This window comes from Thiobacillus thiophilus, assembly GCF_055378705.1.
In genome coordinates, this window is record NZ_AP042404.1 from 3,092,498 (window position 1) to 3,149,280 (window position 56,783).

49 protein-coding genes, 4 tRNA genes, 3 rRNA genes and 2 pseudogenes (2 of these 58 running past the window's edge) are annotated in these 56,783 nt (G+C 59.0%); 25 read left to right on the forward strand and 33 right to left on the reverse strand.

The window, feature by feature from the left end:
- Together ACZ41T_RS15545 and ACZ41T_RS15550 are read right to left on the reverse strand one after the other, a co-directional pair.
- Positions 1 to 38: the 5' portion of a diheme cytochrome c gene (locus tag ACZ41T_RS15545; protein WP_464922263.1), read on the reverse strand. Its footprint begins 454 nt before the window's first position; only the first 38 of its 492 coding nucleotides appear in the window; its start codon is at positions 36 to 38; its stop codon lies beyond the left edge, outside the window.
- A gap of 43 nt (positions 39 to 81) precedes the next feature.
- Complete coding sequence (locus ACZ41T_RS15550) at positions 82 to 498, reverse strand: DUF1924 domain-containing protein (RefSeq protein ID WP_464922264.1); 417 nt, start codon at positions 496 to 498, stop codon at positions 82 to 84.
- 113 nt (positions 499 to 611) lie between these two features.
- Here ACZ41T_RS15550 and ACZ41T_RS15555 point away from each other — a divergent pair, with 113 nt between their 5' ends.
- Genes ACZ41T_RS15555 through ACZ41T_RS15565 form a run of 3 tightly spaced genes read left to right on the forward strand, consistent with a single transcriptional unit; the run spans position 612 to position 3,030 of the window.
- Positions 612 to 1,001 (forward strand): PepSY domain-containing protein, encoded by a 390-nt coding sequence (locus tag ACZ41T_RS15555; RefSeq protein WP_464922265.1) that lies wholly within the window; start codon positions 612 to 614, stop codon positions 999 to 1,001.
- Complete coding sequence (locus tag ACZ41T_RS15560) at positions 1,001 to 1,663, forward strand: response regulator transcription factor (RefSeq protein ID WP_464922266.1); 663 nt, start codon at positions 1,001 to 1,003, stop codon at positions 1,661 to 1,663. The genes ACZ41T_RS15555 and ACZ41T_RS15560 overlap by 1 nt, the downstream gene beginning before the upstream one ends.
- Positions 1,660 to 3,030: a sensor histidine kinase gene (locus ACZ41T_RS15565; RefSeq protein ID WP_464922267.1), complete on the forward strand. Its 1,371-nt coding sequence runs from the start codon at positions 1,660 to 1,662 to the stop codon at positions 3,028 to 3,030. The genes ACZ41T_RS15560 and ACZ41T_RS15565 overlap by 4 nt, the downstream gene beginning before the upstream one ends.
- 367 nt (positions 3,031 to 3,397) lie before the next feature.
- Here ACZ41T_RS15565 and ACZ41T_RS15570 read toward each other — a convergent pair whose 3' ends face one another.
- Genes ACZ41T_RS15570 through purU form a run of 4 tightly spaced genes read right to left on the reverse strand, consistent with a single transcriptional unit; the run spans position 3,398 to position 6,777 of the window.
- Positions 3,398 to 3,745, reverse strand: a complete 348-nt coding sequence (locus tag ACZ41T_RS15570) for a DUF2069 domain-containing protein (protein WP_464922268.1) — start codon at positions 3,743 to 3,745, stop codon at positions 3,398 to 3,400.
- Entirely contained in the window at positions 3,742 to 4,335 is a 594-nt protein-coding gene (gene wrbA / locus ACZ41T_RS15575) for an NAD(P)H:quinone oxidoreductase (RefSeq protein WP_464923995.1), read from the reverse strand. The genes ACZ41T_RS15570 and wrbA overlap by 4 nt, the downstream gene beginning before the upstream one ends.
- Before the next feature lie 14 nt (positions 4,336 to 4,349).
- Complete coding sequence (locus ACZ41T_RS15580; protein WP_464922269.1) at positions 4,350 to 5,918, reverse strand: hypothetical protein; 1,569 nt, start codon at positions 5,916 to 5,918, stop codon at positions 4,350 to 4,352.
- Positions 5,919 to 5,922: 4 nt separating this feature from the next.
- Positions 5,923 to 6,777 (reverse strand): formyltetrahydrofolate deformylase, encoded by an 855-nt coding sequence (purU, locus tag ACZ41T_RS15585; RefSeq protein WP_464923996.1) that lies wholly within the window; start codon positions 6,775 to 6,777, stop codon positions 5,923 to 5,925.
- 585 nt (positions 6,778 to 7,362) lie between these two features.
- Here purU and ACZ41T_RS15590 point away from each other — a divergent pair.
- The 5 genes from ACZ41T_RS15590 (at position 7,363) to ACZ41T_RS15610 (ending at position 13,221) form a co-directional block, all read left to right on the forward strand.
- The gene (locus ACZ41T_RS15590) at positions 7,363 to 10,194 is read left to right on the forward strand and encodes a ribonucleoside-diphosphate reductase subunit alpha (protein ID WP_464923997.1); all 2,832 of its coding nucleotides are present in this window, start codon (positions 7,363 to 7,365) and stop codon (positions 10,192 to 10,194) included.
- 456 nt (positions 10,195 to 10,650) lie between these two features.
- Positions 10,651 to 11,781: a ribonucleotide-diphosphate reductase subunit beta gene (locus tag ACZ41T_RS15595; RefSeq protein WP_464922270.1), complete on the forward strand. Its 1,131-nt coding sequence runs from the start codon at positions 10,651 to 10,653 to the stop codon at positions 11,779 to 11,781.
- 58 nt (positions 11,782 to 11,839) lie between these two features.
- Entirely contained in the window at positions 11,840 to 12,028 is a 189-nt protein-coding gene (locus ACZ41T_RS15600) for a type II toxin-antitoxin system HicA family toxin (RefSeq protein WP_464922271.1), read from the forward strand.
- 2 nt (positions 12,029 to 12,030) lie between these two features.
- The gene (locus ACZ41T_RS15605; RefSeq protein ID WP_464922272.1) at positions 12,031 to 12,423 is read left to right on the forward strand and encodes a type II toxin-antitoxin system HicB family antitoxin; all 393 of its coding nucleotides are present in this window, start codon (positions 12,031 to 12,033) and stop codon (positions 12,421 to 12,423) included.
- Positions 12,424 to 12,471: 48 nt separating this feature from the next.
- Entirely contained in the window at positions 12,472 to 13,221 is a 750-nt protein-coding gene (locus ACZ41T_RS15610) for a DpnI domain-containing protein (RefSeq protein ID WP_464922273.1), read from the forward strand.
- 267 nt (positions 13,222 to 13,488) lie between these two features.
- Here the strand turns inward: ACZ41T_RS15610 and ACZ41T_RS15615 are convergent, their stop codons facing one another.
- The 5 genes from ACZ41T_RS15615 to ACZ41T_RS15635 all read right to left on the reverse strand — a co-directional run bounded on the left by ACZ41T_RS15615 (position 13,489) and on the right by ACZ41T_RS15635 (position 18,738).
- Positions 13,489 to 13,935 carry an avidin/streptavidin family protein gene (locus ACZ41T_RS15615; protein ID WP_464922274.1) on the reverse strand — a complete coding sequence of 149 codons (447 nt, stop codon included), beginning with the start codon at positions 13,933 to 13,935 and terminating at the stop codon, positions 13,489 to 13,491.
- Positions 13,936 to 14,255: 320 nt separating this feature from the next.
- The gene (locus ACZ41T_RS15620) at positions 14,256 to 14,570 is read right to left on the reverse strand and encodes a hypothetical protein (RefSeq protein ID WP_464922275.1); all 315 of its coding nucleotides are present in this window, start codon (positions 14,568 to 14,570) and stop codon (positions 14,256 to 14,258) included.
- Positions 14,571 to 14,801: 231 nt separating this feature from the next.
- Positions 14,802 to 15,350, reverse strand: a complete 549-nt coding sequence (locus tag ACZ41T_RS15625; RefSeq protein ID WP_464922276.1) for a glycine zipper 2TM domain-containing protein — start codon at positions 15,348 to 15,350, stop codon at positions 14,802 to 14,804.
- A gap of 301 nt (positions 15,351 to 15,651) precedes the next feature.
- Complete coding sequence (locus tag ACZ41T_RS15630) at positions 15,652 to 16,968, reverse strand: hemolysin family protein (RefSeq protein ID WP_464922277.1); 1,317 nt, start codon at positions 16,966 to 16,968, stop codon at positions 15,652 to 15,654.
- Between the two features lie 399 nt (positions 16,969 to 17,367).
- Positions 17,368 to 18,738, reverse strand: coding sequence for an IS701 family transposase (locus ACZ41T_RS15635; RefSeq protein ID WP_464922278.1), 1,371 nt, complete (start codon positions 18,736 to 18,738; stop codon positions 17,368 to 17,370).
- Positions 18,739 to 18,992: 254 nt separating this feature from the next.
- Between ACZ41T_RS15635 and ACZ41T_RS15640 the strand changes: the two genes are divergently transcribed.
- Positions 18,993 to 19,253, forward strand: coding sequence for a hypothetical protein (locus ACZ41T_RS15640; RefSeq protein ID WP_464922279.1), 261 nt, complete (start codon positions 18,993 to 18,995; stop codon positions 19,251 to 19,253).
- A 321-nt stretch (positions 19,254 to 19,574) separates the two neighbouring features.
- The gene (locus ACZ41T_RS15645) at positions 19,575 to 19,835 is read left to right on the forward strand and encodes a hypothetical protein (RefSeq protein WP_464922280.1); all 261 of its coding nucleotides are present in this window, start codon (positions 19,575 to 19,577) and stop codon (positions 19,833 to 19,835) included.
- Between the two features lie 15 nt (positions 19,836 to 19,850).
- Here the strand turns inward: ACZ41T_RS15645 and ACZ41T_RS15650 are convergent, their stop codons facing one another.
- Complete coding sequence (locus tag ACZ41T_RS15650; RefSeq protein ID WP_464922281.1) at positions 19,851 to 20,255, reverse strand: ribonucleotide reductase subunit alpha; 405 nt, start codon at positions 20,253 to 20,255, stop codon at positions 19,851 to 19,853.
- Positions 20,256 to 20,499: 244 nt separating this feature from the next.
- On the opposite strand from ACZ41T_RS15650, the gene ACZ41T_RS15655 reads away from it, so the two are divergent.
- On the forward strand, positions 20,500 to 21,087 hold the full coding sequence (locus ACZ41T_RS15655; protein ID WP_464922282.1) for a YceI family protein: 588 nt from the start codon (positions 20,500 to 20,502) through the stop codon (positions 21,085 to 21,087).
- Positions 21,088 to 21,249: 162 nt separating this feature from the next.
- On the opposite strand, the gene ACZ41T_RS15660 is transcribed toward ACZ41T_RS15655, so the two are convergent.
- The 3 genes and pseudogenes from ACZ41T_RS15660 to ACZ41T_RS15670 all read right to left on the reverse strand — a co-directional run.
- On the reverse strand, positions 21,250 to 21,660 hold the full coding sequence (locus ACZ41T_RS15660; protein ID WP_464922283.1) for a hypothetical protein: 411 nt from the start codon (positions 21,658 to 21,660) through the stop codon (positions 21,250 to 21,252).
- A 3-nt stretch (positions 21,661 to 21,663) separates the two neighbouring features.
- Positions 21,664 to 22,119: a hypothetical protein gene (locus ACZ41T_RS15665; RefSeq protein WP_464922284.1), complete on the reverse strand. Its 456-nt coding sequence runs from the start codon at positions 22,117 to 22,119 to the stop codon at positions 21,664 to 21,666.
- A gap of 40 nt (positions 22,120 to 22,159) precedes the next feature.
- Positions 22,160 to 22,288: pseudogene (locus tag ACZ41T_RS15670) on the reverse strand (IS110 family transposase); the annotation flags it as partial.
- A gap of 276 nt (positions 22,289 to 22,564) precedes the next feature.
- Here ACZ41T_RS15670 and ACZ41T_RS15675 point away from each other — a divergent pair.
- Both ACZ41T_RS15675 and galE read left to right on the forward strand, forming a co-directional pair.
- A complete protein-coding gene (locus ACZ41T_RS15675) occupies positions 22,565 to 23,533 on the forward strand; it encodes a GDP-L-fucose synthase family protein (RefSeq protein WP_464922285.1) in 969 nt (322 codons plus the stop codon).
- A gap of 299 nt (positions 23,534 to 23,832) precedes the next feature.
- On the forward strand, positions 23,833 to 24,858 hold the full coding sequence (gene galE / locus ACZ41T_RS15680; protein WP_464922286.1) for a UDP-glucose 4-epimerase GalE: 1,026 nt from the start codon (positions 23,833 to 23,835) through the stop codon (positions 24,856 to 24,858).
- Positions 24,859 to 24,953: 95 nt separating this feature from the next.
- On the opposite strand, the gene recJ is transcribed toward galE, so the two are convergent.
- Positions 24,954 to 26,669: a single-stranded-DNA-specific exonuclease RecJ gene (recJ, locus tag ACZ41T_RS15685; RefSeq protein ID WP_464922287.1), complete on the reverse strand. Its 1,716-nt coding sequence runs from the start codon at positions 26,667 to 26,669 to the stop codon at positions 24,954 to 24,956.
- Between the two features lie 132 nt (positions 26,670 to 26,801).
- On the opposite strand from recJ, the gene ACZ41T_RS15690 reads away from it, so the two are divergent.
- Entirely contained in the window at positions 26,802 to 28,262 is a 1,461-nt protein-coding gene (locus tag ACZ41T_RS15690; protein ID WP_464922288.1) for a 2Fe-2S iron-sulfur cluster-binding protein, read from the forward strand.
- Positions 28,263 to 28,709: a hypothetical protein gene (locus ACZ41T_RS15695; protein WP_464922289.1), complete on the forward strand. Its 447-nt coding sequence runs from the start codon at positions 28,263 to 28,265 to the stop codon at positions 28,707 to 28,709.
- Here the strand turns inward: ACZ41T_RS15695 and ACZ41T_RS15700 are convergent.
- The 4 genes from ACZ41T_RS15700 to ACZ41T_RS15715 form a co-directional block, all read right to left on the reverse strand.
- Positions 28,691 to 28,966 carry a hypothetical protein gene (locus ACZ41T_RS15700; RefSeq protein WP_464922290.1) on the reverse strand — a complete coding sequence of 92 codons (276 nt, stop codon included), beginning with the start codon at positions 28,964 to 28,966 and terminating at the stop codon, positions 28,691 to 28,693. The genes ACZ41T_RS15695 and ACZ41T_RS15700 overlap by 19 nt on opposite strands.
- A 56-nt stretch (positions 28,967 to 29,022) precedes the next feature.
- Entirely contained in the window at positions 29,023 to 29,931 is a 909-nt protein-coding gene (locus tag ACZ41T_RS15705) for a hypothetical protein (protein ID WP_464922291.1), read from the reverse strand.
- On the reverse strand, positions 29,931 to 30,503 hold the full coding sequence (locus tag ACZ41T_RS15710; protein WP_464922292.1) for a LemA family protein: 573 nt from the start codon (positions 30,501 to 30,503) through the stop codon (positions 29,931 to 29,933). Before ACZ41T_RS15710 ends, ACZ41T_RS15705 begins: the two co-directional genes overlap by 1 nt.
- Positions 30,504 to 30,570: 67 nt before the next feature.
- Entirely contained in the window at positions 30,571 to 31,752 is a 1,182-nt protein-coding gene (locus ACZ41T_RS15715; RefSeq protein ID WP_464922293.1) for an iron-containing alcohol dehydrogenase, read from the reverse strand.
- 267 nt (positions 31,753 to 32,019) lie between these two features.
- Between ACZ41T_RS15715 and ACZ41T_RS15720 the strand changes: the two genes are divergently transcribed.
- The 6 genes from ACZ41T_RS15720 to rrf all read left to right on the forward strand — a co-directional run bounded on the left by ACZ41T_RS15720 (position 32,020) and on the right by rrf (position 37,944).
- Positions 32,020 to 32,096, forward strand: a tRNA-Met gene (locus ACZ41T_RS15720).
- Positions 32,097 to 32,343: 247 nt separating this feature from the next.
- Positions 32,344 to 33,878, forward strand: a 16S ribosomal RNA gene (locus tag ACZ41T_RS15725).
- Positions 33,879 to 33,928: 50 nt separating this feature from the next.
- Positions 33,929 to 34,005 (forward strand) — tRNA-Ile (locus tag ACZ41T_RS15730).
- 141 nt (positions 34,006 to 34,146) lie between these two features.
- A tRNA-Ala gene (locus tag ACZ41T_RS15735) sits at positions 34,147 to 34,222 on the forward strand.
- A 326-nt stretch (positions 34,223 to 34,548) separates the two neighbouring features.
- A 23S ribosomal RNA gene (locus tag ACZ41T_RS15740) occupies positions 34,549 to 37,615 on the forward strand.
- A 215-nt stretch (positions 37,616 to 37,830) separates the two neighbouring features.
- A 5S ribosomal RNA gene (gene rrf / locus ACZ41T_RS15745) occupies positions 37,831 to 37,944 on the forward strand.
- The 16S, 23S and 5S rRNA genes sit together here with 3 tRNA genes alongside, the layout of an rRNA operon.
- Positions 37,945 to 38,047: 103 nt before the next feature.
- Here the strand turns inward: rrf and tnpC are convergent.
- The 9 genes and pseudogenes from tnpC to ACZ41T_RS15790 all read right to left on the reverse strand — a co-directional run.
- Positions 38,048 to 38,641: pseudogene (gene tnpC / locus ACZ41T_RS15750) on the reverse strand (IS66 family transposase); the annotation flags it as partial.
- A gap of 39 nt (positions 38,642 to 38,680) precedes the next feature.
- Positions 38,681 to 39,052 (reverse strand): diacylglycerol kinase, encoded by a 372-nt coding sequence (locus ACZ41T_RS15755; RefSeq protein ID WP_464922294.1) that lies wholly within the window; start codon positions 39,050 to 39,052, stop codon positions 38,681 to 38,683.
- Positions 39,049 to 41,097: a bifunctional DedA family/phosphatase PAP2 family protein gene (locus ACZ41T_RS15760; RefSeq protein ID WP_464922295.1), complete on the reverse strand. Its 2,049-nt coding sequence runs from the start codon at positions 41,095 to 41,097 to the stop codon at positions 39,049 to 39,051. The genes ACZ41T_RS15755 and ACZ41T_RS15760 overlap by 4 nt, the downstream gene beginning before the upstream one ends.
- 270 nt (positions 41,098 to 41,367) lie before the next feature.
- Positions 41,368 to 42,561, reverse strand: a complete 1,194-nt coding sequence (locus ACZ41T_RS15765; protein ID WP_464922296.1) for an FtsX-like permease family protein — start codon at positions 42,559 to 42,561, stop codon at positions 41,368 to 41,370.
- On the reverse strand, positions 42,543 to 44,075 hold the full coding sequence (locus ACZ41T_RS15770) for an efflux transporter outer membrane subunit (protein WP_464922297.1): 1,533 nt from the start codon (positions 44,073 to 44,075) through the stop codon (positions 42,543 to 42,545). The genes ACZ41T_RS15765 and ACZ41T_RS15770 overlap by 19 nt, the downstream gene beginning before the upstream one ends.
- Positions 44,072 to 45,013: an efflux RND transporter periplasmic adaptor subunit gene (locus ACZ41T_RS15775; RefSeq protein WP_464922298.1), complete on the reverse strand. Its 942-nt coding sequence runs from the start codon at positions 45,011 to 45,013 to the stop codon at positions 44,072 to 44,074. The genes ACZ41T_RS15770 and ACZ41T_RS15775 overlap by 4 nt, the downstream gene beginning before the upstream one ends.
- Entirely contained in the window at positions 45,010 to 45,729 is a 720-nt protein-coding gene (locus ACZ41T_RS15780; RefSeq protein ID WP_464922299.1) for an ABC transporter ATP-binding protein, read from the reverse strand. Before ACZ41T_RS15780 ends, ACZ41T_RS15775 begins: the two co-directional genes overlap by 4 nt.
- A gap of 153 nt (positions 45,730 to 45,882) precedes the next feature.
- Entirely contained in the window at positions 45,883 to 47,310 is a 1,428-nt protein-coding gene (locus ACZ41T_RS15785) for a heavy metal sensor histidine kinase (protein ID WP_464922300.1), read from the reverse strand.
- On the reverse strand, positions 47,288 to 47,962 hold the full coding sequence (locus tag ACZ41T_RS15790; RefSeq protein WP_464922301.1) for a heavy metal response regulator transcription factor: 675 nt from the start codon (positions 47,960 to 47,962) through the stop codon (positions 47,288 to 47,290). Before ACZ41T_RS15790 ends, ACZ41T_RS15785 begins: the two co-directional genes overlap by 23 nt.
- Positions 47,963 to 48,275: 313 nt before the next feature.
- On the opposite strand from ACZ41T_RS15790, the gene ACZ41T_RS15795 reads away from it, so the two are divergent.
- The 4 genes from ACZ41T_RS15795 to ACZ41T_RS15810 all read left to right on the forward strand — a co-directional run bounded on the left by ACZ41T_RS15795 (position 48,276) and on the right by ACZ41T_RS15810 (position 53,111).
- Positions 48,276 to 49,541, forward strand: a complete 1,266-nt coding sequence (locus tag ACZ41T_RS15795; protein ID WP_464922302.1) for an MFS transporter — start codon at positions 48,276 to 48,278, stop codon at positions 49,539 to 49,541.
- An 814-nt stretch (positions 49,542 to 50,355) separates the two neighbouring features.
- Positions 50,356 to 51,012, forward strand: coding sequence for a beta-class carbonic anhydrase (locus tag ACZ41T_RS15800; protein WP_464922303.1), 657 nt, complete (start codon positions 50,356 to 50,358; stop codon positions 51,010 to 51,012).
- 98 nt (positions 51,013 to 51,110) lie between these two features.
- Entirely contained in the window at positions 51,111 to 51,362 is a 252-nt protein-coding gene (locus ACZ41T_RS15805; protein ID WP_464922304.1) for an FmdB family zinc ribbon protein, read from the forward strand.
- A 120-nt stretch (positions 51,363 to 51,482) separates the two neighbouring features.
- Positions 51,483 to 53,111, forward strand: a complete 1,629-nt coding sequence (locus ACZ41T_RS15810) for a sigma 54-interacting transcriptional regulator (RefSeq protein WP_464922305.1) — start codon at positions 51,483 to 51,485, stop codon at positions 53,109 to 53,111.
- A gap of 375 nt (positions 53,112 to 53,486) precedes the next feature.
- On the opposite strand, the gene ACZ41T_RS15815 is transcribed toward ACZ41T_RS15810, so the two are convergent.
- The 4 genes from ACZ41T_RS15815 to ACZ41T_RS15830 form a co-directional block, all read right to left on the reverse strand.
- Complete coding sequence (locus tag ACZ41T_RS15815; protein ID WP_464922306.1) at positions 53,487 to 54,038, reverse strand: hypothetical protein; 552 nt, start codon at positions 54,036 to 54,038, stop codon at positions 53,487 to 53,489.
- A 206-nt stretch (positions 54,039 to 54,244) separates the two neighbouring features.
- Positions 54,245 to 54,320: transfer RNA gene (locus ACZ41T_RS15820), tRNA-Asn, on the reverse strand.
- A 55-nt stretch (positions 54,321 to 54,375) separates the two neighbouring features.
- On the reverse strand, positions 54,376 to 55,611 hold the full coding sequence (locus tag ACZ41T_RS15825) for a Y-family DNA polymerase (protein WP_464922307.1): 1,236 nt from the start codon (positions 55,609 to 55,611) through the stop codon (positions 54,376 to 54,378).
- A gap of 33 nt (positions 55,612 to 55,644) precedes the next feature.
- Positions 55,645 to 56,783, reverse strand: partial view of a YhjD/YihY/BrkB family envelope integrity protein gene (locus tag ACZ41T_RS15830; RefSeq protein WP_464922308.1) — the 3' portion only. The gene runs 142 nt beyond the window's last position; only the last 1,139 of its 1,281 coding nucleotides appear in the window; its start codon lies beyond the right edge, outside the window — the gene reads right to left on this strand; the stop codon is at positions 55,645 to 55,647.

Here is a 56,783-nt window from a genome sequence, read left to right on the forward strand (position 1 = left end):
ACCAGGCCAATGGCGAGCGGGCGGTAGGGGATGTTCATGGGGTGCTCCTTGTAAAATGTAAAATGAGTGTGTTCGGATCGTTTACAGGCTGAACATGTAGCTGAGCCAGTCGCCTTTTTCCTGCACCGTACATGCGCGCCCGAGCACTTCATTGCAATTGCGCTTGAACCACTTTTCGACCTTGGCCGGGTCGGTATAGCGCTTCGGCGTGACCGATGCCGCCACGGCTTCGATGTCCTTGCCGGTCAGGGTGCGGCCGGCGCCGCGCGGGTTCTCGCCGTGGCAGGCGGTGCAGGCCGGCGTGTCGGGCTTGCCGCCGGAAAATTTCTGGGTGTACAGGGTCTTCCCGCGCGCGGCGGAGAACCCGGAAAAAGTTGGCGTTTCTGTCTTGGCTGCGGTAGCGTATTGAGCCAACAGGTCTTCGCGCGGGCCGGCGAAGAGCGAGGTGGACAGGATCGCAGCGACAATGCCCAGGGGGACGGCAAGCTTTCGGCGCATGGTTTTTCTCCTTTACGATGGGTGTGAAGCTGCACTTTGCTCGCAGTGGACTGAACCGAAGGTGAATCCGCCGTTCATCCTGCGTTCAGGCTTGCAGGGTTAAAAACAAACGCATGGAAAAACCCATTCTGGATACCGCGATGTCAGGCAGAAAACCGTCGAGGGGATTGCGCGCGGCACTTTCCGCCACGCTGTTGCTGGCCTTGCTGGGCGCCGGGGCGGGCCAGGCCGGCGACGGGAACGATCACGATCGCGCCCGCCGGGCGCTGGAATCCGGCGAGATACTGCCCTTGCGGACGATTCTGGAACGGGTCGAACGCGACTATCCGGGGCAGATCATGGAAGTCGATCTGGAGCGCGAGGACGCGCGCTGGATTTACGAGATCAAGCTGCTGCGTACGGACGGGGCGCTGGTCGAGATCGAGATCGGTGCCCGCGACGGCGCGCTGCTCGGCATCAAGGGGCCGAAGGGCAAGGATGGCCGCCGTGGAACAGCACGCTGATGCGCATTCTGGCGGTGGAAGATGAACCGACACTGGCCACGCAACTGGCCGAGGGCGTGCGTGAAGCCGGTTATGCGGTCGATGTGGCGCACAACGGCCTCGACGCCCATTTCATGGGCGATACCGAGTCCTTCGACGCGGTTGTTCTGGATCTTGGCCTGCCGCAAATGGATGGCATCACGGTGCTGAAAAAATGGCGCGCCGCCGGGCGCACCATGCCGGTGCTGATTCTTACCGCACGCGACAACTGGCACGAAAAAGTAGCCGGCATCGATGCCGGCGCCGACGATTACCTGACCAAACCCTTTCACATGGAAGAGCTGCTGGCGCGCCTGCGCGCGCTGATCCGCCGCGCCGGCGGCCATGCCAGCGCCGAGCTGGTTTGCGGCCCGGTGACGCTGGACACCCGCAACAATCGCGTCACCGTCGAGGGCCGGGCGCTGACGCTGACCAGCCACGAATACCGCGTGCTGGCGTATCTCATGCACCACGCCGGTGAGGTGGTTTCCCGCAGCGACCTGGTCGAGCACATCTATGCGCAGGATTTCGATCGCGACTCGAACACCGTCGAGGTTTTCATCGGCCGCCTGCGCAAGAAGCTACCGCCCGGATTGATCGAAACCGTACGCGGCATGGGCTATCGTCTCGTCAACTCGCAATGACGCTGGTCACCCTGCGCGGCTCGCTGCGCTTTCGTTTGCTGCTGGGCACGCTGTTCTGGATTGCCGCCACCATCCTCGTTGCCGGCTGGGGGTTGGGCAGCATGTTTCGCCAGCATGTGGAATCGCAGTTTCATGCCGAACTGAAAACCCATCTCGATCAGCTGACCGCCCAGCTGACGCTTGACGACCAGGGCCGGCCGATGCTGGCGATGTCGCTGAGCGATCCCCGCTTCAACAAGCCTTTTGCGGGCCTCTACTGGCAGATCGACCGTCTCGTCAGCCCCGGTCTTCCGACGGCCAGGGCGGTGATGCGTTCGCGTTCCCTGTGGGATCAGGTGCTGCGCGTGCCCGCGGATTCGCCCGCCAGCGGAGAGATCCATCATCACCGCATCGCCGGCCCGCAAGGGGAGATGCTGGGGATGGTCGAGCGCGTCGTGCGGATCGACGAGCTGCCGCTGCGGCTGATCGTCGCCGCCGACGAAGGCCTGATGATCGAGCCGGTGGCGCGCTTCAACAAGATGCTCTGGCTGGCGCTGGGCGTGCTGGGCCTCGGGCTGGCGCTGGCGGCGCTGGTGCAGGTTTTCGTCGGACTGGCACCGCTGCAGAAGCTGCGTGCTGCGCTCGGGCGCGTGCACCGCGGTGAAGCGCAGCAGATGGAGGGGGCGTTCCCGGCGGAAATCATGCCGCTGGTCGAGGAATTCAATACCGTGCTGGCGCGAAACGCCGAAGTCGTCGCGCGTGCACGCACCCAGGCGGGCAATCTCGCCCATGCGCTGAAAACGCCCTTGAGCGTCCTCGCCAATGCCGCTGGCGGCAAGGACGATGCGCTGGCGCGTCTGGTGGCCGCCCAGATCGAGATGGCGCGCAGGCAGGTGGATTACCACCTGGCGCGGGCGCAGGCCGCGGCCACGGTTGGCTTGCCGGGCGTGCGAACGCCGCTCGGGCCCGTCGTCGATGGACTGGTGCGGACCTTGCGGCGCATTCATGCCGGGCGTAATCTCGATCTGGTCGTGCAGCCGATAGCGGCAAGCCTGGCGTTTCGCGGCGAAGCGCAGGATTTGCAGGAAATGCTCGGCAACCTGCTCGACAACGCCTGCAAGTGGGCGTCGCACCGCGTCGAGATCGATGCCGCCATCGAACAGGATCGGCTTGTGATCCGCGTCGACGACGACGGCAAAGGCATCGCCGCGGAGCAGCGGGAGGCCATGCTCCGCCGCGGCATCAGGGCCGATCAGCAGGTTCCCGGCAGCGGACTCGGGCTGGCCATCGTCGACGATCTGGCTCGCATGTATGGCGGCCAGGTCGTGCTGACGGATTCGCCGCTGGGGGGGCTGCGGGCGACCTTGATACTGCCCGCCGTGCAATAAGAAACGCCTGTTTCGTCGGTAATTTCTTGTGTCCGGCACCCGACCCCGAATGTTTTTTTAGGCGATGTCACTGTTGGTTGTTGAGGTCATGTCTTGCCCCCTCTGATGAAGCCCCTACCCTTCGGCATCCCGCAGGCACCGCCGTAGAGCGGCTTTAGCCGCGATGCGCCGAAAGGCGCAAAGGGCAAATGCTCGCCGAGGCCTCGCCGTGCCACCTTTGCGGGCTACCGCCCGCATCGCGGCTGAAGCCGCTCCCACAGTGTAAGGATTACGTCGCGATGCCCAGTTTCCTGTCGGGTGAGTGGGCAAGCTGTTGGTTTCTTGTTTTTCTCCGGGCCTCTGTGCCTTTGTGGTGAGGAATTCAGGGTTATGGGGCGAGCCGCGACGGCGCGCTGAGTTTGGCGTAATAGATCGCGGCGAAGAAGAACACCACCGACAACGCCACTTCCGCGCCGGCCAGCCAGGCCGACAGGCCGGTGTCCGACCATGCGCGCACCACGCCTTCGCTGAAATAGGCCAGCACCAGCATCGGCGCCCACTGATAGGTGTAGCGGCGGCCTTTCAGGATGCCCATCAGCGGCAGCAGCAGCGGCAACGCCTTGAGCGCCAGCGAAGAGCCGCCGGGACGGATCGGCGCCAGCACCAGTTCCCACGCCAGACACAGGAAGATCAGCGCGATCAGGCTGACGCTGGAGAGCGTTTGCAGGGTTTTCACGCGGCCAGCTTCACGGCGGTTTCAGCCAGCCGCTTGCCGAGCGCGATGCACAGCGAGCGCTCGTCGTCGGTGAGCGGCTTGTCGTCGTTCGGGCCGGCCCAGTGGCTGGCGCCGTAGGGGGTGCCGCCGCTCGCGGTGTGGTTCACCTCGGCGAGGGTGTAGGGCAGGCCGACGATCAGCATGCCGTGGTGCAGCAGCGGGAGCATCATGCTGGTGAGGGTGGTTTCCTGGCCGCCGTGCAGGCTGGCGGTGGAGGTGAACATGGCAGCGGGTTTGCCGGCCAGCGTGCCCCTGACCCACAGCGCGCCGGTGGTGTCGAGGAAATACTTCAGCGGCGCCGCCATGTTGCCGAAACGGGTGGGCGAGCCGAGCGCGAGGCCGGCGCACTGTTCGAGGTCGGCGAGTTCGACGTAGGGCGCGCCCTCGTCCGGCACCGGCGGCTCGGCCACCTGGGTGCGCGGCGCCACCGGCGGCACGGTGCGCACGCGGGCGGAAGCACCGGCCACCTGATGGATGCCGCGCGCGAGCAGTTGCGCCATTTCGCGCACGCTGCCGCCGGCACTGTAATACAAAACAAGAATCTCGGTCATGGCTGCGGTCATGGTTACTCGTTGGCAAAAATGGTGAAATCGATCAGGTCGAAGCTGGGCGTGTGCTCCAGGCATCGGCCAAAGGTGAGCGTGTACTGGTGCGGCGGGTGCCAGACTTCGGCGTCCATGCCGATCTCATACAGGGGGCGCGGCAGCAGCAGCCGGTCATTCTGCTTCAGCGCGGGCAGTCCCGGAACGAACAGCGCCGCTGCCGGGTTCGTCTTGCCGGGGCCGCGCAGGAGACGCACCCACACCGGCTGGACCTGCGGCGACAGCCGCTCGACACCGAGTTCGACCTGCTGCGCATCGCCCATGCGGATCCAGCGGATCACGCCCAGCGACCACACTGCCGCATCGTCGGCACGCAGGGCCAGCGGGTCGCCCACTTTCAGGTTCAGCGGGACATCCGGCGTATCGTAGAGGGCGAGGCCGGACGCGCTATCGTTGCCGACCGTCCAGCGGGTGGCGTTGAGGGCGGCCGGTGCGGCGAATACGGGTTCGATGCCATGGATGGGCAGGCTGTCCGCTTCACCTTGCTGGAGCTGGGCGGCTGGCGGAACCATTTCCAGCATCCGGTGGATGGCGCTCACGCCGGCCACTATCTGCACCGTCCTGTCTGGGGTGGCGTAACGCTTGAATGCGCGCTGCGCGCCGGTGCTCCACTGTTTAAGCAGGCGTTTACACAGGGTCAGGCTGAGTTCGCCTGCCATTCCCGTTGGCAGACCGATTTGGAGCGGGGTTTCGCCGTTACGCAGGCGCAGTACGGTTTCGTGCAGGTGGCGGCAGAGTGCATCGGTGTCGAGCCAGAGGCCGTCGTGAGGCTGGCTGGCGGCGAAATGACTCGGCGGCACGTCGCCATCGGCCTGGATGGGAAAGCCGCAGTGGCTGGCTACCGGCGTGGAGGTCAGCATGGTCAGTGCGGCGAATTGATTCAGGTAGAGGCGGGTGTGGACCAGTTCGGCGTGGCTCATGTGCGGCGGGTCGGCCAGCGCGATCAGCAAGGCCTGGCTGTAGGCCAGGCTGGGCGATAGTGCGCCGTCCACGGCGTTGTCGGCCAGATTCGAGACCTTGACGAAAGCGTGGATCTGGTGCATTTCCTGCCACAGTCCTGCGGGAAGCGGCGTGTGGGTGAGGTAGCAGGCGGTCTGGATGTCGCGCAGGACCGCCAGCAGCCGTGCGGAAACTTCAGCCGTGCGCTTGGGGCTGGCGCAGCCGAAGCGCCGGTTGGCCATTGCCAGCAGGATTTGCCTGTAGCCGATGCCGAGTTCGGTTTGCAGTTCGCGCAGGAGGGTGCCGATTTGCCTGTGCTGGGCGTGGGGCGGCACGCCGGAATCGGCGAACTGCGATTCCAGACTGGCGGCGACGCGTGCAACCACCGGACAGTACAGGGCCACCAGCGCATGGTATTCGTCCGCGCCCGGCGCGTGGCGATTGAGCGCATACAGGGCCATGACCAGTTGCCGGGCGGTGTCCGCCGGGCTGGCGAAGGGCAGCCGTTGCAGCCATTCCGCAACGGCTTTCGGCCGGGTTTCGGGTGTCTGTTGCCGCACCGGGTCGGCGCCGGAGGTGTTGGGCGTGAGCATGGGTTCAGTCGAACACGACGGTCTTGTTGGCATACACCAGCACGCGGTTGTCCAGATGCCATTTCACTGCACGCGACAGCACCACTTTCTCCAGATCCGCCCCCTTCTTGACCAGGTCGTCGAGGTTGTCGCGGTGCGAGATGCGTGCCACGTCCTGCTCGATGATGGGGCCGTCGTCGAGGGTTTCGGTGATGTAGTGCGCGGTCGCGCCGATCAGCTTGACGCCGCGTTCGAATGCCCGGTGATACGGCTTGGCGCCGTGGAACGCGGGCAGGAAGGAATGGTGGATGTTGATGATGCGGTTGGGAAAGTGGCGGATGAAATCGGGCGACAGTACCTGCATGTAGCGCGCCAGCACGATGAAATCGATCTTGCGGTCGCGCAGGATCGCCAGCTGCGTCAGCTCGGCCTCATGCTTGGCATCCTTGTGCACCTTCAGGTGTTGGTAAGGCACGCGGTAGGCTTCGGCCAGCCAGCGCGTGTCTTCGTGGTTGCTGAGGACGATCGGCAGTTCGCAGTGCAGTTCGCCGCTCTGGTAGCGGTAGAGCAGGTCGGCCAGGCAGTGGTCGAACTTCGACACGAACACCGCCATGCGCGGCTTGCGGCTCGACTCGGCAAGGCGCCAGGTCATCTCGAAGCGGGTGGCGATGGGTCCGAAGGCCACGGCAAATTCGGCCAGATCGAGGTTGAATTCCGCCAATTCCCATTCCACCCGCATCAGGAACAGCTTCAGTTCGGCGTCCTGATGCTGGTCCGCGTGCAGGATGTTGGCGTTGTGCAGCAGCAGAAAATCGGCAATGGCGGCGACCAGCCCCTTCTGGTCGGGGCAGGAAATCAGCAGAACAGCGGTATGGCGCATGGCGGTGCCCGGTTCGGTAGGGGTTTTCGGCAGGGGGTTTTTACCCAATCATAACCAAAAATCCCCTGATCGCCTTATGGGGCCCAGCGCCCATCCGCTTCACCGGGGCGCATAAAGATTCAGCAGTCTTTGCGCGGCACGCCCTGTATTCGAGCATGCTAATAAGCCGAATTCAAACGTATTCATGGGCTTGGCCGGACGTTTCTTGGCGCCAGGCCGCATCCAGACGTCATCTTGTTCAATATTTAGGCAGTCTGTTCGACAGAGACTCTGATTTGTCATGGGATTTTCCGGGCGGCGAAAAATGCCTGCGAAATAAACCGCACGTCCAGGTTGACACGCCGGGCCACGCATCTAGAATTTGTCCAGAGTTTGTATTTGTTCCGTACATGGACCACAATATGTTGTGTATAACTGTGTGAACGAGGGCTGGGCAAGCTGTGTGTAAGTTGTGAATTCCTTACGTAATTGCCCGGTTTTTTGTCATCCCACCAAGGAGACTTGTAGATGTTGAACGTCGCCACCGAATCTGCCGCATCTCTCACCGTCCCGCCGCTCGAAACTGCCGAACCGGTGGTGGTCGACATGCGCTACGCCGACTACAGGATCATCCGCCGCAATGGTGCGGTGGTGGGCTTTGCGCCCAACAAGATCGCCATTGCCGTGACCAAGGCCTTCATCGCGGTGCAGGGCGGGCAGGCAGCGGCCTCGGCGCGCATCCGCGAGCTGGTCGAATCGATCACCAATCAGGTGACGGCGGCGCTGATGCGGCGCACTCCCAACGGCGGCACCTTCCACATCGAGGACATCCAGGACCAGGTCGAGCTGGCGCTGATGCGTTCGGGCGAGCACGAAGTCGCGCGTTCCTACGTGCTGTACCGCGAAAAGCGCACCCAGGAACGCGCTGCGCAGAAGGCCGCCGGCGTCCCCGATGTGCAGCTCCACGTGATCGAGGACGGCGTGAAAAAACCGCTCGATACCGCGCGCCTGGCCGGCCTCCTGGCCGACGCCTGCGCCGGCCTTGGTGACGGCGTGCGCGCCGAGCCGATCATGCACACCGTACTGCGCGACCTCTATGACGGCGTGCCGATGGCCGAAGTCGAAAAGGCGCTGGTGTTGGCCGCGCGCTCGATGATCGAGCAGGACCCGGCCTACTCCCTGGTCACCGCGCGCCTGCTGCTGGTCTCGATCCGCCACGAAGTGCTGGGCGAGACGGTGACGCAGGCCGAAATGGGCGCGCGCTATGCCGAGTATTTCCCCGCCTACATCAAGAAGGGCATCGACGCCGAACTGCTCGACGAGAAGCTGGGCCAGTTCGATCTGGCGCGCCTCGCAGCCGTGCTCGACGCCGATCGCGATTACCAGTTCGGCTACCTCGGTCTGCAAACCTTGTACGACCGCTATTTCCTGCACATTGAAGAGTCGCGCATCGAGCTGCCGCAAGCCTTCTTCATGCGCGTGGCGATGGGCCTGGCGATCAACGAAGTCGACCGCGAAGCGCGCGCCATCGAGTTCTACCAGGTGCTGTCGTCGTTCGACTTCATGAGCTCGACGCCGACCCTGTTCAACGCCGGCACCCGCCACAGCCAGCTGTCTTCCTGCTACCTGACCACCGTCACCGATGACCTCGACGGTATCTATCAGGCGATCAAGGAAAACGCCATGCTGCAGAAGTACGCCGGCGGGCTGGGCAACGACTGGACCCCGGTGCGCGCCATGGGCGCCCGCATCAAGGGCACGAATGGTAAATCTCAAGGCGTGGTGCCGTTCCTGAAAGTGGTCAACGACACCGCCGTCGCGGTGAACCAGGGCGGCAAGCGCAAGGGCGCGGTGTGCGCCTACCTGGAAACCTGGCACATGGACATCGAGGAATTCCTCGAACTGCGCAAGAACACCGGCGACGACCGCCGCCGCACCCACGACATGAACACCGCCAACTGGATTCCCGACCTCTTCATGCAGCGCGTGATGGAAGGCGGCGACTGGACCCTGTTCTCGCCCAACGACGTGCCCGACCTGCATGAGCTGTACGGCCGCAAGTTCGCCGAGGCCTACGCCGAATACGAGCGCCGCGCCGACCGCGGCGAGATCAAGGTGTTCAAGCGCATTCCCGCCAACCAGCTGTGGCGCAAGATGCTGTCGATGCTGTTCGAAACCGGCCACCCCTGGATCACCTTCAAGGACCCGTGCAACATCCGCAGCCCGCAGCAGCACGTCGGCGTCGTCCACAGCTCCAACCTGTGCACCGAGATCACGCTCAACACCAGCGAAACCGAAATCGCCGTATGCAATCTCGGCTCGGTCAACCTGGTGAACCATCTCAAGGATGGCAAGCTGGACATGGACAAGCTCAAGGCCACCATCCACACCGCGATGCGCATGCTCGACAACGTGGTGGACGTGAACTATTACGCCGTCGGCAAGGCACGCAATGCCAACTTCAAGCACCGTCCGGTGGGCCTCGGCATCATGGGCTTCCAGGACGCGCTGCAGGAACTGCGCGTGCCCTACGCGTCGGACGCCGCGGTGGAATTCGCCGACCGCTCGATGGAAGCCGTCTCCTACTACGCCTTCTGGGCGTCGACCGAACTCGCCGCCGAGCGTGGCCGCTATTCCAGCTACAAAGGCAGCCTGTGGAGCCGCGGTATCCTGCCGCAGGATTCGCTGAAATTATTGGCGGACGAGCGTGGCGGTTATCTGGACGTGGATACCAGCAGCACCCTCGACTGGGACGTGCTGCGTGCGCGCATCGCCGAGCACGGCATGCGCAACTCCAACTGCCTGGCAATCGCGCCGACCGCGACCATCGCCAACATCGTCGGCGTCTCTGCCTCGGTCGAGCCGACCTACCAGAACATCTACGTCAAATCCAACCTGTCGGGCGAGTTCACCGTCGCCAACAAGTACCTGGTCAACGACCTGAAAAAGCTCGGCCTGTGGGACGAAGTCATGGTCGCCGACATCAAGTACTTCGACGGCAGCCTGGCGAAGATCGACCGCATCCCGGCCGACATCCGCACGCTCTACGCCACCGCGTTCGAGATGGAAACCCGATGGCTGGTCGAATGTGCCAGCCGCCGCCAGAAGTGGATCGACCAGGCTCAAAGCCTCAACATCTATATGGCCGGCGCCTCCGGCAAGAAGCTCGACGAAACCTACAAGCTGGCGTGGGTTCGCGGCCTCAAGACCACCTACTACCTGCGTACCCTGAGCGCCACCTCGGCCGAAAAGTCGACCGGCAAGGGCGGCGAGTTGAACGCCGTCTCGTCGAGCGGCGGAGCCGGGGCAATGAGCAGCGGCGGCAGCCGCGCGATGAACGCGGCGGCTGCCAATTTGCCCGAGCCTGAGCTGGATGGCGTGGCATGCACCATGCGGCCGGGGGATGTGGGGTTCGAGGAATGCGAGGCGTGCCAGTAAGGGTTTGAGTGCGTTGGCCGGGGGTAGCCCCTGAAGGGGCTCCGATCCACTACGCGCTAAAGCACGTGTGGAATCGTATGCCCGGTGGCTAGTCACTTTCTCTTGCCGGCCAGGAGAACGTAACCAAAGAGAAAGCCGCCCTGCTGCGCCACCCCTTCGGGGCGGGCCTCGACTGAACCGGGCCATCGGGGCGGCTGCGCAACTCGCCCTGGCAGAACACACAAAACGTGTTCTGCTGCGGAGCTCAGACAGTGCTCGCCTTCATCCCCGCTGACTCGATCCAGTCGAGGTGGCGCAGAAGGGCTGCGGAAGGGTCGCTGCGAAGCAGCGGGGACCCACCGGCGTACCCCTTGCGGGTGAAACCGGCACAAGAAAGCAGGGTGGGCTCCGCCCACCGCCAGATTAAAAGTAGTGTGGGCCCAGCCCACTTTGGGAAAACCAAAGGAGAATTTAACGATGTTGAACTTTGAAGAAGATTTCACCCCCGCTGCCAAGCCCGCAGACGTGCCGGCCTTCCTGGGCAAGGAATCCGCAGCGGCTGCCGATATTGCTGACCCCGCGCCCCAGACCCGGCGTGTGCAGGCTGCCGACAAGCGCGTCATCAACGGCGCGACGGACGTGAACCAGCTCGTTCCCTTCAAATACAAATGGGCGTGGGAAAAATACCTCGCCGGCTGCGCCAACCACTGGATGCCGCAGGAAGTGAACATGAGCCGCGACATCGCGCAGTGGAAAGACCCCAACGCGCTCTCCGAGGACGAGCGCCGTCTGGTCAAGCGCAACCTCGGCTTCTTCGTCACCGCCGATTCGCTCGCCGCCAACAACATCGTGCTCGGCACCTATCGCCACATCACCGCGCCCGAGTGTAGGCAATATCTTTTACGCCAGGCGTTCGAAGAGGCCATCCATACCCACGCCTACCAGTACATCGTGGAAAGCCTGGGCTTGGACGAAGGCGAGATCTTCAACGCCTATCACGAGGTCGAGAGCATCCGCGACAAGGATGAATTCCTCATCCCCTTCATCAACACCCTCACCGATCCGCAGTTCAAGACCGGCACCCCGCAGGCCGACCAGGATTTGCTGAAGTCGCTGATCGTCTTCGCCTGCATCATGGAAGGCATCTTCTTCTACGTCGGTTTCGTGCAGATCCTCGCCCTGGGCCGTCAGAACAAGATGACCGGTGCCGCCGAGCAGTACCAGTACATCCTGCGCGACGAGTCCATGCACTGCAACTTCGGCATCGACCTCATCAACACCATCAAGCTCGAAAACCCGCACCTGTGGACCAACGAGTTCAAGGCCGAAATCAACGGCCTGATCCAGAAGGGCGTCGAGCTCGAATACCGCTACGCCGAAGACACCATGCCGCGTGGCGTGCTGGGGCTGAATTCCGCCCAGTTCAAGGAATACCTGCGCTTCATCGCCAACCGCCGCTGCCAGCAGATCGGGCTGGACGAAATGTTCCCCGGCGTCACCAACCCCTTCCCCTGGATGGCCGAGATGATCGATTTGAAGAAGGAGAAGAACTTCTTCGAAACGCGGGTTACGGAGTATCAGACGGGCGGGGCGTTGAGCTGGGATTGACCGGCTGAATCACAGGCGTAGACTCTGTATTGTTTTGTGTATTCGTGTGTATTAAAATATGAACAGCGCGGAGCTTATCAAGCGCCTGGAGCGCGAGGGCTGGATACGGGTAGGCGGCAAGGGCGACCATGCCAAGTACAAGCACCCCGAAAAACCCGGCCACGTCGTGGTCCCGCATCCGCGCAAGGATATGGCGATAGGCACGCTGCGCAACATCTACCGGCAAGCCGGTTGGGAATGGAGGTAACCATGCTGTACCCGGTCTATGTACATGTTGGCGATGACAGCCATGCTCACGGCGTCACCGTCCCCGACTTTCCCGGCTGCTATTCGGCCGCGGACAACTGGGAAGAACTCCCCGCCAAAATTCAGGAAGCCATCGAAGTTTATTGCGAAAGCGAAGACATGGACATCCCCGCGCCCACCCCGCTGGAAGTCCTCACCGCCCAGTCGGAATATCAGGATGGCGTGTGGCTGCTGGTGGACGTCGATGTGTCCCAGCTCACGACCCGCCCCGTACGTTTGAACGTGTCCTTGCCGGAAGGGCTGGTCAAGCGGATTGATGCCTACGCCAAAGCGCATCACTTGAGCCGGTCCGGCTTTCTAGCGAAGGCCGCAGTTTCGGAGATGGAGCGGCAGTGAAGCTGGCTGGTAAACAATTCGAGCGCGGCCCCTTTGATTCATACTGAGTTGGACTACAAGAGCGCTTCACAACGTGCCCGAGTTTTGACGGAATCCTGGATTCCAGTCAATGCCTTATGCCCCGCATGTGGTGGAGCGTATGTCAAAACTCCAAACAATACGAAGGCTCTGGACTTTAACTGCAAGTCCTGCGCGCGTCCGTTTGAGTTGAAGAGTTCAAAGACCAGGTTTGGAAAAAAGGTTGTGGACGGTGCCTATGGGTCGATGATCTCGGCCATTAGGGAAGATCGTCAGCCGAACTTGATTCTGATGAACTATCGGCTGCCATTTTCTGTTTTGGATTTGTTTGTATTGCCCCGCCGATTTATTGTCGAGCCAATGGTTGTGGCAAGAAAACCACTTTCCCAGCATGCCAGAAGGGCGGGATGGGTTGGCTGCAATCTTGATCTCGCAATCATTCCACGGAGTGCACTGATTCCATGCATTGTTAATGGGACGCCTGTTCCACAGGAGAAAATTCAGCGATCCTGGTCTGCCACAGAAGTGCTGGAAAACGTTGGAGGTGCTGAGCGCGGATGGATTGCCGTTACGCTGGGAATAGTCGATTCAATAGGAAGCAGATTTTTCTCACTCCATGATGTTTATGTATACGAAGCACGAGCATCGCGTCTGTTTCCGAATAATAAAAACGTAAAGGCAAAGTTACGTCAGCAATTGCAATTGCTGCGTGACATGGGACTGATTGAATTTCGTGGTCGTGGCTCCTATGCCTTGGTTGATACGCTGGTCAGTAACTGATTCAAGAAACCTTTCAGTGTCAGTCCGTCCCATTTGTGAAGGAGAAAATCACATGAGCAAACCAAGGGTGCTGATCATGGTGCACGGCGGAGTCGCGGAATCAAAGGTGCCGGGCTCGGTTTTATCTCCGGCGCGACGGAGCATGAACCACCATAGCAAATTAATTCGTGCCTGGCTCCTTTGATTTCTTGAGATCCCCTAGGCATAACGTAAAGTTAACCAGCCGCCCCGCTTCTAGGCGGTCTGGTTAAACGTTGGGTTAGATTCTTATTTTTCAATCATAAGTGACTTATGAGTCTTATTTGCTTTCCACGTAAATGTATCGGCACCTTGCAAAATCTGCTTTGTGCTGGAAGAACCATTTATGACTAGTTGCCACAGGGTTTGTATCTGGCCGTTGTAAAGGAAGCCCGTCCACCCGGTAATGGAATTACAAGATTCCGTACTCTGCCAAATGGTTGTAAATGTGATGGCTGTGCCATATACCCACCCGGTAACTGGATACGCTATGTTTTGACATCCATAGCCAGGAGCACGATTAATGTATGTTCCCGTAAGCAGGCCATTGTTTCCAATATTATTAATATACAGCGTCGAACCGCTTTGATTCGTCCAGCTAGAAAGTGACTGAACTTCTTTTACTTGATCAGCACGTGCAAACGACGATATAGAAAGAGAAAAAATGACAACTAAAACACCGAGCAGCTTTTCCATAATAAACTTCTCCTTAGTTTCATGCCTCATTTTCTTGCAAATAAATTCCCTGTTGAGGCAGCGCCAGAGAATCTAACGCAAAAATGGGGTCAGACATGATATCCTCCCATACCGTACCGCGCGGAATGCTCGGGTAGAACGTCATCCCGCTCAAGAAATATTGCCCTTCATTGCCACCGCCGCTGCCAGCAGATCGGCCTCGACGAGATGTTCCCCGGCGTCACCAACCCCTTCCCCTGGATGGCCGAAATAATGACCCCGAAGGTTGGCATATTTGAGGTTGGCATCCCTGGATGGACGCCCGGTGCTTATTTGCGCATTTAAAAATCCAGCTTCAAACTGAAGCCTACCCGTTTATCCTTGGCCGTCAGGGGGTCGTCCGCTCCGGAAAAGGCCGTCGGCGGGGCGAATTCCAGCCGCCATGTATTGCTGATGCCCTGCCTGGGCAGGGCGCCAGCCACGGAAACATGATCCATCAATGGTTTCGCCGCACCTTCGACGCCGTAATGCGGCATATATGATGTACTCCAGGAAGAATAGGCCTGTGTTGAATCCTCATTGTCACTCTTGGCGCACACGGCATGCGGCAAACCGGTAACCATGACCAAACCCATCAACATGATTTTGCGTTTCATATCCACACTCCCGTTACTGTCTCCAATTTAAATATAGCCTTGCCATGTCGCGGTTCAAGCCCAGACAAAGGACAAATGGGACAAATGGGGTCATGGGACAAATGGGGTCAGACACGATATTCATAACCGATATTCATAGTCGGGAGAGGGCAATAATCGTGGCATGATGGTCAGACACGATATTCATGAAGTCAATAATTGTGTCCGACTCCATTTTTTGTAGCCATTGACTCAGGAAGGACTGTTTGCGCCAGTCGATGTCAATTCAAGTTGTCCATTCCGAACCGGAATGCGCTGCCCCGGATTGTGGTCCATACGCACGACACCCTGCTTGTCGTTAAGTCGATAGGTCACGTCGTATCCGAGTGTCTTGGTGCTGGAATCATAGACCGTTTTGCAGCGTCTCTCCGTCCCTGTGACCTGGTCGGATTCCTGCATATTCTGCTGCACTTTATTGCCGGTATAGCCACCACCCGCCGCACCTGCCACGGTAGCCAGGGTTTTACCCTTGCCGCCACCAACCTGGTTGCCCAGCACTCCACCCAGCACCGCGCCGATGGCGGTACCCGCGATCCGGTGTTCGTCTTTCACGGGCGCCTGATGGGTAACGGCGACATCGCTGCATTCTTTACGCGGCGTCCTCACCTTTTCAGTCACTTCCTTTGCGCTGATCACTTCAGCGTAATCCGCGCCTTTCATGGCTTTATAGCCGGCAAATCCGCCTACTGCGGTCACTGCAACAGCGCCTGCCACGATCCCTATGATCATCGATTTATCCATGACTGCTCCTTAAAAAATATGCCTGAAAGTATACGAATGGGGTCATACACCATCGCGGTCAAGCAACAGTAAGCATAAATGTCGGTGGGTTCCGTGCGCTATCGAACGTAGTCCTGAACAATTTCGGGGTCAGGTTTTGCCCTTGCCATTCAGTGGACAATAGCGGACAGACTATTAAACAAATGGGGTTCAGATACGATGAGAATAAATGGGGGCAGACACTGAGGTTTCCCACGAATATTGTGTCTGCTTGCCTTTTTTTCCTGGCACGGAATGGGTCGATGGATCGAGCGGCTGAATTTCAACTGCCCTCAGATGGCGCGCCAGGCGTCGGCACCTGCGTTGCCAGTACCTGATCCACCCGATTGCGGTCGACGTCCACCACCTCGAACTCCCAGTCCGCCCAGGTGAAGCGTTCCGCCTTGCGCGGAATGCGGCCCAGCGAAGCCAGCACGAAACCACCAACCGTGTGATAGTTTCCCAGCGATTCCTGGGGCACATGGCGGATCTCCAGCCGGTCCTTCATCTCGTCGATGGGCAGCAGGCCATCGAGCAGCCAGGATCCGTCGGCCCGGCGCACGGCCAGGGCGTCTTCGACGTCTTCGGCCAGAGGCATCATGTCGCCGACCAGCGAATACATCAGGTCGTCCAGGGTGACGACGCCTTCGGTGAGGCCAAATTCGCTCACCACCAGGGCGAAATTGGCGCGCTGCTGGCGGAAGATGCGCAGCAGGTCGATGAGGGTGAGGCTGGAGGGGACGAATAGCGGTTGCGCAAGCGGCAGTTCGGCAAAGTCGATGTCGCCCTCCATGGCAGCCTTGAGAATATCGTGACTTTCGGCAATGCCAATCACCTGCTGTAGATCGCCCTTGCAGATGGGCAGGCGGGAATGCGGCGCCTCCTTCAGTATGCGCAGGTTATTCTCGCGCGGGGACAGCAGGTCGAGCCAGGCGACATCCGACGCCGGCGTCATGACGGTGGCGAGACGCCAGTCCTCCAGTCGCAGCACGTTGCCGAACAGCTGGCTCTCTTCCGGCGCGATGGTGCCCGTTCGCTCGCCTTCGTCCACAAATGCCAGGATGTCCTCCACGCTGGTGACCGCGGGCACCGACTGGATCGGAAGCAGGGCCAGTATGCGGTCTGCAACGAACGACAGAAAACGGATCGCGGGGGACAGCAGCAGGATGAAAAGCGACATGAAGGGGGCACAAAACGCCGCCACCTTTTCCGGATGCGCGAGTGCGATCCGTTTGGGTACGATCTCGCCCAGAATGATCGAAACGGCGGTAACGATCACGATAGTGACACCGAAGGCAATGGATTCACGCCAGTCGGCTAACCCGGGAATCACCGCACCGATGGCTGCTTCGATGGACGCCGACAGGGCCGACTCACCATATACCCCCATCAGTAGTGCGGCAGCAGTGATGCCCGTCTGACTGGCGGCCAGCAGCCGGCTCGGGTGTTCCTTGATCGCCAGCGCCTTGATGGCCCCGATATCGCCCGTCTCGGCCAGCTGTATCAGGCGGCCGCGGCGAGCGGAAGCGAGCGCCATTTCCGCAAGGGAAAACAGGCCGGAAATCAGGATGAGCAGGATCAGGATCCACAGGGCATTCATGATCAGGAGGAGGGAGCGGGGATGAGGGTGATTCTACATGCCGTCCCAGAGGTTGAACGTACGGCCCAAACTGCAAGACCCGCCGGTCAGGCGGGCCTTGCTTGGGCAGCAGCCGGTAGCAAATCATGGGGAAACCTCAGGGTCCGACATCATTTTCGCCTGCCCCGCCCTCCCTTTCACCTGGCTCGACACCGAAAGCGGCGGCCAGTTCGTATTCATGCTGCGGCGCGAAGACCTTTAAGGAAGCACTGATTAATTCGATATGGCTGTCATTGCGAGCGTAGCGAAGCAATCCAGCGTATCGATTAAGCAGGCATTTCTGGATTGCCGCGTCGCTGCGCGCCTCGCAATGACAAATTAATCAGCGGTTCCTTAATTTTACTGTGTCACAAATTGCGTTTAACCGATCCGCAACACGGACATCGCTGCAGGCAAAGTACGATACGAGCGGCGATGAGAAAGCGAAGCGTGGCGATCGAATCGGGTACGTGTCGTTGTGCTCGCCCCGCTGCCGCGAGGCTGGTAATTTTTGGGTAGGGTAGGCGCTTTTGGTCGAGCAGCGTTTTTTTTACTGCCCAGCGCGAGGCGCTGATGCAGCAAGAAGGCGTAGGCAGCAATGCACAGGGTGGCGTGATGATGCAGCCCTCGCCAATTTCGCCCTTCATACTGGCCCAGGCCAAACTCCTGCTTCAATTCCCGATAGTCACGCTCGATGCGCCAGCGCATCTTGGTAACGAACACCAGTTGCTCAATCTGCGTATCCGCAGACAAGGTCGAGAGGAAGTACTTCAGCGGTTCCGCATCGCCTTCCGGCCACTCGATCAGCAACCACTCCTCGGGACGCTGGGTGCTTTGCCAATAGTCGCGGTAGGCGGTACGGATGCGCACTGCGGCAAAACGCGAGCTTAGTGTTTCGTTCGTGCCTTCGCGCCAGGCCACAGTTTGGTAGGCTTCGCCCGGCAAGGCCAGCGCCAGCGCCTTGACCGACACCGGCGTGTGGCCGGGCGCACGGCGCAGGTTCTTGCTGGGGCGTCCCCGGCCTGCCGTGGGCTCGGGCGGCAAGGGCGCCACGCCTGGCGCCCACACACTGGTGGCCGATCTGATGCCGACCGCGTAGCGCAAACCCATCGCGGCCAGTTTGTCGCGAAACGAGGCGCTATCGCCATACGCCGGGTCAGCCAGAACAATTCCGGCAGGCACTCCATCGTCTTGAGCTTGCTTCACTTGGGCCAAGGCAATGTCAATCTTGGTCGAGAACTTGATGTCCTCCGGAACACCCGCTGCATGGCAGCGCGGCAGGTCACCCGTCCATTCCTTGGGCAGATACAGGCGCCACTGGATGGGCAAACTGCCCGTGTCGCTGGCCAGCGACAAACTGACAGCAACCTGGCAGTTCTCGGTCTTGCCCAGTTGACCACAGTATTGCCGGGTGACGCCGACCGAGTGAGTGCCCTGCTTCGGGATGCCTGTGTCGTCAATGATCCAGTAGCAACCGCGATCGAAATTCAGCGCCGGTTCCACAACGGCTCGCACTTCCCTCAACACCGCTTCGTCCGACCACGCCGACTTGGCCACAAAGTGGTGCAGCGACTGGTGCTTGGCCTGAACGTGCAGCGGATCGACATGCGCTGCCAGCGGCTCCACGCTCTTGCGTTTGATCGGCAACATCAATCCCCGACAGTAGTCCATCAACCCCGTCCTTCGATCCGCATGGCCAAGCACACCCGCCAGGCGATCAAGATACCGTTCCAGTTCGTCTTCGACTTCCATGACATCGCCCTCAGTAAGGAAGATGTTCTGAAATATAGGCAAGTTTCAGAATTTAGTGACACAGTCAGATTAAGCTGGGTCGGTCAGTCAACCCGTGCGGGTTGGGCTTTGCAGCCCAACCTCTTTGGCGATTGCCCAGTTATGGGCGGGGGGCACGCCAGCGTGTGCGATGAATGCAAGGTGAACAGCGGATTCACCATCTGTTCAGGTCAGATCCGGCAAAGTGACATCCGTCAAACACCAAACTGGAGTCCATGATGCTCACATACATTAAACACAACTACTTCCCTGTCATCGGCTTGCTCGGGCTGTTAGCCGTCAATGCCAATGCCGCAGTTCCCCAGGCTGAGTCCTGCGAACAAATCAGGCTGGAAATCAAGGCGCAAACTGGTGTGCTGCTTTTCAAGCCAGACACCACCATGCTGAAAAAACTGCACGCACGGTTGGAATGCCGTTTCTCGCCGGACGAGGTGTATCAGGCCGTCTATGGTGACAAACCGATGCCAAAAAAATAGCGTCGGGATCGTCGAGCCACGCATCGCGACGACGATGACGATTGAGATGCAGACGCAGCCATCCCACGGAAAGTCGACTTTGGCGGGATGACGGCCAGTTGGCCGGGAGTACACCAATCAAGCCGAGAATAAATGGGGTCTATCATCGGATTTGTGGATGATACCTGCCAGTTGAAAGCGTAGCATTTTCTGCTGACGGGGGTGTGTCTCATGGGGTCCGTGGTTTGGCAACAAACGTCGCTCGGCTCTGAAATGCCGTCTCCGTCACTCACATCACCCATAACGCCTGCTGGGCTGGAGACAATTTTCACGGGAACCGCGATGCCCAAGTTGAGCGAATACGTCGAGATGGCTGCAATGGAATATTTGCAGGAGACCGGACAACACGAACTGGATGCGCGCTGGATTGCCGAGTTCTTTCAGGATGGTGGCGTGCAGGAGGATTATCCGCGGCAGGATCTGGTCGCTTTTTCGGATCTGGTACAAAAAGCGCTGACCAAAAAATCCGAGCGTGCCGGCAAACAAATGCGCTTCCAGTTGGACAAGATCATCCACTTCACCCGACGGCCGCGCAAACTGTAAGGACGAATGCTGTTTTCAGGAAAACCGAACCAGATTCCCATCCTGGTCGTATGCCAGATATTTGGAGATCACGCCATTCTGGATGGAATTGACCATCGTAGTTAAGTGCGTCTGCGCCTCTTCGGTGCTCGGCATGGCCCCCGCACGCCCTGCCAGGCAGGCGATAAACACGATTTTCCAATCCTGCCCCATCTGGTGTGATTCCGCGACGAGATCGGAAAAATCGCCTGGTTCATCCAAGGCTTTGTCGGTACACATTTTAGGGGTCAATACGCCGCCTGTACCGGCGTGAAAATCCTGATTCTTGGCGTCGGTATAGCCGTCAGGCAATTCGGGTTGGGTGAAAACGAACAGAAGCCGTTGCGGTTCGGACTGTTGCCTGGCGGCGTTTAGCAGGTCTGAATAATGGGTCATGTCCATGTGGCTTGACCTTGTTATCGAAGAGGGAAGGTTGACGGTCTTTGCAAGCGTATCACCGACGCCATCTCGCCGCCCGCATTGGCCGGATCAACTTCACAAGTGCAGGCCAATTCCGTTGAGAACGAATGGTTGGCGCGCCTCGTTTTTCCAGCACGATTTCCTATACTGATTTTCCGAGGCACGCACGCCGGCTCCTATGCCTGGAGCCGAACAAGGCGTCGAGAGATGATTGGAGGAGCTGAAAATGACCAGATGGATTTTCGAACCTGGACACTCCGCCGCGGCGTTTGCGGTGCGCCACATGATGGTTTCAACCATGCGCGGAATGTTCAAGAACGTGCATGGCAGTATCGATTTCGATCCGGATAATCCGATGGGGGCCGCCGCGGTCGAGACGACGATCGGGACCGCCGGGATCTGGACCGGAGACGATGCGCGCGACGCGCATTTGCGCGGCGTGGGCTTCCTGGACGTGGAGAAGTATCCGGAGATGATCTTCCGCAACAGCGAGGTGCGCTGTGTCGGTGAGACCGATTACAAGGTGCTGGGCGATCTCACCCTCTGCGGTGTGACCCGTCCGGTCGAACTGGTCACTCGCTATCTGGGCCGCTGGCAGTGCCCCTACTGGGAAGACGGCAAAGATCTTGGACCGGCCAGCCGCATCGGCTTCGTGGCCACCACGGTGATCAACCGCCATCATTTCGGCGTCAGCTGGAATGCGCCGATGGACCGGAATGGTCTGGTTGTCGGCGACGACGTGGCGATCACCCTCGACGTCGAGGCCATCCTCGAAACCGACATGCAGCGGATCGCCGGGATGATGCGGGGATAGTGGGCATCGGATCGGCGGAACAGGTTTGAGCATCCGCCTTCGGCAAGCCGGGTTTGCCCTGCATGGCCTGTGCCGCCTCCCGCTGGAAGCCCTCGATGGAGCTGTTTCAGTGAACGGGCTTCAAACTTTATCGGCCGAATCAATCAATCCGTATCAAGCGATTCAGGAAAACCAGCGCAGAAAAGCGGCGGCCGTTAGCGCCACCGCGCCCAGCGCGGCCAGGCCATGGAAGGTGCGTTTCACCGCATCGGGGCGCCATTGCCGGCCACGCAGAAGAAAGAGAGCGGACAGCAACACGCCCGAAAACGCTGCGGCTATCTTGACGACCAGGGCCGTCATGGCCACGCTGCTCAGATCCGGCGTCTCGCCGTAATAGTGGTAGCTGATGAGGCCGAACGTGCCGCCACTGACAAGCTGCGCGGTCCAGGCAACCAGGATCAGCCAGGCGAATGTGCGCCCAAATTCCAGCCGGGGTGCGGGCCAAAGCGCGAATACTGCGCCACCCAGCACTGCGATGGCGCCAAAGTTATGCACCACCTGGGTCAGGGCATAGGCAAGATTTTCCGGTTCCAAGGCTTATTTCACCGTGACCTGGATGCACTGTTCAATGCCAATGGGCACATGGGCCTTGTTCACCACCTTGACACAGAGGCTGTGCTTGCCGGATGACAGGGTTTCCAGCAAATAGCTGCCCTTGGACTTGCGCAATATCGCCACCTCCTTGTTGTCGACATAGAGATGGGCGTGATCACCGCGCGGGCCGTGCACCACCTCATAGGCGAGCCGGTTCTCGTCCATCCCGTCCAGGGTGGCACCATCTGTTGGCGAAGTGATCAGCGCTTTGCCCTGTGCAAAACTGACCGAAGGAACCGTCACAAAAAACATGAGTCCCAAGGCGGTGATGAAATACCGTGTGTTCACGTTGCGCTCCTTTTGGCGAATTAAAAAGACGTCTTTTAGCTGGTAACAATAGTAGCAACAATAAGGGCCACCGTTTTCCCAGGTGCCGCCGTGGGTCAGTTCCGCCAGCACTTCAGGGCCAGGTCTTGCAATGCCACATTTCAATCAATGCACGCTTGACCGCATCAAATTGTCGTTGCTCAATACGCGTCGTTCCGTCAGGCTCTTCGACAATGGCGTAGGCCGTGATTTACGCCTGATGAACATCCAGTCCGATAACGCGTTTATGGATGGCTACCAGAGTTCCATACCGACTCCTTTCGAATTACACTTGAAAGCGGAAGGTGGCGGGTGCCAGAACTGAAAGTGCCTGGAAGCGACAAGTCGCCAACGGCCTGTTTGACGTGCGCGCTCTATGGAAACAATCCGGGGTTCGAGTCAGTTCTGCGGGTCACGTCAGGTTGCGGGGTCAAGCCACCGCAAAAATTGCGCGACCTCTTTCCTTCATCTTTCTCCCAAGTTCCAAGACCTCTCCTTGTAACTTGCGACTTGAGACTTGTAACTTGGGACTTGTAACTTGAAACTAGATTCTAAAATCTACATCGCTGGCCACCGCGGTCTGGTCGGCTCCGCCCTCATACGCAACCTGCGCATCAGGGGCTTCGATAACTTCGTTACCCGCACCCACGCCGAGCTCGACCTCATCAGTCAGGCAGCGGTCGAGGCCTTCTTCGCCGCCGAGAAACCCGACTACGTCTTTCTCGCCGCCGCCAGGGTCGGCGGTATCCACGCCAATAATACCTATCCAGCCGAATTCATCCGCGACAACCTCGCCATCCAGACCAACATCATTCACGCCGCGTATAAGAATAACGTCAGGCGCCTGTTGTTTCTCGGTTCCAGCTGCATCTACCCCAAGCTGGCGCCGCAGCCGATGAAGGAAGAGTACCTGCTCACCGGCGAGCTTGAACCCACCAACCGCCCCTATGCCCTGGCCAAGATCGCCGGCATCGAGATGTGCTGGAGCTACAACCGGCAATACAAAACCCAGTATCTCGCTGTCATGCCGACCAATCTGTATGGCCCGGGCGACAATTACCATCCGGAAAATTCCCACGTCATCCCCGCGCTGATCCGCCGCTTTCACGAAGCGAAGCTGGCGAATGCGCCGAGCGTCAGTGTCTGGGGAAGCGGTACCCCCAGGCGCGAATTCCTTTACAGCGAAGACATGGCCGACGCCTGCGTCTATCTGATGAACCTGCCGGACGAACAGTTCGTTCCGCTGCTGGGACAGGACCGTAACGACGGCTTGCCGCCGCTGATGAACATCGGCGTCGGCCACGACCTGACCATCCGCGAACTGGCCGAGACCGTGAAAGACGTGGTGGGCTATCCGGGCAAACTCGAATTCGACCCTAGCAAGCCTGATGGCACCCCGCGCAAGCTGATGGATGTGGGGCGGCTGAATGCGATGGGCTGGACGGCGAGAACGGATATGCGCGAAGGATTGGCGCGCGCCTATCAGGACTTCACCACGGGTTTGTGAATTGCATGCGCGATGAACTGGCCTCATGTCGTGCAGCATAATTAAAAAGGCTCTTTCACCGTTTTGTTGGTGTTGGCCAGCCCTGTGGAGCGGCTTCAGCCGCGATGCGGGCGGGAACCCGCAAAGGTGGCGCGGCAAGATCCTGGCGAGCATTTGCTCTTTGCGCCTTGCGGCGCATCGCGGTTGAAGTCGCCCTCGGGGCCACCTGCGGAATGCCGCAGGGTAGGGATTTCATCAGAGGGGGCAAAACATAACTTCGACAGCCAACAGTGACATAACCAATTAAAAAAACAGAAAAAATGGGGGAGATAAATTTGAAAGTTCTATTGACCGGCGGGGCAGGTTATATCGGGTCGCATACCGCAGTGGAATGCCTGGCAGCGGGGCACGAGGTGGTGGTGTTCGACAACCTGTCGAACAGCAGCGTGAAGTCGCTGGACCGGGTGGCGCAGATTGCGGGCAAATCGGTGACGTTCGTGCAGGGCGATATCCGCGAGCGCGCGGCGCTGCGCGCATTGTTCGCCCGGCATGAGATTGACGCGGTGGTGCATTTTGCCGGGCTGAAGGCGGTGGGCGAGTCGGTGGAAAAACCGATCCTGTATTACGACAACAACATCGCGGGCAGCATTGTGCTGTTCGAGGAAATGACTGCTGCCGGCGTGAAATCGGTGGTGTTCTCGTCGTCCGCCACGGTGTATGGCGACCCGGCGACGGTGCCGATCACCGAGGATTTTCCGCTGTCGGCGACCAATCCCTATGGCCGCTCCAAGCTCTTCATCGAAGAAATGCTACGCGATATTGCGCTTGCGGACGCGGGCTGGAAAATTGCGCTGTTGCGCTATTTCAATCCGGTGGGCGCGCACGAGTCGGGTCTGATCGGTGAAGACCCGCGCGGTGTCCCCAACAATCTGATGCCCTATGTGGCGCAGGTGGCGGTGGGGCGCCGCCCGCAACTCAGTGTGTTCGGCGGCGACTACCCGACGCCCGACGGCACCGGGGTGCGCGATTACATCCATGTGGTCGATCTGGCGCGCGGGCATGTGGCGGCGCTGAACACGCTGCTGAAGCTGGGCGGGGTGCAGACCTGGAACCTGGGCACTGGCCGCGGCGTGAGCGTGCTCGATATGGTGCATGCGTTCGAAGCGGCGAGCGGGAAGCCGGTGCCATACCGGATCGTCGCGCGGCGCGCGGGAGACGTGGCGCAATGCTGGGCCGATCCCTCGCGGGCCGCGCGTGACCTGGGCTGGCGCGCGGAATACGACTTGCCGCGTATGTGCGCGGATGCCTGGCGCTGGCAGCAGGGCAATCCGGAGGGATACGCCTGAGAGGCGAGATTCAAGATTCAAGTTGCAGGCCCCAAGGGCTACGCGCTTTAGGTCAAGCCAGGATCGCCTTGTGGCTTGTCACTTGAATCTTGTAACTATTCCCCCGCGGGTTCCCAGTGTTGCAGCTTTAGCTGCAGCGATTGCTGACCATTGTATTCGTTGGGCATGAGGGCGTAGACGGCGCGGATGCGGTCGGGCAGCGGATCGGGGTGGAAGAAGCGCATGGCATCGAACACCTCGCCTTCGCGCGCGAGTTTGAGCTTGAGATGCTTTTCGCCGACGACGCGCTGTGCCACAACATCGAAGGTGGCGCAAAACAGCGGGGCGGGGAAGCCCTGTCCCCAGACGGCGTGGTCCAGCTCGATGGCGAGTTGGTAGCTGTGGTCGGTGGCGTCGAGTTCGCCGTCGGTTTCGATTACACCTTCGAGGTCGGCGGGGTCGATCAGCTCGCGTACCACGGTCTCGAACGCCCGGCTGAATTCTTCGTGACGGCCGGTGGAAAGGCTGAGCCCGGCCGCCATGGCGTGACCGCCGAATTTGAGGATGAGGCCGGGATGGCGTTTGTCGATCAGATCGAGCGCGTCGCGCAGGTGCAGGCCGGGGATGGAGCGGCCGGAACCCTTGAGTTCACCCGACTCTCCCGTTCCGCCATTTTCATTGCTGGCCAGCACGATGGTGGGGCGGTGGAACTTATCTTTCAGCCTTGAGGCGAGGATGCCGATGACGCCGATGTGCCAGCCGGGCTGATACGCGGTGAGGCTGTGGCTGTCGGAGGGGTTGAAGCTGGCGAGGATGGCGAGCGCCTCCTCCAGCATGTCGGCTTCGACGTCGCGCCGCGTCCGGTTGAGGGTGTCGAGCTGCTGCGCCAGCTGCTGCGCGGTGGCGGGATCGTCGGTCAGCAGGCATTCGATGCCGAGCGCCATGTCGTCGATGCGGCCAGCGGCGTTGAGCCGCGGGCCGAGCATGAAACCGAGATCGAACACGGTGGCGCGCGCGGGGTCGCGTCCGGCGGCGCGGAATAGCGCGTTGATGCCGGCGCTGGCCTTGCCCGCGCGCATCCGCGCCAGACCGTTTTCGATCAGGGTGCGGTTGTTGGCGTCGAGCCTGACGACGTCGGCGACGGTGCCGAGGGCGACCAGGTCGAGCAGTGCGCGCAAGTCGGGTTCGGGCTGCTGCGCATACGCGCCGCGCTGGCGCAGTTCGGCGCGCAGCGCCAGCAATACATAAAACATTACCCCAACCCCAGCCAGGTTCTTTGAGGCGAAGCCGCAGCCCGGCTGGCTGGGGTTGACGATGCAGGCGGCATCCGGTAAGGCGTCGCCGGGCAGGTGATGGTCGGTGACCAGCACCGGGATGCCGAGCGCGTTCGCCGCCGCCACGCCGTCGACGGCGGCGATGCCGTTGTCGACGGTGACGATCAGATCGGGCCGGCGCGCGGCGGCGAGTTTGACGATGTCGGGGGTGAGGCCGTAGCCATGTTCGAGCCGGTTGGGCACCAGAAAATCGACCTGTGCGCCGAGCAGGCGCAGGCCGCGCACACCGACCGCGCAGGCGGTGGCGCCATCGGCGTCGTAGTCGGCGATGATGAGCAGGCGCTTGTTTGCGGCGATGGCGTCGGCCAGCAGCGCGGCAGCCCGTTCGACGTGCAGCAGCCCGACGGGCGGCAGCAACTGCGGCAGTCGGTGCGCGATCTGCTCGGGATGGGTGACGCCGCGTGCGGCATACAGACGCGCCCAGGCGGGCGCGAGGCCGGCCTGTTCGAGGGCGGTGCGGGCGTCGGCGGGGCAGGGGCGGGTGGTGACTGAAGGCATGGTGCGATGGAACATCGTGTAATTAGAGCGTGGTGCGATTGTATTGGCAGAAGCACCAGGCAAGCGAATCGGGATCCGGAACCCGGTGGATTGCCGATTCTGTCCGTCAGAAACACGTAGTAACATGATCCCATGAGTCATTTACTCCCGCTTTCCCGTGTGGCCAAGCTGATCAATCAGCCGCGTCATAAGCTGCAGGAAGTGATCCGCAGCGGTCTGCTGGCGACCTTCGATGGCATGGTCGAGCTCGACGAGTTGCTGCGTATGTTTCCCGATGTGAAGTGGGATGACGACGCAGAGTTTCGCCGGGTTCAGGAAATCAAGGACAAGGCGTTTGCCAAACGGGTGTACGAAAACGTGTTGCCGGACAAGGAAGTGCTGGCGGCACGGCTCACAGAGTTGGGCGACGAGTATGCCGCGGCCAGGACCCTGTTACTGCATTACGGTAACGTGATGGCCTGGCTGGACGAAAAGATCGACGAATTCGACGAAGAAGCCAGCGCCGAAACACATCATGCGCTACACAGCGTGCGCGCATTTCTGCTGCGCAACCTGGCCGAAATGCCGCCCGATGCGCTGCTGGCGCAGGCAGCGATTGCACAGGAAAGGATACTTAAAGTCATGTCAGCCCATGTCACCATCCAGCCAAGCGGCCACGAATTCATTGTGGAGGGCAACGACACGTTGCTCGATGCTGCGCTGCGCAACGGCATTTCGCTCAACTACGGCTGCAGCAACGGCAACTGCGGGGAGTGCAAGGCACGGCTGGTTTCGGGCGAGGTAAAAAAAGTCCGTGCCTACGACTACATGATGAAGCAGGCCGATAAGGATGCCGGGGTGATTCTGCTGTGCGCGTATGCGCCGGTGAACGATGTGGTGATCGAGACCAACGTGGAAGGCGCGCACGCCATTCCGGTGCAGCAGATCAGCGCCAAGGTCAAGTCGGTGGAAATATTCAATCCACAGATGGCCGCACTGCATATTCTGACGCCGCGCAGTCAGCGTCTGCGATATCTCGGCGGGCAAAGCATTGAGGTGTCGATCGATGGCGGCCGCGGGCGATACGCCATTGCCAGCTGTCCGTGCGAAGACCGCAATATAGAATTGCAGATTCCGCATCGCCCCGGTGATGTGCTGGCCGACGCGGTGTTCACCGCGCTGAAAGCTGGCGATACGGTCGCGTTGGAAGGCCCGTTCGGCGAATTCGTGCTGGATGAAGATTCGCCGCGGCCGGTGATTTTTCTTGCCTTCGGTATCGGCTTCGCGCCGATCAAGAGTCTGGTCCAGCACGCGATGTCGCTGGAACTGGCCGAATCGATCGACCTGCACTGGGTGGCCGACGAGGCCGGCCATTATCAGGACAATCTGTGCCGTACCTGGGCCGATGCGCTGGACAATTTCAATTACGTGCCCCATGCGCAGCCCGATGACCTCGACGCTGTGCTGGAGGCCATCGTGCTGGATTACCCCGACCTGCATCGCTTCGACGTTTATGCAGCGGGCACCGCAGCGCAGCTGGATCGGGCGCGGGCACATTTTGTGCGCCAGGGCCTGCCGGAAGTACGCTGGTTCGCGGGTGCGATCGACGCCTGAATGCTGCGGGTCCTGCTTTATCTGTGGGCATTTCCGGTGACCCTGCTTGGCATGCTGGTGGCGTTCATCGCGCGCGGCAGCGGCGGCGCCCTGCTGCGGGTGGATGGCGTGCTGGAGGCCGCGGGTGGCTGGCCGGCATGGGTGTTAAGGCGGAGCTTGCCGTTCAGCGGCGCGGTGGCGGCGATCACGCTGGGCCATGTGGTGGTGGGCGTGTCGCTGGACGCGCTGACGGCAACCCGTGCGCACGAGCGCGCGCATGTCAGGCAGTTCGAGCGCTGGGGCGTATTGTTGCTGCTGTTGTATCCGCTCGCCGGCCTGCTCGCGTGGGTGCGCGGCGGGGATCCGTATTGCGATAATTTATTTGAACGTGAGGCGCGTGCCGCGGCGGCGGCCCCGGAAAAAGCTGTCCGGCCAGGCTCAGCCGGGCCTCACTCTATCGGGCGGTGAGCGCCTTCACCGGGTTCGCCGGTGTCGGGATCGATCCAGTCGGATATGCCGATTTCCTCTTCGGCCTCTGCCACCGTTTCGCCGGGCTCAAAGTCGCTTTCGGCACTGTATTCCATGTCCTGCACGGCTTCCAGTATGCTCGGGAAAGGCCCATATTCCTCGCTGGTATCGGCATCGATCCAGTAACAACCATCGGGCCGCTCGACGATGCGGGTGTGGTCGTAGTCGGGTGGCGTTTCGGGTATGAACTGTTTCATTGCGCGTCCTCCGTGTCTCAACTATAGGGCGCTAAGCCAGGCAGGGCAAGCGTCATTCAGAGCGTGCGCTCGACGAAGGTCAGGCCCAGCAGCGCGGCCATGATCAGCACCAGATGCGCCCAGCTCCACAGACGAAAATGCCGCATCAGTGCGGTGACTTCGCGGTTGGCAATGAGGAAGGGGCGGCCGTACGCAGGCTGACGCATGAGGTGAATGCCGTCTTTCAGGCGGATATCGAGATGGGCGAGGTCGACCTCATCGGATGCGGCCTGGCGCGCGCGCTCCCATTCGTCGAGGCCGATTTCGCCGTCGCGGTTGGCGTCGAAGCGTTCCAGCAGGGCGGACTTGTCGCGTTTCCATTCGGCCAGCAGGGTGGAAAGATCGGTTTTTTTGTCGAGCACGGCGTTGGGGCCGCCGAGAGTGACGTGCTCGCCGATGACGTAAAGAGTTTCGCCTTCAACCAAGGTCCACTCGGTTTTGCGATAGCCCCCTGCGTTTGAAACCTGCTTGCGTGAGGTGAGGATTTCGGCGCCGTCGGGGTCGACAAGGACCATGCCGCTGCCATCGCTGATACCGAAGGTGTCGTGCGAGATGCCGGATTCGACATGTTCCCAGCGATTGCCGTTTTTGCGTTCAACGCGGTAGCGGTACCACAGGCAGGGCAGACCGCTGAGCGGGCTGACCAGGTCGGCGCCCGGCGGCTGCCGGCCGCGGCCGACCAGCCCGATATAGCCTTGCGGCGCGGAGGCGATGCGCGAGGTCGGCGTGTCTGCCACGGCGCGGTAGCGCTTGAGGTTGGCGTACCACGCCCAGAAGCTGGTCAGCCCGACCAGCGTAAAACTGATCTGCCAACCGATGCGCGAGTGCAACTGGAAACCGAGCAGCAGGATGAGCAGGTTGCCGCCGCCCAGCACGAGATTGGCGTAATCGTGCCGCCATTCGGCCGCCCCGTACGTGTAAAACATCAGCTATTGAAGAGCTGTTTCAGGTCGATGTCTTTCTTTTCCTCGGCGACAAACCGCAGCAGCGAAAACTGGCGGAAGCCGAACAGCCGCGCGACGACGGTGTCGGGGAACTGTTCGACGCGCACGTTGTTGACGTTGACCGAGTCGTTGTAAAACTCACGGCGGTCGGCGATGGCGTTTTCCAGCCCGGTAATTCGCCCCTGCAGATGCTGGAAGGTTTCGTTGGTTTTCAGCTCGGGATAGGCTTCGGCGACCGCAAACAGATTGCCCAACCCGAGCCGCAGCGCGCCTTCGGCCTGCCCCAGCGCGGGAATGTCGTGCGATACGCGTGCGCTGGCCACCTGGCTGCGCGCCTGCATCACCTTCTCCAGCGTTTCCTGCTCGAATTGCATGTATTGCTTACAGGTCTCGACCAGTTTGGGCAGTTCGTCGTGGCGCTGTTTGAGCAGGATATCGATGTTCGACCAGGACTTGCCGACGTTGTGCTTCAGCGTCACCAATTGGTTGAAGATGAACACGCCGAAAACGGCGAGCAGGGCGAGCACGATAAAAAAAACCAGGAGGCCGGACATGATGTGCTCCAGATGATTGAGTCGCAGGAATAGCGGATGGCGTGCGTTTAACTTGAGCGCGGCATGGTCAAATCCGCGCCGCGAGAATGGCTGCGATGTCGCTGTCCTCGAGCAAGACCGGATTGGTTTTCATGCTGCTACCGCGGCTGTCGGCCACGATGCGCGGAATGTCGGCCGGTGTCACTCCGTAATGTGCCAGCGTCGGCAGCCCAAGCGCGTGGGTCCAGGCTTCCAGTGTGTCGATCAGGGCGACATGGGCGGCTTCCTGGTCCAGATGGCCTTGTTTGCTCAGCAACCGCCCCACCTGCGCGTATTTTCCCAGCGCCGGATGCGCCGGTTCGCGCGTGCGCAGCGCTTCGATATTGATGCGCGTGGCCATCGCCACCAGTGTGCCGCACGCCACGCCATGCGGAATCGGGAAGAATGCCCCCAGCGGCGCGGCCAGTCCGTGTACCGAACCAAGCCCGACCTGCGCCAGCGCGATGCCCGACACCAGCGCCGCGTACGCCATCCGCTCGCGCGCCACGGCGTCGCCGGCACCCACGTATAAAGCCAGCAGGCCGTCGCGCGCGGCCTTCATGCCGCCCCAGGCGAGCGAATCGGTCAGTGGTGCGGCGCGGCTGGAGACAAAGGACTCCAGCAACTGGGTGAAGGCATCCATGCCGTTCGCCGCGATGACTGCAGGCGGGCAGGTCGCCAAAAGATCCGGGTCGACCAGCGCGACTTCCGCCACCAGTTTCTCATCGCGGAAGGACTTCTTGAAGCCATCCATCCCCGGCACGCTCAATACCGCATTCTTGGTCGCTTCCGAGCCGGTGCCCGCCGTGGTCGGTACGGCGATGAACGGGGTGGCAGGGCCGGCGTACGGTAACTCGGGCCCCACGCCTTCCAGATGATTCATCACCGAATTGCCGGGCTTGAGCAGGCCGGCGATTGCCTTGGCGGCATCCAGCGCGCTGCCGCCGCCGATGCCGATGACTACATCGATGGGCTCCAGGTGCAAGGCGCGCACGGCCTCGTCCACCATCTGCGGCGACGGTTCGCCCGGGATGGCAAGGTGCAGCCACGAAATGCCCTGCGCTTTAAGCCCCGCCGTCACGGCCGGCCAGAACGACGAGCTTTTCAGCGAGCCGGCACCGGTGACGAGCAAGGCATGCGCGCCATATCCGCGGGCAAGGGCTGGTAATCTGGCCAGCACGCAGGCGCCAAACTCGATGCGCGGCAAGCGCGAAAGGGAAAACTCGGTCATGCGCACACTCAACTCCCTGTCCATGCAAGCCTTGTATGGTAGCGACAAGGGCAACCGCCTGTCTGCCTGGCAATTTTACGTGGTGGGATCGCCGCCGCCCCGTCATCCGGTGGGAGGGAATGGTTTGGCATGGCCAGCGTTGAAATCATTGGAGGATCCGTCTTCCAGGGCAGTCTGGCCTGATCGGAAAGCCGAAGAAGTGTTGACGTCCTCGGGGAGTCTTTGCTATAGTCTCGCTTCTCGATTGACGCGAAACATTGCGACAGGCGCGGGGTGGAGCAGTCTGGCAGCTCGTCGGGCTCATAACCCGAAGGTCGTAGGTTCAAATCCTGCCCCCGCAACCACTTCGAAATAAGTGTTGACGTTTTATGTGAACTACGTAGAATGCGCACCTCTCGAAACGGCAACGCAACGAATGCGAAGTCATAAGAGACTGATCTTTAACAATTTACAGCCGATAGGTGTGGGTGTTGTTGCGGTAGCTGGCCTGGTTTAGGCTGGGTTGGCAACTAGCATAAATGCTCACACTTGAATTGAAGTTAATTCATTTTGAGTTTGAGCGAAGCAGTATTTGAAGTAATAGCAGAGATTGAACTGAAGAGTTTGATCCTGGCTCAGATTGAACGCTGGCGGAATGCTTTACACATGCAAGTCGAACGGCAGCACGGGAGCTTGCTCCTGGTGGCGAGTGGCGAACGGGTGAGTAATGCGTCGGAACGTACCGAGTAATGGGGGATAACGCAGCGAAAGCTGTGCTAATACCGCATACGCCCCGAGGGGGAAAGCAGGGGATCGCAAGACCTTGCGTTATTCGAGCGGCCGACGTCTGATTAGCTAGTTGGTGGGGTAAAGGCCTACCAAGGCGACGATCAGTAGCGGGTCTGAGAGGATGATCCGTCACACTGGGACTGAGACACGGCCCAGACTCCTACGGGAGGCAGCAGTGGGGAATTTTGGACAATGGGGGCAACCCTGATCCAGCCATTCCGCGTGAGTGAAGAAGGCCTTCGGGTTGTAAAGCTCTTTCAGCCGGAACGAAACGGTACGCACTAATATTGTGTGCTAATGACGGTACCGGCAGAAGAAGCACCGGCTAACTACGTGCCAGCAGCCGCGGTAATACGTAGGGTGCGAGCGTTAATCGGAATTACTGGGCGTAAAGCGTGCGCAGGCGGATTATTAAGCAAGACGTGAAAGCCCCGGGCTTAACCTGGGAATGGCGTTTTGAACTGGTAGTCTAGAGTGTGTCAGAGGGGGGTGGAATTCCACGTGTAGCAGTGAAATGCGTAGATATGTGGAGGAACACCAATGGCGAAGGCAGCCCCCTGGGATAACACTGACGCTCATGTACGAAAGCGTGGGTAGCAAACAGGATTAGATACCCTGGTAGTCCACGCCCTAAACGATGTCAACTGGTTGTTGGGGGAGTGAAATCCCTTAGTAACGAAGCTAACGCGTGAAGTTGACCGCCTGGGGAGTACGGTCGCAAGATTAAAACTCAAAGGAATTGACGGGGACCCGCACAAGCGGTGGATGATGTGGATTAATTCGATGCAACGCGAAAAACCTTACCTACCCTTGACATGTCCAGAATCCTGCAGAGATGCGGGAGTGCCCGAAAGGGAATTGGAACACAGGTGCTGCATGGCTGTCGTCAGCTCGTGTCGTGAGATGTTGGGTTAAGTCCCGCAACGAGCGCAACCCTTATCATTAGTTGCTACGCAAGGGCACTCTAATGAGACTGCCGGTGACAAACCGGAGGAAGGTGGGGATGACGTCAAGTCCTCATGGCCCTTATGGGTAGGGCTTCACACGTCATACAATGGTCGGTACAGAGGGTTGCCAAGCCGCGAGGTGGAGCCAATCCCAGAAAGCCGATCGTAGTCCGGATTGTTCTCTGCAACTCGAGAGCATGAAGTCGGAATCGCTAGTAATCGCGGATCAGAATGCCGCGGTGAATACGTTCCCGGGTCTTGTACACACCGCCCGTCACACCATGGGAGTGGAATCTGCCAGAAGTAGGTAGCCTAACCGCAAGGAGGGCGCTTACCACGGTGGGTTTCATGACTGGGGTGAAGTCGTAACAAGGTAGCCGTAGGGGAACCTGCGGCTGGATCACCTCCTTTCTAGAGAAAGCCGCTTCAACACTCACACCTATCGGTTGTTATTTTTAGCCGGGCTTGTAGCTCAGTTGGTTAGAGCACACGCTTGATAAGCGTGGGGTCGGAAGTTCAAGTCTTCCCAGGCCCACCAGACAGCGTGGTGGCTTGGCGGTTTGCCTGATTGGCCTCTGGGTTTCGAGAGTCGAGCAGAGCAAGGCGCGAGACACCGCCGTGTGCTGGTGCACACAAGGTGTCGAGCAACGCAGCAATGCGAAGGCTATCGAAAGACAGAGGGGGATTAGCTCAGCTGGGAGAGCACCTGCTTTGCAAGCAGGGGGTCGTCGGTTCGATCCCGTCATCCTCCACCACCTTCCGGACGTATCGACGCTTGGGTGGTGGATAAAAGTAGTACCTATCAAAGTGAATCGTAAGAACTGAGGCTCAAGGCTTTAGCTCTTACGCTTTATGCGTAACGGCTGATCTTTAAAAATTTGGAAGAAGGTGGGATATTTGTGATGGGAAAGTATCGCCTCGGCGATACCTCCTTGAGCGAAATCCCAACATGGGTTGAGATTGTATTAACCATACAGTCAGGCGCCGAGCCTGGGTGTATGGCAAGCAAACACACCTGTAATGCGAGATTCGATGTGCGCAAGCCTGTTTGGTTGTGTGTGGCGAGTCCTCAAAATTATAGGGTCAAGCGACTAAGTGCATGTGGTGGATGCCTTGGCGACTACAGGCGATGAAAGACGCGTAAGCCTGCGAAAAGCTTCGGGGAGCTGGCAATAGAGCTTTGATCCGGAGATCTCTGAATGGGGGAACCCACCCGTAAGGGTACTCCTGGCTGAATACATAGGCCGGGTAGAGCGAACCGAGTGAACTGAAACATCTAAGTAGCTCGAGGAAAAGAAATCAACCGAGATTCCCATAGTAGTGGCGAGCGAATTGGGAAGAGCCTTCATGATTTAGCATTTTTGTTAGTGGAACAGTCTGGAAAGTCTGGCCATAGTGGGTGATAGCCCCGTACGCGAAAACAAGAGTGTGGAACTAGGCATGAGACAAGTAGGGCGGGACACGTGAAATCCTGTCTGAACATGGGGGGACCATCCTCCAAGGCTAAATACTCGTAGTCGACCGATAGTGAACCAGTACCGTGAGGGAAAGGCGAAAAGAACCCCGGGAGGGGAGTGAAATAGATCCTGAAACCGCATGCATACAAACAGTGGGAGCCCCTGCTTCAAGCACCTTTAAGATTCTTTCGAGGAGCATCGCGTAGCGATGCGACTCAAAAGGTTTAAGAAGGAGTGAAATGGGTAAGCCTTAAAAGCTTGCTCGAAGTAGGAGGGTGACTGGCGATTTGAGCGAAAGCGAAAAGCGTCGGTGGCCCTGCGAGAACACCCGGAGGGTGTTTGAAGCAGGGGTGACTGCGTACCTTTTGTATAATGGGTCAGCGACTTACGTTCCGTTGCGAGCTTAACCGAATAGGGGAGGCGAAGCGAAAGCGAGTCTTAATAGGGCGCATAGTAGCGGGACGTAGACCCGAAACCGGATGATCTATCCATGGCCAGGATGAAGGTGCGGTAACACGCACTGGAGGTCCGAACCCACTAATGTTGAAAAATTAGGGGATGAGCTGTGGATAGGGGTGAAAGGCTAAACAAATCCGGAGATAGCTGGTTCTCCTCGAAAGCTATTTAGGTAGCGCCTCATGTATCACTCACGGGGGTAGAGCACTGTAATGTTAGTGGGGGTCATTGCGACTTACTGCGGCATAGCAAACTCCGAATACCGTGAAGTGCGAGCATGGGAGACAGACATCGGGTGCTAACGTCCGGTGTCAAGAGGGAAACAACCCAGACCGACAGCTAAGGTCCCAAATGACGTGCTAAGTGGAAAACGATGTGGGAAGGCATAGACAGCTAGGAAGTTGGCTTAGAAGCAGCCATCCTTTAAAGAAAGCGTAATAGCTCACTAGTCGAGTCGTCCTGCGCGGAAGATGTAACGGGGCTAAGCACGTAACCGAAGCTTCGGATATGTAATTTATTACATATGGTAGAGGAGCGTTCTGTAAGTCTGTGAAGGTGTTCTGTAAGGGATGCTGGAGATATCAGAAGTGCGAATGCTGACATGAGTAGCGATAAAGGGAGTGAAAAGCTCCCTCGCCGAAAACCCAAGGTTTCCTGCGCAACGTTCATCGGCGCAGGGTGAGTCGGCCCCTAAGGTGAGGCAGAGATGCGTAGCTGATGGGAAACGGGTTAAAATTCCCGTACTTTTGTTTACTGCGATGTGGGGACGGAGAAGGTTAGGTGATCCGGGTGTTGGATGTCCCGGTTTAAGTGTGTAGGCAGATCCCTTAGGCAAATCCGGGGGGTTAATGCTGAGGCATGATGACGGTCTCTCATTGAGAGCGAAGTCACTGATACCAAGCTTCCAAGAAAAGCCACTAAGCTTCAGGTAAACGAGAACCGTACCGCAAACCGACACAGGTGGGTAGGATGAGAATTCTAAGGCGCTTGAGAGAACTCGGGTGAAGGAACTCGGCAAATTAGCTCCGTAACTTCGGGAGAAGGAGCGCCCCGGTAGAGTGTAGAGACTTGCTCTTGAAGCTCGATGGGGTTGCAGTGAAATGGTGGCTGCGACTGTTTATTAAAAACACAGCACTCTGCAAACACGAAAGTGGACGTATAGGGTGTGACGCCTGCCCGGTGCCGGAAGGTTAATTGATGGGGTGCAAGCTCTTGATCGAAGCCCCGGTAAACGGCGGCCGTAACTATAACGGTCCTAAGGTAGCGAAATTCCTTGTCGGGTAAGTTCCGACCCGCACGAATGGCGTAACGATGGCCACACTGTCTCCACCCGAGACTCAGCGAAGTTGAAATGTTTGTGAAGATGCAATCTCCCCGCGGCTAGACGGAAAGACCCCATGAACCTTTACTGTAGCTTTGCATTGGACTGTGACGGGACTTGTGTAGGATAGCTGGGAGCCTGTGAAGCGAGGACGCTAGTTCTCGTGGAGGCGACGTTGAAATACCAGCCTGGTGTCGTTGCGGTTCTAACCTGGGTCCCTTATCGGGATCGGGGACCGTGCATGGTGGGCAGTTTGACTGGGGCGGTCTCCTCCTAAAGTGTAACGGAGGAGTACGAAGGTCTTCTAGACACGGTCGGACATCGTGTTGATAGTGCAATGGCAAAAGAAGGCTTGACTGCGAGACTGACACGTCGAGCAGGTGCGAAAGCAGGTCATAGTGATCCGGTGGTTCTGTATGGAAGGGCCATCGCTCAACGGATAAAAGGTACTCTGGGGATAACAGGCTGATTCCTCCCAAGAGTTCATATCGACGGGGGAGTTTGGCACCTCGATGTCGGCTCATCACATCCTGGGGCTGTAGCCGGTCCCAAGGGTATGGCTGTTCGCCATTTAAAGTGGTACGTGAGCTGGGTTTAAAACGTCGTGAGACAGTTTGGTCCCTATCTGCCGTGGGCGTTGGATATTTGAGGGGGGCTGCTCCTAGTACGAGAGGACCGGAGTGGACGTGCCTCTGGTGTACCGGTTATGACGCCAGTCGTATCGCCGGGTAGCTAAGCACGGAAGAGATAAACGCTGAAAGCATCTAAGCGTGAAACTTGCCTCAAGATGAGATATCCCTTGTGATTCGATCACACTGAAGGGTCGTTCGAGACCAGGACGTTGATAGGCTGGGTGTGGAAGCGCAGTAATGCGTTAAGCTAACCAGTACTAATTGCCCGTGAGGCTTGATCCTATAATTTTGAGAAGCAGCTGTATTTAATGCAGCGGCAGCGTGTGTAAGCACGATACAACCTCAGCCCAAAAACCTTCTTCCAGACACGCCGACCCAGGTCGTCGTGACATATTGCAGTCGGCCGAGTGATTGAAAGATCGCAAAGCACCCCAGACAATTCGAATGCTGGGTCAAGGCGCAACCGAAACCGGTTGGCCTTGGTCCTCACCCCTTTGTCTGACGACCATAGCAGAGTGGAACCACCCCTTCCCATCCCGAACAGGACGGTGAAACGCTCCCGCGCCAATGATAGTAGGCATCTCGCCTGTGAAAGTAGGTCATCGTCAGACTCCATATCCGTGCCTAACAGCACACTAAAACCCCCTCACAAAAAGAGGGGGTTTTTTTATTTTTTGTAAGCGCCCATCCGCCCCGTCCTCGCAGCAGCAAGATTTACGGCAATACGGTTTTCAGCGGCAGCAACTCATCAATCCGGCTATTGGACCAAGCAGGCAATTTCTCCAAAGTATCCTTCAGCCAGGCATGAGGATCCAGGCCGTTGAGCCTGGCGGTTCCCAGCAGACTCTGAATGGCTGCCGCCCGTTTTTCTGCGCGCTCCGAGCCGGCGAACAGCCAGTTCTTTTTCCCGATCGCGATGGGCCGAATCGCGTTCTCCACCGGATTGTTATCGATCGGCAGCACGCCGTTGTCAGCGTAGCGCATCGGCGCTGGCCAGCGCTTGATACTGTAATCGAGCGCCCTGGCCGTGGCATCGCCATTGGCGACGCCGAGCCGGGTCTGCATCCGCCAGGTTCGCAAGGTATCCAGCCTGGGGCGGGCGTCGGTCTGCCGCAATTGCAAGCGACACGCCGCATCCATTCCCCGTGCTTGCCGTTCCACCTCATACAACTCCCCGATCCGGCGCAGCGCCTCGGCAGCGACCGGGCTTTGGTTGGCCGCATAAAGGTCAAAGAACTTGCGACGTGCATGCGCCAGGCAGCCCAGTTCCGTGACGCCATGCGTAAACGGCGCCTTGTAACCGGCGTAGGCAGGCAATGGGACATGATCGCCGCTGTATGATTTTTATCAGGACAAGACGTCCAGCGCGACCAGCACGACGATGATGCCCACGATCAAAGCGCCCGCGCTTAGCAACAAAACCGCCCCTGCCGCGCAGTCCTTGGCGGTTTTGATCGCGGGGTGAATCTCGGGATGCAAATGGTCGATGAGCGACTCCAGCGCCGTATTGAATAGCTCCGCCGCCAGCACCAGCAAGGCAATAATCAGGCATATCGCCCACCATACGGCCGACACCCGCAGCAGCAAAAGCGCAGCCGGCAGCGCGATGGCGAAGGCAGTCTGAATACGAAAACTCCGCTCGTTTCGCCACGCCGCGGCGATGCCCGCCCAGGCAAAGCCGAGTCGGTGTCGCATCGTTTTATTCTTCATGTCATTCATTCCGGTTGATAGATCAGTAGCACGCCTTTGTCCCACACAGTTTCTTCGCTTGCCGCCGCAGGCACGCTTTTACGGTCGACAAGTCGTGCCTGCAAGCCTGCAAGACTCTCAAGCAAAACCCGGCGCGGTGCGTTGAAATCCTGACCGTCATGCGGCAGGTTAAACCAGGCCAGTGGGCGGCTTATGCTTTCTTCTGCCACGGTCCCGACCCATATGGGTGTGCGTGGTGCCTGCAACATTTTCTCTGTTGGCCACAAGCGCAGCACCAGGCGCTGGTCTGGCTTGCCCTTGACCGGGTAGATCAAAGCCAGTGTTTCGTGGCGACCATCGTGAACATGAGGCAGTAGCGGCAATTGCATGGCCGGGCGATGGGTGTCGAGCCAAAGCAGCAGGCTCTTGCCGGTTAGGGGCACCGCCTCCCGCCATCCTTGCGCCATCAATCTGGTACGCAGGAATTCGATCGATCCAGCCCACTGAACGGTAAGTGGCTGCTCGTATTCACCCTCGATGTCGATGCGCCAGGCAGGCAGGGTTTGCCAACTCTGGTTCCACCAGTCTTGCTGGGCAATCAGCGTGGATGGCCGGTGAACTGCGTAGCGTGCGATGTCGGCGTCACGCTGGGTCGTGGCGTGAACGCCCGCGCCCACAATGAGCGCAATAGCCGCCACGGCCAGCAGGCCGTGCGCCGAGACCGCAGGCGCCGGGCGGCGCAAGTACGCGATGCCCAGCAGCGCCACCCATGCCACCCCGAAACTTAACCCGCCCAGCACGTCGGACAGCCAGTGCGCACCCAGGTAGATGCGCGAGAAAGCGATCAGGCCTGCGAGCAAGGCCATGACGCTGAACACCACGAGTTGTCCGCGCAAGGACAGTTCGCGTGCGCTTAACACGGCCAGAAAGCCGAAGATGACAATGCTCATGGCCGCATGACTGCTGGGGAAGCCGAACGCGATGCTGCCGTCGTACAAAGGCAGCGGGCGTGGCAGGCCGAATCCCACTTTGAAAATCACGGTGAGCATCGCACCAAAACTCGCTGCGGCGAGCCAGTAGGCAGCTGGCCGCCAGGCGCGTTTCCACGCCAGCCATAGCAGCACTGCGGTGATGACCGGCAGCGTCACCGCGGCATCGCCCAATTCGGTGAGCACGATCATGACGCTATCGCCAAAGGGCGTGCGCAGCCCTTGAAACAGGTGATAGACCGTCCTGTCGACCACCACCAGCGGATCGCCGGTAAGCACGTCCTCGATAATCCCGAAGAACATCCAGGCGGCGGCAATCAATACCGCTGCGAACACCAGCAAGGCGCGGGATTCGGGACGCGCCGGGTCGAGCAGCGAAGCGACCATGCCCCGCAACGACCAGGTTCTTGTCGGCAGCGCCCTGCCCGCCCAGGCCTGAAGCTGACCCAAGCCGTGTTCGACGCGCGGTTGCAGCCAGATCACGCTGCGGCTGACGATCCAGATGCTGCTCCAGGCCAGGATCGATAGCAGCACGAGGGTCAAAGCGAGGCGTGTGGCCACCGCCCCCGCCAAGCCCAATGAGGCACCGAAGACGACGCCCGGCAAGATATAAGTAGGCGCCCAGCCGAGCGCAGACAGAATATTGGCCGCGTAGAAGCGTGCCGGAGTCATGCCGAGCATGCCCGCTACCGCCGGAATCACGGGGCGAATGGGTCCGACAAAGCGTCCCAGGAAGATGCTCATACCGCTGTGCCGATGAAAGAACACAGTGCCTTTTTCCAGTAGTTTCGGATAACGGCTGAAAGGCCAGCGATTGCGCAGTTCAGCACGGTAGTGACGGCCCAGCCAGTAGCTGCTGGCGTCTCCGGCAATCGCGCCTGCGGCTGCACAAGCCAATGTGGCCCATAGGTCAAGCGGGCCGACCGCTACGACGGCGCCTGCGCCGAACATGATGAGTGCGCCTGGAACGAACAGCCCCACGACCGCGAGAGACTCTGTGAACGCGGCGAGAAAAACTGTCGCATAGGCCCACTCAGGATGTCGGGCAATCCAGGCGATCAATCCGCTGAAATTGGCAATGTCCACTATCGCTTGTTGCTTGCCTTGGAGTCAGAAAAGATTTCAATAGCAACAGTAGTCAAAATCGAGGCCCTTTGGGGTGTCCGCTGTACACAGTGCAGGACATGCATTCATAGATAGAGCCACCCTTCATCTCGTCTTGTAACACGGATTGCATTCTCTAAAAAGCTGCGTAAATCATGTGCATTCGGTGATCGCCAGATGCCCATAATTTGAGCGCGGGCCCAAGGAACTGCACTGGGGAATGTTTACTAAAAATGAATTCGTAACGGTTCCTCAACGTCCCGCAAACACCACACCTGGCTCCATCTTCAATACAGGGCGGATGCTTAGCGCAGCGGCAACCACGCTGATGAGTACAACGGTCACGGCGCCCAGTACAGGTGTGAACCACATCATGCGAAACGGATATCCGGCCAGGATGGCCAATTCTCCAATGATGGCGCAGAGCCCTAGTCCGAGACCGGTTCCAAGGAGTCCACACAAACCAGCCTGGGCGAACACCATGGTCAAAAGCAGCCGTGGTGTGGCCCCCATCGCACTGAGCACAGCATAATTTCGCAGGTTTTCGTTGGTGAACATATAGAGCATCACCCCGGTTACGCCAAAGCCAACTGACATGGCCAGGGTAAGCATCGCTGCGATGTCACCCACATCTTCGGAGTTGACGAGAAACCAGCGAACGGTATCGGATTTAAAGTCTGCAGACGTGCGCGCGCGCATACCCGTTGCCGACTCGATGCGAATCGCCAGGGCCTCAGGCGCTACGCCCGGTGCGGCGGTTGCAAGCACGAAGGTGAGCCGGCGACGCTCTGGCGGCAGAATCCGGGTCGCGTTCGAAACAGTCGTATAGAGCAACGGGCGCGGCGGAAACAGGGGGAGTCCCTGTGATCTCCCTGCAATCCTGACGAGGTGATCATTGACGAGCAATTCGTCGCCTGCCGCCAGTTCACGTGTCGGCGCGTCGAGATGCGGTTGGTCGCGTGGCCACTGATCCGCAACTTGAAATGGCGTCTCCAGCTTGCCATTGGATCCCCCTGCATCGACCACCACGGCGTCAGGCACTCTAAGCAAGCCAGGTGTCACGCTGTCTTTCATGGGGGGCAGACCTGTCAGCGTCACGTCATCGACACCAATGATCTGAAACGGCTGATAACGTCCGTTGGGAAAACGGACCTCCGCCGTGGCCAGTATGAGCGGCACCGCCGACTGAACGCCTGCAACACTGCGGACTCTTGCCAATACCTGTTGTGACATGTTGGTCGTCTGCTCGACTGAATTGACCGCCGGGTCCATCACCCATACATCTGTGGTCGCGTTCTCGGAGATGAGCGCGTAGCCGCGCGTCATGATGCCGGCGAAATAGGATGCAGCGAACGTCACCAGGAATGACGTGAACGTAATGCCAAAGATCAGGCCCACATATTTGGCGCGATCACCCAGCAGCATTTTTACGGCCACGCGTAACATTTTGGCGCTCCTTCTGCGCGTGCGGACTGGCAGGGTAATGGCTGATAGTGGGAATTGGGCCTGGTCGTAACCGGTTCCAGTTCAAGGCCCCCACCCAAGGCCTTGTGCAATGCCACCCATGCTGTTGCCACTGCAGCGTCGCTGCGCGTCAGATCAATCCGTGACTGAAACAAGGTTTGCTGAGCGATCAGAACATTCCGAAAATCAGTGAGGCCACTTTTATACAGCGCTGTCGACAGGGTGACCGCGCGCTCGTTCGAATCTACTGTTTTAGAGAGTGAAAGCCGGTGAGCGCCTTCATTGCGAAAGGTGGCGATGGCATTTTCAACCTCCTCATATGCAAGCAGGATCGTCTTTCGATAATTGATCAAAGCCTCTTGCTGCTCGGCATCGCGGACTTCGATATGGGCGACAATGCGTCCGCGCTGGAAAATAGGCCATGTGATCGATGGACCGATCGACCAGTATCGGCTGCCTGCATTGAAAAAGTCGCTGCCTGAGCGACTCTCCAGGCCGAGGGCGCCGAGCAAAGAAAATTTCGGGTACAAATCCGCCGTTGCAATACCGATTCGTGCGGTTGCCGCCTCGAGCTGGCGCTCTGCTCGCAGGATGTCCGGACGCTGCCGAAGCAGATCGGAAGGCATGCCCAGGGGCAGCGATGAGGGTCCGGTTGGAATTGGCCTTGGCGCACGGAGCTCCTCAGACAATTCCCCTGGCGCGAGGCCGAGCAGAATGCCGAGGCGATGCACGCTTTGTTCGCTTGCGTTTTCCAGGGCGGGGATGCGGGAGGCGATTGCGTCGACTTGAGATTCGGCACTGGCAACGTCCAGGTCTGTGGCCATGCCACTCCGATAGCGTACTTTGATCAGATGAAGACTGTCCTGCTCAGCCAGAAGGCTGGTACGCGTGATGGCCAGCGCCTGCTGGGTGGCGCGCAGCGCAATATAGTGACGGGTAACTTCGGCAAGCAGCGAAAGTATGACGCCGTTCCGGTCATGCAACGATCCCTGATAGTTTGCATCCGCGAGTTCGGTTGAACGGTGAACGCCGCCGAAGAGATCAAGCTCCCATCGTGCGTCGAATCCTGCATGAAACAGGTCTTCAGACTTCGTTGCATCCAACGCAGAGGGTGGGGCCACACTTGTAGACGTCGAGCTTGGGACGTTCTCGCTTTCGCGTCCACGGGTATGCGAGCCGGTTGCACTGACCGTGGGCAAGCGTAATGCTGTCGCGATACCGAGATTTGCACGTGCCGCACGTATTCGCGCTTCGGCACCTTGTATGTCGAGATTGCCCTGAACGGCGCGCTCGATCAGGGCGTTGAGTTCCGTGTCGTTGAAGCTTCGCCACCATGATGCCTGTGCAGCAGGTGGGGACGAAGTGGCACTTTCGGGTGCTTCGCTCCAGTGGGCGGGCACATCAAGCGCCGGTCGATGATAATCGGGTCCCACAACGCACCCACCGGTAGCGATAGCGAGCATCAAAAACAAGATTCGTCGCAACCGGATGATCACGGCGCCTTCACGGACGACGGGGTTGATGCGGCTTCAGGCGAAAGTTTGTCTACGTTTGTCTCGATGAACACATCGACTTGCTGTCCCACGTAGACCGGCAAAGCCGTGTGGTCAAAGCTATAGATGACCTGCAAGGCACGCGTATCGACCCGTTCGGTGCTGGCGCCGGTCAGCGATTTTTTTGGCAACACGAACGGATCGACGCGTTCAAATTTCAGTGCGGTGTGTAGCGTCGGTTTGCCGCGCACAAATGCCACGGCACGCGCACCCGGTTGAACACGCCATGCATCGTTCTCGTCGATGTCGGCACGCACGAACAGCCAGTCATCGTTTCCGATCAGCATCGAAGCAGCCCCGGGCGCGCCGCCCTGGACGAATTCACCGACGCGCATCGTGTTTTGCAATATGCGTCCGCGGATTGGGGCACGTACGGTATGCCGATTTATATCCATCTGGATCTGCACAACCTGCGCTTGGGATGAAGCCTGCTCGGCTTCGGCAAGCTTCACTGCAAAGCGCCGACGGTTTAACTCCTCGACGCTGATGGCGCGTTTATCCGATACGCTGTCGGCAAGTTCGAACTGGCTTCTGGCTTGCGCCAGGCGTACGGCTATTTCTTTTATTTTCGCTGTCGCCAACAGGCGTTGCGCTTGCTGTTCACGATCGTCGATTTTAAACAGCTTGTCACCCGCTTTGACCTGGCTGCCTGTGCTTACGTAGAGCTCAACCACAATACCGGGCACTGGCGTACCGACAAGGATGTTGCCCGTGCTGGCTTCGATGATGCCCGAGCCGGCGACGTAGGACGCAAAAGGCGCCACGGGCGACTGTGCTGCCGGTTTGGAGACGGGCGGTTGCCGATTGCCGATCAGCACCATCGCGACGGCCAGGAGCAGACCAATTAGCGCGAGTATCGGCAGTAAATATTTACGCATCATTGGGCCTGTGCCTGCTCGGCGCCAACGCTTATGTCGATTATTTTCCCGTCTTCCATATGCGCGATGCGGTCGGCGAATTCATAAATGCGGGCGTCGTGTGTTACGACCACCAGCGCGCGGTCGGGCGCTTGCGCCACATCGCGCAGGATTTCCATCATGGCATGTCCGGTGGCATGGTCCAGGCTGCTGGTTGGTTCGTCGCAAATAATGATTTTGGGATTGTGCACCAGCGCGCGGGCGATCGCCACGCGTTGCTGTTGCCCACCACTGAGTTGGCCCGGAAGGGCATCTTCGCGTTCTGAAAGTCCGACCTGGTCGAGAACGGCCCGAGCACGTTGATCGGCAGACTTGCGTTCCTCACCGCTGATCAATAGCGGCACGGCTACGTTTTCGGCGGCGGTCAGCGAAGGGAGCAAATTGAATGTCTGGAAAACAAACCCGATAGACGACCCGCGAAAGCGCGCCCGCTCGTCGGTATTCATGTCCTCAAAGTCTTTGCCGAGTACCGTGCAATTCCCCCCGTCGCGCTTGAGGATCCCGCCGATGATTGATATCAGGGTGGTCTTGCCACAGCCGGAAGGACCGGCCAGGATGAGCAGTTCCCCCTGGTAGACATCGAGGTCGATCCCGCGCAGGGCCGTTACTTTCGCATCACCGACACCATAGTCCTTCGTGATACCGGAACACTGGACGGCAACGTCCTGGCTTGGATTCATTGCTTTTCTATCCCTTTTTTGTCGCGGTAAGCTGCGTTTGACCGGAGGATGATAGAAGAACGGGGAAACCGGAAGATGACCGCAACCTGACCAATTGGTCATCTTTGAACGCGTCGACCTCGAAGCATAAGCTCGCCGTGAGATGGAGCCGGATCAGGCAGTACCTGCGGCTGCAGGAAACGTCAGCGTGACGGCCGTGCCACGATTAATTTCGCTCTGGATTGAAACCGTGCCGCCATGCAAATGCATGATCGACTGTACGATGGCAAGGCCGAGTCCTGTGCCTTGACCCTGCCGCGCGCGCGCGCCATCGACCCGGTAAAAGCGCTCAAGTACATGGGTCAAATCTTCGGGTGCTATTCCGCACCCGGTATCGCTTACGGTAATTTCAGCCGCGTCATTCCGCAGCGTCTTCGCATCGATGACGACTCGATCGCCGCTTGGCGTATGGCGAATCGCATTGGCGACAAGATTGCCCAAGGCACGCCGCAAGAGGCCGGAATCCGCTAATGCCCTTCCAGTGCCATGGGCAATCAGGGTGACGCCTTGCTCATCGGCCATCGCCTGATAAAAGGCGCATACAGCGGCAATTTCCTGCTCAACGTCCAGCCATTTCTTGTCGATCTGCGCGGCCGGCTGTTCGGTGCGGGCAAGAAACAGCAGCGCATCCACCATATGGGACAGACGGTCATATTCGTCCATCGATGATTCAATGCAAGCTCGGTAATCCTCATTGGATCGGTCCCTGGAAAGCGCGATTTCTGCTTCGCCTCGCAGGATATGGAGCGGCGTGCGCAGTTCGTGTGCAATGTCGGCCGAGAAGCGTGAGATGCGAGCAAACGAGTTTTCGAGGCGCGACAGGAGGCGATCGAAGTTGGTCGCGAGCGGCCCCAGCTCCAAAGGCCAGGCCTCATCGCCGACTCGGCGATGCAATTGACCCGCGCCAAGCTCATCGACGATCGCGGCAAGCCGCGATGCGGGCTGCATTCCGCGACGGGCAATCAGGTAACCGCCGGCAATGGCAATTGCCAGGGCGATGACAACGGATAACAACACGCTGCCCCGGTAAGCTGCCAGTAGTTGCGCCTCTTTCGATAGGCTCATCGCTGTGTGCACGGTGAATAGCGCGTTTTCCTGGAATTTTCCGGACATCAGACGGTACTTCTTCCCGTCGCTGGAAAACCAGTCCCGCCCGTGTTCGTCTATTGCGTGTGGGGAATTTATGAAAGTCTCACCGCTGTCAAAAATGGCGCTGGGTGTTGGGCTGTCCGCAACGATATCTTCCTGCGCATTCAGCACCCGGATATAGATGCCTGGAAGCGTATCCGCCTCGTGTTGAACCTCTTCGCGCAAGGCCGCGTAATCATTTGGGTGGAGCTTCAGAACGGCGCGCACCTCGGCGATTTTTCCCGCCAGTAGCCGATCATTTTCCTGCTGCAACCGATCCGCGAGCACCCAATACAGCACACTGCCGACCGAGGCGATCAGCGCGATGCTGAGCAGCGCATACCAAAAGGTGAGGCGCGCGGCAATCGAACCGGGTATCCCTATTGCAGCCTCAGTCCCGCTCTTCCAGAACATAGCCAACCCCACGTAGTGTGTGAATCAATTTTTGCTGGTATGGATCGTCCGTTTTTCTCCGCAATCTGCGGATTGCAACATCGACAACATTGCTGTCGCCGTCAAAATGCATATCCCACACCTGCTCTGCGAGCCTTGTGCGAGTCAATACTTCGTCCGGATGGCGCAGAAGATATTCCAGAAGCCGGTATTCCTGGGGTGCAAGATCAATCTGTTTCCCGGCCCTCATTGCTTTATGCCGCAATAAATCCATTTCGAGATCGGCGAATCGGAGCATCTCGGTTTGCCGAGCGGGCGTCCGACGCAAAATGTTGCGTACCCGCGCAAGCAGCTCCGAGAAGGCGAACGGCTTGACCAGATAGTCGTCGGCGCCTGAATTCAAACCCTTCACACGGTGGGAAACATCATCCAGCGCGGTGAGCAGGATGACGGGCTGATCCTGCCGATGTTTGCGAATTTCCTGCAGCACCCACCATCCATCGCGCTTCGGCAGCATGATATCGAGCACGACCATCTCATAGTCGCCCGTCGCCGCCAGATTGAATCCATCCGCACCGTCTGCTGCAACATCGACAACATAACCTTCCTCATTGAAACCCCTTGTGAGGAAGGCGGCTGTCTTGGATTCATCTTCAATGATCAGAATTTTCATCGTTGGCTCTCGGCTGCTGGCGAGTAGCGAAGCACAGCGTTAGCGTGTTGAGTGGCGACATGCGCGCTTCCTGCGATCAGCAGGATAATGGCCACGAGTATCGTCAACTCCTTCGCTCCAAATTCCTCGCGGGATTGGTAAAAGAAGTAGGCGACGGCCAGTGCCGCCACCCATGCCGCCCAGCACGTCAGACAGTTCAGATTACCATTCCCTCTTGCCCATCTGGGAGTCGCATGGCGTTATTTCCTGCGCAGCGGGCAGAGTTTCGCCTGTCAGATCGGCGCACAGCAAGATATTCTTCCCATAAAAGCCAATGAACGACAAGATCAACCCATCGACCAGCACAGAAGCTTTGTCCATGAAACCGAGCACACCGTCGCAAGAGACCAAGCGCACTGCCACTCCTGCCCACATGCCCTTGGCCATCTGGACGCTCGGCTTTGTCAGCTTGTTGATGGATATCTCGTCCGAGATGATTCACAGCCTGTTGCCGGTCTTCCTGGTCACGGCCCTTGGAACAAGCGTGTTCGTTGTAGGCCTGATAGAGGGTGTGTCGGAGGCCACCGCGCTGATCGTGAAGGTGTTCTCGGGTGCGCTTTCCGACTACTGGGGACGGCGCAAGCCCATTGCCGTTTTGGGCTACGGGCTGGGCGCGCTTTCCAAGCCCTTGTTTGCCCTCGCGTCGAGCGCCGGCCTCGTCCTCGTCGCGCGTCTGATCGATCGGATTGGCAAGGGTATCCGGGGGGCGCCGCGGGATGCCCTGGTGGCAGACATCGCCCCGCTCGAACTGCGCGGAGCAGCCTTTGGCCTGCGCCAGTCACTCGACACCGTGGGTGCTTTCCTTGGCCCGCTGTTCGCCTTGGGCTTGATGCTGCTCTGGGCGAACGACTTCCGTGCCGTTTTCTGGGTGGCCATCATCCCCGGCTTTCTCTCTGTCGCCATGTTGCTGTTTGGCGTACAGGAGCCCGAGAAGAAACAGGGCGCCCATCCCGTCAACCCCATTCGCCGGGAAAACCTGCGCCGGCTGTCGCGCGCTTACTGGTGGGTCGTTGTGATCGGCGCCCTGTTCACTCTGGCACGGTTTTCCGAGGCTTTTCTCGTCTTGCGCGCCCTGCAAGGCGGCTTGCCCATCGCGCTGGTGCCTCTGGTACTGATCGCCATGAACGTCGTCTACGCACTCTCGGCCTATCCGTTCGGCAAGCTCTCAGACAGCGTGAACCACACCGGCTTGTTGACGCTTGGGCTTGCGACCCTGATCGGCGCGGATGTGGTACTGGCGTACAGCAACCATTGGATATGGGTGTGGCTGGGCATCACTTTGTGGGGCTTGCACATGGGGATTGCACAAGGTCTCCTGGCGAGGATGGTGGCCGATACTGCGCCGGCAGCGTTGCGAGGCACTGCCTACGGTTTCTTCAATCTGGTAAGTGGCATTGCTATGCTCATAGCCAGCGTACTCGCCGGCCTGCTGTGGGATCGCTTCGGCGCATCGCAGACGTTCATCGCCGGGGCAGTATTCAGCGGCCTCGCATTGATGACGATCTTGTTCCGTGGCCGCATTTCGGCACTGTGGAGGTAATCCGCCTGGCTATTCGCTCATGCTTTCTTTACAGCCGGATTTACACATCCTCCTCCCGTAAATGACTGCTGTTGGCCCATAGTTCCAGTTCCCTGAGGCTGCAAGCCGTCACCGGCTGTTCAGGGTCGCTATGTAGAGATTTACATAGTGACCCGTTGCGGGTCTTCACCGCTGGTTGCTCGAAGGGCCCCTCGGCAGTGCGGATCGTCACCGCAATCTCTTAGGTAAGGTTTGTCATTTCACGTCTTCAGCAACGCTGCTGTTCCACCTGATCAGCCAGTTCTACAAGAAAATATCTCTGATCGCTACAAGTTTTCCTTCGGCTAATGGATGGGCATATTTGGCGATGCCAAGATAACGCCCACCTTGTTTGGCCGCGTCACTCACAACCACGACGACTTGCGACCATTGAATGCTGGTCGACTAGGTAACCTCCATCTGACTTTCACGATCGGCAAACAATACGATTTGACTGAATTAGACAAATAATTTCAATGGCTTAACAAGTTCTCCCCGCCATAAGAAATGTCCTTTCCCTCTATGAAGTGATCCTTCATCTAAATATTACCAATATATTTCAATGGGTTATGTTCATTTGGCTTTCTTTCAGCAGAAAATTAATGTTTATGGATGTTACGTGCAAACAGATAAGTTGATGTTATTGAACATTTTTTTAAAATGGCATGATGTATGCTTAACAATTGCGTGCGGGAAAAATTCCCGTCACCAATCCCCTCGTGCTGCCGCCGAGGAAATTAGGCAGTTCATGCTCAAGGGGTTTTAAGTATGCAGCTTTTTACCGAGGAGATTCAATATGACCACTCTCAAAGAGCAACTAACCGCGCACGTTGCCGCATACGATATATGGGAAAAACGACGCCATCATGGATCGGCTGGGGCTAACGATCGGAAATTGTGGGTACTTGCCTGCATGGACGAACGCCTGCCGGTAGACGAAGCGCTCGGCATTCACGTAGATACACCGGCCGGACATGGCGATGCGCACTGTTTTCGCAATGCTGGAGGAATCGTCACCGACGATGCGATCCGTTCGGCGATGCTGACTTGCAATTTTTTTGGCACCGAGGAAATCGTCATCGTGCAGCATACGCAATGCGGCATGCTGTCGGCGAATGCGGTCGATCTGGAAAAAATGTTACGCGACAAGGGGGTCGATATAGACAATCTCATGATGGATCCGACGTTGCCGGAATTGAGGCTGGAGAAAGGCGCATTTGCCAAGTGGATCGGGATGATGGACGACGTGGACGAAACCTGCCTAAAGACAATTGAGGCATTCAAAAACCATCCCCTCATCCCCAAGGATGTGGTCATCAGCGGCTGGATCTGGGAGGTTGAGACGCGTCGATTGAGGGCGCCGACCCTAGATCAGAGTAAGCGGGTCCGGTGCACCGATGTCACCTCAGCCCCATTCGGCGTTAAAGGGAAGCAACCGCCGCGTTGGAGCTAGCCTCCTGGAGGAAACCCGGAAATGTGGGTACCTGCATAACGGGTATCCACGTCTTGTCGTTTTCAAGAAACGCTCTCACCTACAGAATGAGGTTCAAAATGCCAGTCTATGATTATCTGTGTGCCCGATGCAAACTGCAATTCGACGCAAACCATGCAATCAGCGCGTCCCGTCCGGATTGCCCGGTATGCGGTGGCGCGGCCGCGAAAGTGATTCTCTCGGCCCCGGCGATGCACGGGCATATGGCGCGCGGGCGTGATCTGGCAATGCGCTCACTTCAGCCGAAACCTGGCCAGGAAAAACACGTACACGGACCTGGATGTGGATGTGGGGGTCACCAAGATTCTTAATTTCTATCAATATATTGGCGTAGCCTAGGCGGACAAATACCGTGTGACTTTGGAATAGCAAAGTCCAGCGCGCAACAGCGCGCGACTTCCGATAGCGATATCGGATTTGAGGAGATCACTATGCCCGATAAGCTTTTTTCCCATCTCAATCCCATCCTGTTTTTGCAGACTTTTGTTGCCCAGAGCATCGAGGTCAGCGCGATGATGGGAAGAGACAAGGGTGATGACCGCCTAAATCACATCGAGCAACTCGGCCTCACCGCGAGCGATTGCTTTGAGACTGCGTACCGCCAGGAGTTGGCACAAGACGGCCCCCTGGATCATGACAAGTACGCGGACATGATTGTGGAGATCAAGAATAAGATCGGTGGAAATTTTTCCCGAGCATCAAGCGAACCGGGCATGGTGCGCGTAGTCAATAGGCGCTGCCCTTTTGGGGAAGCCGTTATGCAGGCCCCGGAGCTCTGCAAAATGACGTCCAGCGTCTTCGGTGGAATTGCGGCACGTAACTTCGGCTACGCGAAAGTGATCCTGGACAAGCGTATTGCGGTGGGAGATGGAATGTGCGAGGCGCGCATTTATACCGATCCCAAGAAAGCGGCCACCTTTGAGGGCGACGAATATCACCGGGAACAGGGCGTCATCCGTGGCCAGAAGGCCTCAGTCAAAGCGCAAATTACTAGAGAGCGGCGTAGCGGGAAAGTATGGTGCGGTGTCAGCCCGCGCAAGCCCGAGGATACCGACAAACCTCCCGTCGTGGCGAAGTCCCCAGCCATGCTCAGCGCTCTGGAGATAATAAAGGTAGTAGCACCAACCACTGCGACCGTGCTGATTACCGGTGAGACCGGCGTGGGCAAGGAGGTCATCGCTCGTCGTATCCATGCCATGAGTGAGCGCTGGAACAGAAATTTTGTCGCGGTGAACTGCGGCGCAATACCCGAAAATTTAGTCGAGACCACACTATTCGGACATGAGCGTGGTGCGTTTACCGGCGCCTACGAAGTCCACCACGGTTTGTTTGAACAGGCAGAGGGCGGAAGTCTGTTTCTTGACGAGATCGATTCGTTACCTCTTGCCGCCCAAGTGCGTCTTTTGAGGGTGCTCCAGGGCGGTGAGTTCGAGCGGGTGGGTGGGAAGCAGCGCCTGTCAGCAGATGTTCGGGTAATTGCCGCAGCCAGTACGCGCCTCGACAAATTCATTGCCGAGGGGTCTTTTCGGAAGGACCTCTACTACCGGATAAACGTGGTGCCCATACTTCTCCCACCGCTGCGCGAACGACGCGAGGATCTTTTGCCACTCGTTAATCACATCCTTGGGCAACTCTCCACGAAGTACAAAAAAGTTATCAAAGCATTAAGCGAGGCCGCAATGGCGAGGGTGACGCAGTATGACTGGCCCGGCAACGTACGTGAACTGGAGAACGTACTGGAGCGTTCGTTCCTGTTCTCAAGCGGCCCTGTTATGTCCGAGTTACTGCTTCCCCAGGCCGGTGGTGGTGCGTCAGCGAGCGTCTATCAGTCCGTTGACTTGTCCCTCAAGGAGGCGAAACAGCAGGCGGGCGAACAGATTGAGGCGCTCATCCTCAAGGAGGCGCTTACCCGCTTCTGTGGAAATGTCAGCGAGGTCGCCAGGTCGTTGGGGCTTACGCCGCGGGCGATCCACCAGAAGATCAATTTGCACAGCATAGACCCCAACGAGTATCGCTCCCATGCAAGACCCAAGGTTGCGCATATGGATAAAGGGAAGTAGCGCGTTCCAGGGCTTGTCGCAAATTTTGAAGCGCTTGTGTGGCAGGCTACCGTAGTAGCGTTTTATGCCTTTATTTCAGTGCGGGTGTTGAAGCAGTCGCGAAGCACGCGCTGCTCATTCGACAACCAAACCAGGAAGTCGAAGGACTGTGTTACTCCTGCGGACAGGAGGCTATTATGGGGCCGCAAAGGCGACGATAACCACAGTGCCGCCGCTAGGGTATGGGGGAAGCTGTGTAATACACCTTTCCCGATCATGGCATCAATTGCTTCACGTTGTATCGCCGGCATGCCTGCCCCGAGCCTATACAGATAAAACCCCTACCGGGAAAAGGTGGGCTGTGTGGGTTGGAACCCGGTCAGGCTTCGGCATGGTTCACTGGATCGCTATGCGCATCCGGTCCAGTTTCTCGACCACGGCCTGATAGAGATCCCCGTCGGCATCGGTGTTGCGGTCTGGGTGGTTGGCGCTACGAATCTTTTTCAACGCAGCCATATCGTCGGGCAGGTCATGCACCTTGGTCACCCGGTCGCCGTTCTTGGCCATTTCGCGCTGAAGCTCGGCTTCTGCGCCTTCGCGTGTGTCGTGCAGCTTCCTGCTGCCAAGTCGCCAACCATCCTGGGTCTTGCGCGGGAATTGATTTTTCTTGCCATCAAACCAGATCCATGTGCCGGTTTCAGGATTCAGTTCAAAACGAATAGTGGTGATGCCGTAGGTGTAAACGGGCGGCGCGAGGTCCTTGGCGAACATCTTGAAGGTGCCGACAGTATCCACGGCAGCAAGGTAATACGCGCCTGCTTCATGGGGGCAAAACGCGGCGCTGGGCACCGGCTTAGGCGTTGGCTCAGGCTTGCTGTCGTTACGTAGCGGATCCATTTCAGCCGTGCGACTGGCGCGTAATGCTGCACGGCGTTGTGCGTTGGTCACTGGTGCTGCTCCTTCAAATTTCTGGAAACCCTCTGGGATAGCCCCTCGCTGAAGGGGCAGGCCCCAAGTGAACCGATGAGGCTGTCCGAGAGTGTTTTCTTGTGGGACATATCTGCTTGACCAAACTGTTCACGAAAGCCGGCTACGATTGGCTACGCTGGGGCAGCATTAAAAAAGCCCCGCATCGCTGCGAGGCTCTTCGAATTTGGCTCCCCGACCTGGGCTCGAACCAGGGACCTGCGGATTAACAGTCCGTCGCTCTACCGACTGAGCTATCGGGGAATAGGAGAGCGCGCATTCTAGAGTCGGCGGGCTTTCAGGTCAAGCCTTATAGCGGCTAACCGTCACTTTCCACCTGCAATTCTGGGACGTGGCTGAAGGCGATGTGCATCGGCGCGGCGCGGCGGCCGCTGTGGGCGCCGCCGAAGTACAGGGTGTTGGGACCGTAGCGCTGGTTGATCTGGTCGAGCACGCTGTTGAGGGTTTCATGCTGGTCGTCGGGATCGAACAGGTCGCGCGTGATCTGGCTGTGCTCGGCGAGGTGGAGCAGGGTGACGCCGACCTTGAGGAGGGGGGCGGGATCGGGCAGGCGGCGCTGCCACAGTTCGGCCAGCACCGGGTTGAATTTGAGGGTGTCGGCGTGCGGCGAGAAGCGGGCCTGGTCGGACCAGTGGACGGGTCCGTTGCCGCGTTGCAGATAGGTGAGGTGCAGGCCAAGGCCACCGGCGCAATAGCCGTAATGGCGCAGCCGCATCGCGGCCTTGTGTAGCAGGCGGTAAAGCACCGCCAGGGCGGAGGCGGGGTCGCGCAGGTCGGGCGCGAGCACGTGCGAATGGCCGACGCTGGCACGCTGGGTGGGGGCGGATTCCACGACTTCGCCGCGCAGTCTGGCGTAAAAGCGTTCGCCTTCGATGCCGCCCCAAGCCTGGCGCAGGGTGTTTTTGCTGGCGGCGCACAGTTGTTCGACGCTGTGAATACCAAGCCGGTTGAGGCGCGGTTCCATGGCGCGGCCGATGCCGGTGAGGGCGCCGAGCTTGAGGCCGTACAGGCGCTGCGGCAATTCATTCTGGCGGATCACGACCAGTCCGTCCGGCTTCTGCATGTTCGACGCGGTCTTGGCGAGAAAGCGGTTGGGCGCGATGCCGACCGAACTGTGCAGGACTTCGCCCACCTGGTCGTAGATCGCCTGCTTGATCTGTTGGCCGAGTTTGACGGCGTTGGCTTCCTTGCGGTCGCTTCCCATCAGCTCGCAGGTCATTTCGTCGATCGACAGCACAGCGCCGACGGGGGTGCACGATTCGACCGCGGTGACGATGCGATGGTGGATTTCGACGTAGGTGGCGGGACGCGCCTGGACGAACACGATGTCCTTGCACAGCTTGCGCGCCTGCCACACCGGGGTGCCGGTTTTGATGCCGAAGCGCTTGGCGTCGATGCTGGCGGCGATGCAGCAGGTGGTGTCGGCCATCACCGGCAACACGCCGACCGGCTTGCCGCGCAGTTCGGGGCGCAACTGCTGCTCGACCGATGCGAAGTAGGAATTGAGATCGACGTAAAGCGAATGCAGTGACATGGCGTGCTCCGGGTGCTTTTCAGACCCTGTAACTCAGCCGGGGTTCGCCAGATTCATCCGTTCCAGCCGCTGGCACAGGGTGTCGATGATGCGGCGCGACAGCGGAGCGGAATGGCGCATCAGCTCTTCCATGATGTGCGGCGGCAGCGCCAGCACGGTGATTTCAGTGTCGGCCACCACCGTGGCGGTACGTTTCTCGTTCAGCAGATAGGCCATTTCACCGAACAGCTGGCCTTCGTGGAGTTCGCCCAGCTGACGCGGGCCGTCTGGGGTGTTCTTGTAGGCTCTGGCGCGGCCGGTGTGGAGAAAATAAGCGGTTCGCGAGTCGTCGCCTTCCTCGATCAGGGTGTGGCCTGGGGGGAGGATTTGTCCATAGGTTTCCAGCAGGCGCTGGATGTCGCCGAAAACATAGGCTTCTATCTTGTCGGCGCCTTTGTCGCTGCCGGCGAGAAACAGCTTTTCCAGCGCAGTGATGTCGGCCTTGCCGTAGGCGTACAGCGCCTGCGCCCACAGATACAGCAGCAGAAACGCGAAATAGGCGCCGATCAGCACGAACACCACGCCGCCGAGTGCGCCGTACAGGCTGTTGTAGTTTTCCAGCTTGAAGAAAGCGCCGAACAGCGTGAGCAGAAGCCCCAGGCTTACGGCGGCGCCCAGTGCGAATGCTGCGGCGACGCGCGCGGGCGGATGCCGCCGCGGCAACTGCCAGTAGGCGGCGAATACCAGCGCCCACACCATGGCAAAGACGAATAGCGTATTGAGCACCTGCAGCACCTGTGCGTTGCCTGTGCCGATGAAGTTGTTCTGCGCCAGGAAACTCAGCGTCACCTGCGCCAGCGCGGCGACGCACATCAGCAGGAACAGCAGCGGCAGGATGATCAGCGGCAGCACCCACTTCATCACCGGATTGCGCTTGCTCGGGCTTGGAAAGATGATGCGGAACGCCCCCTGTACCGCGTTGACCAGCCAGCGCGACGACAGCACCAGGGTCAGCAGGCCGACGCCGCTTGCGGCCAGTTGGGTCTGGCGCGCGATGAAGCCAAGCGCGGCGAGGCTTTCCAGCTGCATCTGATCGTAGAGCGCGGCCATCAGGATGGTGGCAGGCACCGAGTTTTCGGCGACGCGGCTCAGCAGTTGCAGGGCGTAGCTCAGCAGCAGCAGCAACGGGGTGG

Excerpts from the sequence above, each read along its gene's own strand:
- ACZ41T_RS15550 (WP_464922264.1), bottom strand. The coding sequence starts at position 498 with ATGCGCCGAAAGCTTGCCGTCCCCCTGGGCATTGTCGCTGCGATCCTG.
- ACZ41T_RS15555 (WP_464922265.1), top strand. The coding sequence starts at position 612 with ATGGAAAAACCCATTCTGGATACCGCGATGTCAGGCAGAAAACCGTCG.
- ACZ41T_RS15560 (WP_464922266.1), top strand. The coding sequence starts at position 1,001 with ATGCGCATTCTGGCGGTGGAAGATGAACCGACACTGGCCACGCAACTG.
- ACZ41T_RS15565 (WP_464922267.1), top strand. The coding sequence starts at position 1,660 with ATGACGCTGGTCACCCTGCGCGGCTCGCTGCGCTTTCGTTTGCTGCTG.
- wrbA (WP_464923995.1), bottom strand. The coding sequence starts at position 4,335 with ATGACCGAGATTCTTGTTTTGTATTACAGTGCCGGCGGCAGCGTGCGC.
- ACZ41T_RS15580 (WP_464922269.1), bottom strand. The coding sequence starts at position 5,918 with ATGCTCACGCCCAACACCTCCGGCGCCGACCCGGTGCGGCAACAGACA.
- purU (WP_464923996.1), bottom strand. The coding sequence starts at position 6,777 with ATGCGCCATACCGCTGTTCTGCTGATTTCCTGCCCCGACCAGAAGGGG.
- ACZ41T_RS15590 (WP_464923997.1), top strand. The coding sequence starts at position 7,363 with ATGCGCTACGCCGACTACAGGATCATCCGCCGCAATGGTGCGGTGGTG.
- ACZ41T_RS15595 (WP_464922270.1), top strand. The coding sequence starts at position 10,651 with ATGTTGAACTTTGAAGAAGATTTCACCCCCGCTGCCAAGCCCGCAGAC.
- ACZ41T_RS15600 (WP_464922271.1), top strand. The coding sequence starts at position 11,840 with ATGAACAGCGCGGAGCTTATCAAGCGCCTGGAGCGCGAGGGCTGGATA.
- ACZ41T_RS15605 (WP_464922272.1), top strand. The coding sequence starts at position 12,031 with ATGCTGTACCCGGTCTATGTACATGTTGGCGATGACAGCCATGCTCAC.
- ACZ41T_RS15615 (WP_464922274.1), bottom strand. The coding sequence starts at position 13,935 with ATGGAAAAGCTGCTCGGTGTTTTAGTTGTCATTTTTTCTCTTTCTATA.
- ACZ41T_RS15620 (WP_464922275.1), bottom strand. The coding sequence starts at position 14,570 with ATGAAACGCAAAATCATGTTGATGGGTTTGGTCATGGTTACCGGTTTG.
- ACZ41T_RS15625 (WP_464922276.1), bottom strand. The coding sequence starts at position 15,350 with ATGGATAAATCGATGATCATAGGGATCGTGGCAGGCGCTGTTGCAGTG.
- ACZ41T_RS15630 (WP_464922277.1), bottom strand. The coding sequence starts at position 16,968 with ATGAATGCCCTGTGGATCCTGATCCTGCTCATCCTGATTTCCGGCCTG.
- ACZ41T_RS15635 (WP_464922278.1), bottom strand. The coding sequence starts at position 18,738 with ATGGAAGTCGAAGACGAACTGGAACGGTATCTTGATCGCCTGGCGGGT.
- ACZ41T_RS15640 (WP_464922279.1), top strand. The coding sequence starts at position 18,993 with ATGATGCTCACATACATTAAACACAACTACTTCCCTGTCATCGGCTTG.
- ACZ41T_RS15645 (WP_464922280.1), top strand. The coding sequence starts at position 19,575 with ATGCCCAAGTTGAGCGAATACGTCGAGATGGCTGCAATGGAATATTTG.
- ACZ41T_RS15650 (WP_464922281.1), bottom strand. The coding sequence starts at position 20,255 with ATGGACATGACCCATTATTCAGACCTGCTAAACGCCGCCAGGCAACAG.
- ACZ41T_RS15655 (WP_464922282.1), top strand. The coding sequence starts at position 20,500 with ATGACCAGATGGATTTTCGAACCTGGACACTCCGCCGCGGCGTTTGCG.
- galE (WP_464922286.1), top strand. The coding sequence starts at position 23,833 with ATGGGGGAGATAAATTTGAAAGTTCTATTGACCGGCGGGGCAGGTTAT.
- recJ (WP_464922287.1), bottom strand. The coding sequence starts at position 26,669 with ATGCCTTCAGTCACCACCCGCCCCTGCCCCGCCGACGCCCGCACCGCC.
- ACZ41T_RS15690 (WP_464922288.1), top strand. The coding sequence starts at position 26,802 with ATGAGTCATTTACTCCCGCTTTCCCGTGTGGCCAAGCTGATCAATCAG.
- ACZ41T_RS15695 (WP_464922289.1), top strand. The coding sequence starts at position 28,263 with ATGCTGCGGGTCCTGCTTTATCTGTGGGCATTTCCGGTGACCCTGCTT.
- ACZ41T_RS15700 (WP_464922290.1), bottom strand. The coding sequence starts at position 28,966 with ATGAAACAGTTCATACCCGAAACGCCACCCGACTACGACCACACCCGC.
- ACZ41T_RS15705 (WP_464922291.1), bottom strand. The coding sequence starts at position 29,931 with ATGTTTTACACGTACGGGGCGGCCGAATGGCGGCACGATTACGCCAAT.
- ACZ41T_RS15710 (WP_464922292.1), bottom strand. The coding sequence starts at position 30,503 with ATGTCCGGCCTCCTGGTTTTTTTTATCGTGCTCGCCCTGCTCGCCGTT.
- ACZ41T_RS15715 (WP_464922293.1), bottom strand. The coding sequence starts at position 31,752 with ATGACCGAGTTTTCCCTTTCGCGCTTGCCGCGCATCGAGTTTGGCGCC.
- ACZ41T_RS15755 (WP_464922294.1), bottom strand. The coding sequence starts at position 39,052 with ATGAATGACATGAAGAATAAAACGATGCGACACCGACTCGGCTTTGCC.
- ACZ41T_RS15765 (WP_464922296.1), bottom strand. The coding sequence starts at position 42,561 with ATGTTACGCGTGGCCGTAAAAATGCTGCTGGGTGATCGCGCCAAATAT.
- ACZ41T_RS15775 (WP_464922298.1), bottom strand. The coding sequence starts at position 45,013 with ATGATGCGTAAATATTTACTGCCGATACTCGCGCTAATTGGTCTGCTC.
- ACZ41T_RS15780 (WP_464922299.1), bottom strand. The coding sequence starts at position 45,729 with ATGAATCCAAGCCAGGACGTTGCCGTCCAGTGTTCCGGTATCACGAAG.
- ACZ41T_RS15785 (WP_464922300.1), bottom strand. The coding sequence starts at position 47,310 with ATGTTCTGGAAGAGCGGGACTGAGGCTGCAATAGGGATACCCGGTTCG.
- ACZ41T_RS15790 (WP_464922301.1), bottom strand. The coding sequence starts at position 47,962 with ATGAAAATTCTGATCATTGAAGATGAATCCAAGACAGCCGCCTTCCTC.
- ACZ41T_RS15795 (WP_464922302.1), top strand. The coding sequence starts at position 48,276 with ATGAACGACAAGATCAACCCATCGACCAGCACAGAAGCTTTGTCCATG.
- ACZ41T_RS15800 (WP_464922303.1), top strand. The coding sequence starts at position 50,356 with ATGACCACTCTCAAAGAGCAACTAACCGCGCACGTTGCCGCATACGAT.
- ACZ41T_RS15805 (WP_464922304.1), top strand. The coding sequence starts at position 51,111 with ATGCCAGTCTATGATTATCTGTGTGCCCGATGCAAACTGCAATTCGAC.
- ACZ41T_RS15810 (WP_464922305.1), top strand. The coding sequence starts at position 51,483 with ATGCCCGATAAGCTTTTTTCCCATCTCAATCCCATCCTGTTTTTGCAG.
- ACZ41T_RS15825 (WP_464922307.1), bottom strand. The coding sequence starts at position 55,611 with ATGTCACTGCATTCGCTTTACGTCGATCTCAATTCCTACTTCGCATCG.